The following is a 57671-nucleotide window of genomic DNA, read 5'->3' on the forward strand; positions in this document are numbered from 1 at the left end:
TCTTGAGCGTAGGCCAGCACCCCGGTGCGGGAGCCGTCGCGGTACTTGCCGATCCGGATGGCGTACACCGGGTGCGGGTCGCGGGAGACCCCGGCCGGCGCCTTGAGGTTGTCCGACAGCGGCGTCGGCGCGACCGGCGCGACCACCCCGGCACCCGCGTCCCCCCGATAGGTGTACGCGGTGACCAGCGCGCCCGCCTCGGCGGTCAGCGCCGCGGCGACCTGGGCGGCGGTGCTGGTCACCGCCCCGGCGGCGTCGGTGGCCAGGCTGACCCGGATCGCCTTGCCGGTCACCGTGACCGTGAGCGGCCGGTCGGCCGCGCCCGGGTCGGCCAGCTCGACGGTGATGTCGTTGCCGCCCTCGTGTCCCCAGGCGAGCGAGTCGACGGCGACCCGGGTGGCGGTGGTCCCACCGAGCACCACCTGCGCCTTACGCCGGTACCCGTTGGTCTGGTACGGCAGCTTCACCACCTCGGCGAGCTGCGGGTAGGCGTCGGCCAGCTGCTTGATCCGGTCGTACAGCTCGGTCGGGGTGAGGTAGCTGGTGACGAAGTCCTTCTGGTAGCCGGGGCCCTCCGGGCTGTCGGCCGGGATCGGCAGCCACTCGGCGACCTCGGCGACCGCCACGTCGCCGGTGGGGCTGGTGATCTGGATGCGCTGCGGCCGGGCGGTGACGGCGGCGGCGCCCCGGTGGTAGAGGTAGACCCCGGCGTCGACGAACCGGGAGATGGTCTGGGTCCCGCCGGAGCCGATCTCGGTGCCGGGGCCGCTGTCCCGGGCCACGGTCAACGTGCTGGTGGAGGTCTGCCCCTGGGCCCACTTCGCCTCCACCGAGAGCACCTGGTTGGTGCCGGAGGTGTAGTAGTCGGCCCGGATGATCTTCACGTCGGAGGCGGCGGCGCTGCGCTGCAGGGTCGCCGTGTACGCCCGGTTGTCGGCCCGGTGCGCGGCGATCGTCGCCTCGCGCTCGCTGATCCGCTGCGCGGAGTCGGCGGCGGCGTGCAGCACGGCACCGACCCGGTAGCCCATCCGCTTCAGCGCGGCGACCTCGGTCGGGGTGACCACGGCGTGCACCACGATGCCCGCCTCGGTCGGGGTGACGTGGTGGTCGAGGTCGACACCGGTGGCGACCAGCGCGTCGAGCTGGGCGGTGCCGGCGACGGTCACCTCCACCACGTCGGCCTGCTCGTCGGCGGAGCGTTCGAGCACGACCGGGGCGTCGGCCTCCCGGTCGGGCGGGGCGGCGGTGCCGGCCGTGGCCGGGCCGGCGAGCAGCAGCAACGCCACGCCGGCGGCCGTCGCGGCGGGTAACCGCCGCCAACGGTGGGGGAGCGCGGAACGGGACATCTCGGGCCACCTTTCCTGGGGGTACGAGCCGGGCCGACGGCGCGCGGCAGCGCCCGCCGTCGGGCGGGGTCGGGAACGGGGGAGGTCGGACGCCGACAGTCGGGCGACGGCGGGCGGCCGAGTCGCGACGTCGACCCGGCGACGTCGGGGGACACGTGGTGTCTCCCGGACGCGCGGGGCGACGGACCGGCGCCGATCCGGTCTGCGTGACGGGCGTGGGGCGTACCTGGTTACGGTCGGTCGTGGGGGCGTTGCCGATCGGTGCGCCCATCCTGGCCGTACCCGCTCGGATCTGTCAATGATCTGTCCCGACGGACACGGACTGTCACAACGGGTGTCCTCTCCCGACGGTCGACGCGGTGCCCCCGCACCGCCTCAGGACGCCGACCGGTAGTGGCCGGTGAGCCGGCCCAGCTTCATCGCTAGGTGCAGGCACAGCCGCTCGTTGCCGTCCTTGAGGTCGGTGCCGGCGAGCTGCTCGACCCGTTGCAGCCGGTAGTAGAGGGTGGTCCGGTGCAGCCGCAGCTTCTCGGCGGTGGCGTGGGCGTTGCCGGCCAGGTCGAGGTACGCCTCCAGGGTCTCCAACAGCACCTGGTGGGCGTCGTCGCGCAGCAGCCGCTCCAGCCCGGGATGCACCCCGGCGACGTCGAGGTGCCGGGCGTCGAGCTGGGACAACACCCGGTAGATGCCCAGGCCGGCCCAGGAGATCACCGGACCCAGCGCCGGCAGCTGCACCCCCACCCGGGCCGCCTGCACTGCCTCCCGGTAGGACTGCACCGCGTCGACCAGCCCTGGGCGGGCCTGACCGATCCCGGTCACCGTGCGCTCCACCGAGGACAACCCCCGGGTCGCCTGCCGTAGCGCCTCGTCGAGGTGCCCGGCGACGGCCTCCGGGCTGGGCCGGCCGGCGATCCGGCCGCCGCAGATCAGCAGCACCCCGTGGTCGGGCCAGACCATGTGCAGCGACTCCCGGACGCCGAGCCAGCGGCGGGTCGCCACCAGCGCCTGCTCCAGCGCGATCCGGGCCACCTCGTCGGGGTGCCGCCCGTCGGCGGGGGCGAGCTGGGCCACCACCGCCGTGGTGGGGCCGTCACCGGCGACGGTGCCCTCCTCCAGCAGCGCCCGGACGGCGTGCGCGCGGGCCTGCGGGCTCTGGACCAGCAGCGTCCGGGTGGCCTCGGACTCCCGCTGCGAGGCCAGCTCGCCGAGCAGGTTCTCCCGGTAGAGGGCCAGCGACAGGTCGGTGAAGGCACCGGTCGCGGTGGCGATGTCGGCGTCGGTCATCGACCCGTCGTCGTCGATGAACCAGACGAAGCCGAGCAGCAGGTCGTCGTGCCAGATCGGCACACAGACCCGGGGGAGCAGGTCGAGGTCGACGTCGGCCGGGGTACGCACCGGCTCACGGGCGGTGAGCACGCCCATCCGACGGAACCAGGCGATCACCTCAGGGGTGGTCTGCCGGCGCAGGATCGACATCCGGCGTACCTCGTCCATCGGACCGTCGTGTTCGCTGTAGACGACCACCCGCTGCCGCCGGTCCTCGATGAGGGCGGGACGACCCACCCGCGCGGCGACGGCGTCGACTATGCGTTGAAGCTCACCGTGCATGGATCTCCCCTGGTTGGCTGCGCGGCAGGGGTGCGACAGCCGGTGCCCTACCCTGTGCGGCCGGTGGGCCTGTGCGCAAGGTCCACCGGGGATCTACCGACAAAAGGACGGCCCCCACGGCGACTGTTCCGGCAATTGTCCGAAGCACCGTGATGATCGACGATCGTAAGGTTCCGGTGCGGTGGGCAGCGGGCCGCCGGCGCGCAGGAGGGAACGCCCGAGTGACAGCTGGTAGGCCCTGGCGGGGGGTGCTGGTCGCCATCACGACGCCGTTCCGCGACGACCTCGGCGTCGACTTCGACCGCCTCCAGGAACACGTGCGCTGGTTGGCCGGGACGGGCTGCCACGGGGTGACCCCGTGCGCGTCGGTGGGGGAGTACCGGGCCCTGTCCGACGACGAGCGGGCCGACGTGGTGCGGGCGACGGTGCAGGCCGCGCCGCCCGGCTGCGCGGTGCTGCCCGGGGTCGGCGGGTACGGCAGCCGGCAGTCCCGCCGCTGGGCGGAGCAGGCCGCCGCCGCCGGGGCGCACGGGGTGCTCGCCCCACCCCCGGACGGCTATCCCGCGGGCGACGCCGACGTGGTCGCCCACTACCGGGAGGTCACCGCCGTCGGTCTGCCGGTGGTGGCGCACAACGACCCGTACGACACCCGGGTGGACCTGACGCCGGAGCTGCTGGCCCGGGTGGCCGAGACCGACGGGATCGTCGCGGTCGAGGAGTTCTCCGGCGACGTGCGCCGGGTGCACCGGATCAGGGACCTCTGCCCGCACGTGGACGTGTTGGCCGGCGCGGACGACGTGCTGCTGGAACTGGTGCTGTGCGGGGCCCGGGGCTGGGTGTCCGGCCTGTCCAACGCGCTTCCCGGGCCGGCCCTGCGGCTGTACGACCTGTGCGCCGCCGGTGACCTGGCCCGCGCGTTGCCGCTCTACGCCGAGCTGCACCCGGCCTTCGGCTGGGGCTCCCGGCCGGAGGCGGTGCAGGCGATCAAACTGGCGATGGACTGCGCCGGGCGGTTCGGTGGCGGGTGCCGGCCGCCGCGCGGCCCACTGCCGCCGCCGGCCGCCGCCCGGCTGCGCCGGGACCTGGTCCGGGCCCTGTCGGTCGCCGTCGATCCGGTCACCGACGGTCGGCACCGCTGAACCCGGCGGCCGGACGTGACCCGTCGCGGGTCCTTCAGGTGTCGGAAGCCGCCGGGCCACCTGCCGACATCTGCACGGTGACCGGCCCCGGCCCGTCCTCCTAGATTCGCTGCGCGGCCCAGTGACAGGTGTCCCGGCAGCCACCCCCCGCCGACACCGGACCGGACGCCGTGTCCCTCCCGACGAGAGGTGAACCTGTGCACCGTGCTACCCGCAACAAACCCCGACTGAGGCGTTCCGTGTTGGCCGCGGTCCTGACCGGCACGCTCGTGGTGACCGGCGCGGCGCAGGCCGCCGCGGCCCCGGCCAACCCGGCCGGCGGCACCGCCCCGTTCCAGGTCCTCGACCCGCAGGCCTGGCAGAACCCCGACACCATGACCTGGGACGACTATCAGGCCGTGCCCGGCAAGAACTGGGCCGACCCGAGCGTGCGGGGCTCCATCCGCAACTTCAAGATCGCCCTGGTCGCGCTCGACTATCCGGACCAGACGTTCGCGGTCTCCCAGCGGGCCCGCTCGACGGTCTTCGGCAACCCCCAGTCGGTCGCGGCCAACATCCCCCGCGCCGACGTGCCGAAGTTCTACCAGGACTTCCTCAACACCCCGAACACCCTGAACAAGGGGCACACCCTGCACGAGTACTGGATGCAGGACTCCAACGGGCGCTACGGCGTGGACCTGGCCGGCTTCGGGCCGTACCAGATGCCGGCGAAGTCCTACCAGTACGGGTTGGACAACAGCTTCAACCCCGGCGCCTGTCCGAGCGGGGACGCCTGCAACAAGAACATCCGCACCGACGGCCTGGGCGCCTGGCGGGCGGCGGTCGGTGACGAGGTCGCCAACCAGTACGAGCTGGTCTTCATCCTCAGCGCCGGGCAGGACGAGTCGTCCACCTGGCAGGAGTTCGGGCAGATGATCTTCCAGAACAAGGAGGACGTGCCGGACTCCTGGGGCCCGCCGGACCCCAACCTGCCGAACTGGGCCAAGACCCGCTACGTCGAGTGGACCTCGTGGAAGGCGGCGGCGACCCTGTGGCCCAACGCCGGTTCCGGCTCCTCCACCCAGGGGGAGAGCTCCGGCATGGGGGTCTACGCCCACGAGCTGACCCACCTGCTCGGCATCGGCGACAACTACAACAACCCGTACGGCGAGCCGTTACGCCGGGCGTACACCGGCATCTGGAGCATGATGTCGCGCGGGTCGTTCAACGGACCCGGTGGCCCGCACACCCGCTGGCAGATCCCGCCGACCAACGGCGGCTCGATGGGCTCGCTGCACACGGTGCGGGACAAGCTCAAGATCGGCCTGCTCGGTGAGGAGCACGTGCTGCGGCTGTCCCGGGAGGCGCTGGCCTCGTCCGGAATGGTCACCGCCCAGGTGACCGCCCGCGCGGTCGACGCCGGCCCGAAGGGGCTGACCGGCGTGAACATCGCCCTGAACAAGGACCTCTCGCCGGCCTGCACGGTGGCCACGAACCCGCTGTGCGACGGCGGGAGCTTCAACAACTACACCGTCGAGGTCGTCGACCGGATGGGGGCGGACTCGTTCACCCCGGACCGGGGCGTGCTGCTGAGCAAGACCAAGAACGCCGACAGCGCGCCGTTCCAGTGGGTGGTGGACGCCAACCCGCAGGACATCGACATGATCGACTTCTACCGGCCGGACGGCACCCCGCAGAAGATCACCATGGGTGACTACCGGCAGCTCTCCGACGCGCTGTTCCACGCCGGGGCGGACACCGGCAGCCAGTACGAGTACGTCGACGAGGCCAACCGGCTGCACTTCTACGTCATCGACCTCAAGCGGGACGCGGCCGGCTCGCTGTCGTACACGGTGGCGGTGCGGTCGCTGGACGGCACCGGTGGCCCGAGCACCCACGGCGTGTCCCTGGGCAAGGGTGAGGTGACCAGCACCGGTAAGCCCACCAACCGGGGCGTGACCTGCTCGTTCGAGCTGACCAACAGCGGCACCTACTCCGCTGGCGGCCAGCAGCACCCGGAGGACGCCACCGCGTACCTGAAGTCGGACGTCTACCGGCTCTCGGCGGAGGTGGCCGGCAAGGGCTGGCGGACCTGGCTGCCCAACGCCCTGGCCACCGCCCAGTTCGGCAAGTCCACCACCGTCCGGGTGTCGGTGGGGGCCACCGCCGCCGCGGCGGACACCGGCTTCGTCAAGCTCACCGCGACCTCGGAGAGCGACCCGTCGAAGACGGTGACCAAGCAGTGCCGGGTGGAGAAGTCCTGACCGGAATCGACCGACGCCGTGGGTCCGTGGTGGCGCAGGCCGCCACGGACCCACGGCACGGGTGGGGAGGAGACCACGTGCGGCTGACCACGAGCGCCCGCCACGGCGTCGGCGCGCTGGCGATCCTGCTGCTGGCCGGGGCCGCCGGCTGCGGTGGTCCCGACACCGGCCCGGAGGCGGTCACCCCGACCACCGTCCGGGTGCTGGTGCGCGACATCAACATCCGGGCCGAGGGCGTGGACTGCGCCGGCACCGGACCGTACCTCTACTTCCACCACCGGGCGCCGTTCCGGGTGCTCGACCCCGACGGGGCGCCCCTGGTGACCGGGACGCTGCCGGCGGGCACGGCGGTCGCCGCGTTCGACGAGGACCTCGAGGTGGAACGGGTGCCGACGTACTGCGAGTTCGCGGTGCCGGTGCGGGTGCCGCAGCGGGCCGGCTACCGGCTGGAGGTGGCCGGCCGGCCCGCGCTCGACCTGACCCCGGACACCAGTGAGGGTCCGGCGCTGGTCGCGGTGGTGCCGGCATGAGGCGGCTGCTCGCGTCGCTGCTGGCGGTGCTGGCGCTGGCCGGCTGCACCACCCGCCCGGTTGACGGGCCCGCCCCGGCGGCGCTCGCCGGGGGCGCCGCGACGCTGCCCGGACCGGTCCCCGCGGACCTGGCGCTGCGCCCGCCGCCCGGCGACGCGCCGGCCGCCCCGGCGTTCACCGGTGGGCTGACCGACGGCACCCCGCTCACCGCCGCCCGGCTCTGGGCCGACCGCCCGGTGGTGTTCACCTTCTTCAGCTCCTGGTGCACCACCTGCGCCGACCGGCAGGACGCGCTGAGCGAGCTGGCCCGGCGGTACCGGGACCGGGTGGTCTTCGTCGGCGTGGCCGGCGTCGACCAGGCCGACGAGTTGCAGGACTACCTGCGGACGCACCGGGTGGAATATCCCGTCGTGGTGGACGAACAGCAGACCATCTGGCGGTCGTACGCGGTACGGGAGCCACCGGCCGTCGTGCTGGTCGCCAAGGGTGGCGCGGTGCTGCGCGGCTGGCCGGGCGGGCTGGACGCGGCGGCGCTGGAGCAGCGGCTCGGGGAACTGGTGCTGGCCGGTTCCGGGTAGCGCGGCGACGGACGGGTGTGCCGACCGGTGCCGTGCCCGGTACGGGACGGCCGGTGGGCGCGTGTCGGGCGTGCTGTCGATTCGATCGCGGGTCGACGGCGCGCCCCGCGTCGTGTCCGCCTGCCGGCGTCCGGGGCGTCGTCGGTGTTCGTGCTGGTGAGGGCTGGGGGGATCGACCGGAGAGCCGGGTCCGGGCGACCGTTCGGGCATCGGCTCCGACCGACAGGAACTTTTGTTCGCACGAACAAAAGTTTCTCCGTTGGAGGTCTATCTTTAGCCGTCAGCCACCGTTAGTGTCCGGTTCACAGACGTAACACGGTTGACATCCCCCCTTGACCGAGCAGTCATCCACCGGGCCACGCGTATTCGGCGGCGCAGGTCCTTCGACCCTCCCAGCAGGACTCGCACGTCTCAGTGGCCGTCAGGGCCACCCTCGAAAGGTGGAATTTGTGAACGAGGATCAGCGCCGTATGGCCAACGACCCCCAGTACCGCACCCAGGTCACCCGTCGTCGGCTGCTGGCCGCGTCGGCCGGTGCCGCCGCCGTGCTCGGCGCGGCCGGCCTGCCGGTGCTCCAGACCAAGGGCCCGGCCCGCGCGGACGGCAAGTGGCAGGTCGACCCGCTCATCCCGGCGCAGAACCGGGGCATCATCCTCTACAGCGTCCGGGACCGGATCTCCGCCGCCCCCGACGACAGCGGCGTGCCCTACGGCTTCGAGCGGGTGCTGGCCAGCCTGGCCGAGATGGGCTACAAGGAGATCGAGTTCGCCGGCTACAACCAGCACACCTCGATCCTGGGCCGGCAGATCACCCCGACCGAGATCCGCAAGATCCTGGACGACAACGGCCTGGTCGCCAACGGCACCCACACGTCGATCAACGCGGCCACGTTCCAGCAGCAGCTGGACATCGCCGAGGAACTCGGCATGAAGAACATCGGCACCGGCAGCGACCCGACCAACAGCGCCTACCAGTCCGACTGGGACGCCGCGGCCGACCTGTGGAACGAGCTCGGCCGGCAGGCCAAGGAGCGCAAGATGCGCCTCTACACCCACAACCACGACGTGGCCTACTCGTTCCTGCTCGACAGCGGCCCGCTGGACGCCAACGGCAAGCCGACCCGCTCCTCCGGCGTGCGTCGCCTGGAGTACTTCTTCGCCAAGACCGACCCGAAGTACGTCTACTTCGAGTGCGACATCTACTGGGCGTACGTGGCCCGGTTCAAGCACACCAAGTACACCAACTCGGCCGGCCAGCAGAAGACCTCGCTGTTCGACCCGATCCTGAACGTGGCCCGGCGCACCAAGCGGTTCCCGCTCTTCCACGCCAAGGACGGCAACCGCAACTCCGCGCTGGCCAACGGCTACGAGATGATCCCGCTCGGTGAGGGCGACATCAACTTCCAGCAGTTCTTCGAGACCATCGGCGAGTCCGACTTCCACCACGCCAACTGGGAGATGGACACCGCCCCCGGCGGCGCCGCCAACCCGGGCCAGTCGCTGGACTTCGCCCGGCTCAGCTACGCCAACATGGCCGACCTGACCATCTACCACCAGAGCTGACCCGACCCGGCGGCCGGTAGCCGGCCGCACCCGGGCACCGACCGGCGGTCGCACCACCGCCGGCGGCACCGGTGGTGGCGGTCGCGTCCCCCGACGCGGCCGCCGCCACCCGGGCCCGCCCCGAGGAGTCCGGGCCGCCAGGCGGCCCCGGACACCACCGGGCGTACCGCCCCGGCGGGCCCCCCACCACGTGATCTCTTCCGACCCGTGACCCCGGGCCGCGCTGCCGCGCGCCCCCGGCACGGGCCCTGGCCGTACGCAGCTCTCCGATCGGCGAACCGCACGGGGTCGGGACGGCGTCGTCCCGTCCCCACCGGAGAGCGAGACGCAGCACCGCACCACCCGGGTGGTCCCGGCACCCGCCCGGAGCAGGCAGCACATCGTCCCCCACCGGAGGAACCAGATGGCAAGATCGGTACACCGATGGCTCGCCGCGATCGCAGGGGTCGGGATCGTCGTCCCGCTCGCCGCGACCGCCCCGGCGTTGGCCCAGCCGGCCCAGGACACGCCAAGCGTCCTGGTGTTCACCAAGACCGACGGTGAGCGTCACCCGTCGATCGACAAGGGCGTCAACGCGATCCGCACCCTGGGCAACGGCAACGGCTTCACCGTCGACGTCACCCAGAACTCGACCGCCTTCTCCGACGACAACCTGGCCAGCTACGGCGCGGTCGTCTTCCTCAACACCACAGGTGACGTGCTCAACGGCGGCCAGGAGGCGGCCTTCGAGCGCTACATCCGCAACGGCGGCGGCTACCTCGGCGTGCACGCCGCGGTCGAGGCCGAGCCGTCGTGGACGTTCTACCGCGACATCGTCGGCACCACCGCTGCCGGCACGGCGTCGAGCGGGCCGGGCAGCATCGACGTGGCCGACCGGGCGCACCCGGCGAGCAAGCCGCTCGCTCGGCAGCTCACCCTCAACGACCAGTGGTACAACTTCACCACCAACGTCCGGGGCACCGCGCACGTGCTGGCCACCGTGGACGAGAAGAGCTTCACCGGCGGCACCATGGGCTACGACCACCCGATCTCCTGGTGCAAGGACTTCCAGGGCGGCCGGTCGTTCTACACCGGACTCGGCGACTCCGCCGACACGTACGCCAACGGCGCGTTCCGCAAGCACCTGCTCGGCGCGATCCAGTGGTCGGCCGGCATGGTCGAGGGCGACTGCGGTGCCACCGTCAAGGCCAACTACGAGAAGGTCATCCTCAACGACGAGCCGGGCGAGCCGATGACCCTGTCGGTGCTGCCCGACGGTCGGGTGCTGCACAACACCCGGGCCGGCGAGATCCGGCTCTACGACCCGAAGACCGGTGCCAGCCCGGTCATCACCACCATCCCGGTGTACCAGCACGACGAGGACGGCCTCCAGTCGGTCACCGTCGGCCCGGACTTCGCCACCGACAAGTGGGTGTACGTCTACTACGCGCCCAAGCTCGACACCCCGATCACCGACGCGCCGGTGACCAGCACCGACCCGAGCGCCTGGGACGCCTACAAGGGGCACAACCAGCTCTCCCGGTTCAAGTGGGTCGAGGAACCGACGCCGCACCTGGACCTGGCGAGCGAGCAGAAGATCATGAAGGTCGACACCGACCGGGGCGTCTGCTGCCACGTCGCCGGTGAGATCAAGTTCGACGGCAAGGGCCTGCTCTACCTGGTCACCGGGGACGACACCAACGCCGGTGGCTCGGACGGCTTCACCCCGATCAACGAGTCGCCGACCCAGGGGCCGGGCTACGACGCCCAGCGTTCCGCCGGCAACACCAACGACCTGCGGGGCAAGGTGCTGCGGATCAAGGTGAAGGCCGACGGGTCGTACAGCATCCCGGCCGGCAACCTGTTCCCCGAGGCCGAGGACCGGGATAACAAGACCCGCCCGGAGATCTTCCTGATGGGTCTGCGCAACCCGTTCCGCTTCGACGTGGACTCCCGGGGCTTCGTCTACATCGGTGACTACTCGCCGGACTCGCAGGTGCCGAACGCGGCCCGGGGGCCGGAGGGCACCGGCCGGTGGATCTCCACCAACAAGGCCGGCAACTACGGCTGGCCGTACTGCTACTCGCCGACGCTGCCGTACATCGACTACGACTTCGTCACCAAGCAGTCCAAGGGCGCGTTCAACTGTGCCGCACCGGTGAACGACTCGCCGCGCAACACCGGCCGGCAGGTTCTCCCGCCGGTGCAGGACCCGCAGCTCAACTACACCTTCCGGGCCACCACCACCTGCGCCGAGGCGTACCTGAGCACCCCGCCCGGCACCTGTGAGTTCCAGTGGCCGGTGCTCGGCACCGGTGGCGTCGGCCCGATGGGCGGCCCGGTCTACAAGTACGACGCCGCGCTGGACTCGGACACCAAGTTCCCGGAGTACTACAACGACGCGGTCGTCTTCGGGGAGTTCACCCGGGACAAGATCTTCATGATGCGCACCAACGGCAGCGGCAAGCTGGTCGGGGTGGAGCAGTTCCTGCCGGGCTTCGTCTTCGACAACCCGATGGACATGGAGTTCGGCCCGGACGGCAACCTCTACCTGCTGGAGTACGGCGACGGCTTCTTCCGGGCCAACCCGGACGCCGCGCTGTCGGTGATCCGCTACGCCAAGGGCACCCGGGCACCGGTGGCCGAGCTGAAGGCCAGCCCGACCTCCGGCCAGGCGCCGCTGACCGTGCAGTTCTCCGCTGAGGGCTCCTACGACGCGGACCCGGGCGAGACCATCACCTACGCCTGGGACTTCGACGGCAACGGCACCACCGACTCGACCGACCGGGACGCGTCGCACACCTACACCACCAACGGGGTGTTCACCGCCAAGCTGACGGTCACCGACACCAGCGGCAAGACCGCGGTGCTCACCCGCGAGATCACCGTGGGCAACACCGCGCCCACGGTGAAGGTCACCTCGCCGCTGTCCGGCACCTTCTTCAACTGGGGTGACACCGTGCCGTGGACGGTCACCGTGACCGACCCCGAGGACGGCCCGATCGACTGCAGCCGGGTCACGGTCTCGTTCGTGCTCGGCCACGACACCCACGGCCACGGCATGAGCGACGCCAACGGCTGCTCGGGCTCGTTCGAGACCCCGGCCGACGGGGCCGACCACGCCGGTGGCTACCTGTACGGCGCGATCAGCGCCACCTACACCGACAAGGGTGCCAACGGCCAGCCGGCGCTGTCCGCGCTGGACCAGATCGTCCTGCAGACCTTCCGGCAGCAGGCCGAGTTCGCCCAGGTCCAGCAGGGCGTCACCCTGGCCAACACGACCGACGCCGGTGGCGGCCAGCACGTGGCCGGCATCGACAACGGTGACCACATCGCGCTCGACCCGATCAACCTGGGCGGGATCGACAAGATCACCTTCCGGTACGCCGGTGGCTCCACGGCCACCGTCGGAACCCCGCGCGGCATCGTCGAGCTGCGGCTCGACTCGCCGACCGGTGAGCTGGTGACCAGCGCGACGCTCAACGCGACCGCCGGCACCAGCGCCTGGGCCAGCCAGACCTTCCCGGTCAGCCAGGCGGCCGGCACGCACGCGCTCTACCTGGTCTTCAAGCCCGTCTCCGGCGGACCCACGACCAGTTTGTTCAACCTCAACTGGGTGGAGTTCGGCGGCCCGACCTCCTGACGTCACCCTCCGGTCGCCGGGAGGACGGAGACTCCGTCCTCCCGGCGTCGTATCGGCACCGGGTGGCCACCGTCGGTCGACCGGTCGACACCGTCGGTGTCCGGCCCGGCCGACGCCGTCGATGTCCGGCCAGGTCTGACTGACCGGCCAGTGGCCGGCCGATCAACGATGATCTAGCGTCCCGTGCGCCGGGGGTCGCGCCACCGCCCCGGTGGTCAGCGAAAACGAGGGGGGACAGTGCCGTTCCGTAACGACGCCGCCGACCGGGGAGAGCAACTGCGCCCCGACCGCTCGGGGCCGAGCCTGACCCGCCCGCCGGCCTGGCGTCCCCTGCGCGTGGCGATGATCGGCCAGAAGGGCGTGCCGGCCACCTACGGGGGGATCGAACGGCACGTCGAGGAGGTGGCCAGCCGGCTGGCCGGACTCGGCCACGAGGTGACCGTCTACTGCCGGGACAGCTACGGCGCGGTGGAGGCGACCCGGCACCGGGGCATCCGGCTGCGGCGGGCCCGCACCGTGCCCAGCAAGCACCTCGACGCCATCGTGCACTCGGCCACCTCCACCCTGGCGGCGCTGACCGAACGCCCCGACATCGTGCACTACCACGGTCTCGGCCCGGTGCTGACCGCGCCGCTGGCCCGCTACGCCTCCCGCGCCCGGGTGGTGCTCACCGTGCACGGGCTGGACAACCAGCGCGACAAGTGGGGCCGGGCGGCGCGGGCCGTGCTCGGCACCGCGTACCGGCTCAGCGGGCACCTGCCCGACGCCCGGGTGACCGTGTCCCGGGGCCTCGCGGAGCACTACACCACCCGGTTCGGCCGGCCCGCCCGCTACATCCCCAACGGCGTGGCCGCCCCCACCCACCGGCCGCCGGGCGAACTGTCCCGCTTCGGCCTGCGCCCCGGCGGCTACCTGCTGCTGGTCGGCCGGCTCGTCCCCGAGAAGGCCGCCGACCTGCTGGTGCGGGCCTTCCGACGACTCCCCACCGACCTGCGGCTGGCCATCGTCGGCGGCTCCGCGTTCACCGACGGCTACGTCGCCCGGCTCCGCGCGGCCGCCGGTGACGACCCGCGCATCGTGTTCACCGACTTCGTCTACGGCGACGTGCTCGCCGAGCTGTACTCGCACGCGGCGGCGTTCGTGCAGCCGTCCCGCCTGGAGGGGCTGCCGCTGACCCTGCTGGAGGCCGCCTCGTACGGGCTGCCGGTGGTGGCCAGCGACATCGAACCCCACTGTGAGGTGCTCGACCGCGACGGGCCGGGGCAGCGGCTGTTCCGCGACGGTGACGTCGACGACCTGCTACGGGCGCTGGGCACGGTGACCGCCGACCTACCTGCCGAACGGGCCGGCGCGGCCCTGCTGCGCGACCGGGTGCTCGCCGAGTACAGCTGGGACGCCGCCGCCCGGGAGCTGGAAAAACTCTACTTCTCGCTGGCCCTGCGCGCCCCCCGCCCCGGGGAACCGGACGTTGGGTCGCCCACGGTCGGCGTAACGGCCCATGTCCCCCGACCTCGGCGACCGTTAGATTAGGCCGTTCTCCCGGCCGTCGGCGGCGACCGGCAACAGTTCCCTGGAAACGAGTGGTCGGCGAGCGGTGGACGGACAGCGACACGGCACGGAGGGTGACCTCGCCCTGCCCGGGGGCGGGCGACGACGGTGGGCCGCCGGTGATCCGACCGCCCGCCTGTTGACCGTCGGCGCGGCCCTGCTGTGCGCCGTGGTGGCGCTCGGCGTCGGCCTGACCGCCTCCGGTGGTGGCCGGGTCGGCGCGGTGCTGCCCCTGGTGGTCCTCGCCGGACTGGCCGTCGGGGTGCTCGCGCTCACCCGGTTCGCGGCGTACGTGCTGCTGATGCTGGCGGTCCGCTCCTGCGTCGACCTGTTCAAGCTCAGCGGCCCGACCGCCGGCCGGGCCGACGGTGCCGGGGCGACCCGGGCGATGGACCCGTCGACGATCCTCGCGGTGCTGTTCCTGCTCGCCGCCGGTCTCTGGCTCGCCGCCCAGCTCCGCCAGCGGGGCCGGCTGCGCGGCTCGCCGCTCGGCGTGGCGATGCTGCTGGTCGGGGCCACCTGCCTGGTCAGTGCGGCCGGGGCCGCCCAGCCGGTGCCCAGCGCCCTGGAGGCGCTGCGGATCGGCACCGTGGTGGTGATGTTCGTGGTCCTGGAGCAGTTGATGCCGGACCTGCCGGCCGTGCGCCGGGTGCTGCTCGCCGCGTACGTCTCGCTGGCGCTGGCGGTCGGCTACACCGCCGTGCTGTCCCTGCTCGGCCACCCCCCGGCCGAGATCAAGGGGGACTTCACCCGGATCAGCGGCCCGTTCAGCCAGTCCACCACGTTCGGCCGCTACCTGATGTTCATGGTGATCTTCGGGTTCGGCATCCACCGCTACCTGAGCCGCCGGTTGCGCCTCGGCCTCGGCGTGCTGCTCGCCGCGTCGCTGCTGTTCCTGCTGCTCACCAACACCCGCAGCGCGATCCTCGGGGCGGGGCTGGGCCTGCTGGTGGTGGCGGTGCTGCACCGCAGCCGGCGGATGCTGGTGGCGCTCTGCCTGGTCGCGGTGGCCGGGGTGGCGCTGCTGCCGAGCGTGGCGCACCGCTTCGGTCAGCTCGCCGACGACACCGCCGTCGGCGGCGGCCCGACCGGCAACACCCTCGCCTGGCGGGTCGGCTACTGGTCGGAGATCGTGTCGCTGGCCAACCGCAACCCGGTCACCGGGATCGGCCCCAACATGACCAAGTTCGAGGCCGACGAGGCGAAGAAGCCGCACAACGACTTCCTGCGCGCCTATGTCGAGACCGGGCTGGCCGGGCTGCTGGCGTACCTGGCGATGATGGCGCTGTGCCTGCACACCGGGCTCAACGCGCTGCGCCGCGCCCCACCGGGGAGCCTCGGCCGGGGGATCGCGGTCGGGTTCCTGGGCTGCGCGGTCGCCTTCGTCGCGGTCAGCGCGGCGTCCAACGTGATCTCGAACGTCGTCACCCTGTGGTATTTCGCGGCGTTCGCCGCGGCAGCCGGCGCGGTCGCCCGGGGGCTACCGGCCGAGCCGTCCCGGGCGGCGACGCCCCGACCGGTGACGACCGGGTGACACAACAGATGAAGGATCAAGCAGTGGGGAGCAGCAGGGTGGAGATCGTCGACTATCTGCGGGTCGCGCGGCGTCGACTCTGGCTGCTGGTGGGCATTCCGCTGGTGGCCGGGGCGGCAGCCGCGCTGGTCGTCCTGCTCGGCCCGCAGCAGTACGCGGCCACCTCGTACGTCGCCGCGCCCGCCCTGGTCGGCGGCAGCGCGGCCCAGCAGTACACCGGCACGCAGGCGGCCAACCAGTTCGCGGCTGCCTTCGCCGCGGCGGTGACCTCCCCACAGGTGGTCGACCAGGTGGCCGCCGACACGGGGGTCTCCGCCGACGCGCTACGCGACGGCCTGGCGGTCAAGCAGGTCGGGGCGAGCAGTCAGCTCACCGTCACCTACACCGCCACCGACCGGTCCACCGTCGCCTCGGTGCTCGCCGCGACCGGCAAGCGGGCCCTGGCCTTCCTGTTCGCCAGCCAGGTCGGCATCGCCACCGACGAGGTGAAGACGGCCACCGACGAGCTGACCACCGCCACCCGGGCGATCAACGACTGGGAGAAGGCCAACAAGGTCAGCCAGCCCGACAAGCTCTACCAGTCGACCCTGCAGGAGATCGCCAGCCTGCGGCAGCAGCAGTTGCAGATGAAGGCGGTCGGCAACAGCCGGGGCGCCGACGCCGCCGCGGACTCGATCAGCGCCGGGCAGAAGCGGCTCGACGAACTCGGCCCGAAGCTGCCCGACTACCAGGCGTTGCTCGCCCAACGCGACAGCGCCACCAGCGCGTTGGCCTCGGCCCGGCAGGGGCTGCAACAGGCCCGCGCCCAGTCCCAGGCCGCCGACCCGGAGAAGGTGACGAGCGTCGGCGAGGTGCAGCCGGTCTCCCGGGTCAAGGCGCTCGTCGCCCTGGTGCTCCCGGTGTCCGGTGCCGGCCTGCTGCTGGCCGTGCTGCTGGTGGCGGTGCTGGAGTGGCTGCCGCGCAGCCGCCGGGCCGGTCAGCAGCCGGCGGTCGGCCGGGCCGCCCCGGCGCTGACCGGCGGGCGGCGCGGCGGCGACGACACGGTGGTGCTGCCGGTCGTCACCTCGACCGTGCCCGAGCAGCACCGACGCCGGTAGGTGGCGGTGGCGCACGCGTCCGCGCAGGGCGACAGGCACGTCCGGGGAATGGCCCGCGGCGGCGGGCTCAACCTGCTCGGCGCCCTGCTCAGCCAGGCGGCGGTCTTCCTGATCATGCTGCTGCTGGCCCGGCTGCTGGGCCTCCGGGAGGTCGGCCGGTACGCCCAGTGCTACGCGGTGCTGTCGCTGGCCGGGCTGCTGTCGCTGTCCGGGTTCCGGGCCGGCCTCACCCGGTTCGTGGCGGTGCACCTGGCCGACGACGACGCCCCGGCGCTGCGCGGCACCGTCCGGTTGGGACTGGCCGTCTCGGCCGGCTCGTCGGTCGTCCTGGCCGGGGCGCTGGCGGCCGGCGCACCCTGGCTGGCCGACCGGCTGCACGACCCGGGGCTGGTCACCGGGCTACGGCTGGTCGCGCTGACCCTGCCCGCCTCGACGGTCTGCGAGGCGGCCCTGGCGGCGACCCGGGGCTGGCGGACGCAGCGGCCGTACACCTTCATCGGCCAGCTCTACGAGCCGGGCACCCGGCTGCTGCTCACCGCGCTCGCCCTGGTCACCGGGGCCGGGCTGACCGGGGCGTTCTGGGCGCTGGTGGTGGCCGGCTGGTCGGCCGCCCTGCTCGCCCTGCTGGCCCTGGCCCGGCTGGTCCGCCGGGTGCCGTCGGCCCGCCCGGTGCACCGGCCGGGGGAGCTGTTCCGCTTCTCCACGGTCAGCTGGGTGTCGTCGCTGTCGTCGACCGGGCTGATCTGGGTCGACACCCTGCTGCTGGGTTTCTTCGCCAACCCGGACATCGGCGTCTACAACGTCGCCACCCGGCTGGTCACCGTGGCCATCTTCGTGCTCGCCCCGGTCAACGCGGCGTTCGGCCCGTACCTGGCGCACCTGCACCACCGGGGTGACCTCGACGACGTCCGCCGGGTCTACGCGGTGGCCACCGGCTGGGTGGTGCGGCTGTCGCTGCCGGCGTTCGTGGCGCTGCTGGTCCTCCCCGGCGACCTGCTGCGGGTCTTCGGCGGCGAGGTCGCCACCGGCGCGGCGGTCACCGTGATCCTCGCCCTCGGCCAGCTCGTCAACGCGGCCACCGGCCCGTGCGGCACGGTGCTGAACATGTCCGGCCGGGTGGCCCTCAACATGGCCGACAACCTGGTCGCCCTGGTGCTCAACGTGCTGCTCAACCTGTGGCTCATCCCCGCGTACGGGATCGTCGGCGCGGCGGCGGCGTGGAGCGCCTCGCTGATCGTGGTCAACATCGCCCGGGTGGTGCAGGTCCGCCACCTGACCGGCGCGCTGCCGTTCACCGTCGGGATGGCCAAGGGGCTGGCCGCCGGGGTGGCCGCGCTGGCCGCCGGGCTGCTGGTGCGCTGGCTGGTGCCGGGCTGGCCGTGGCGGCCGGCCGCCGGACTGACCGCGATCGTCGCCGTCTACCTGGGAACCGTGCTGGCGCTGGGGCTCAGTCGGGAGGATCTGATGGTGCTGCGTACCCTGGCCCGCCGCCGTGGCGGACCGGCCGCCGCCGGGGACGCCCCGCCGGCCGGCCCGTCCGACGACGGTCCGCTCCCCTCCGGGGCGGGCGGGGGCGGTCGGGACACCGCCGGCCGGGTGGTGGCGCGGTGAGCGCGGGGCCGCGCCGGGCCACCGTGGACCGGCTGCGTCGGGTGGTACGCGGCACCCGCGCCTGGTCCCGGGCGGCGCTGCCCGGTCGGGTCGGCGCGCTGCCCGACTTCCTGATCATCGGTGGGCAGCGGTGCGGCACCACCTCGCTGCACCACTACCTCGCCGCACATCCCGACGTGCGGGCCGCCACCGGCAAGGAACTCCAGTTCTTCAGCCTGCACTTCGGGCGGGGAACCCGCTGGTACCGGGCGCACTTCCCGCCGGCCGCCCCGGGCCGGCGCAGCTTCGAGGCCAGCCCCTACTACCTGTTCCACCCCAGCGTCCCGGCCCGGGTGGCGGCGACTCTGCCCGACGCCCGGTTCGTGGCGCTGCTGCGCGACCCGGTCGAGCGGGCCTACTCGCACTACCTGCACACCCGCTCGTACGGGCTGGAGCCGTTGGGCTTCGCCGAGGCGCTCGCCGCCGAACCGGGGCGGCTGGCCGGGGCGCTGGCCGACGGGCCGGACACCCCGGCGGCGCACCACGCGCTGCGCAACTTCTCCTACGCCGCCCGGGGCCGCTACGCCGAGCAGCTCGACCGCTGGTACGCCCACCTGCCCGCCGAGCGGCTGCACGTGATCCGCAGCGAGGACCTGTACGCCGACCCGGCGGCCAGCTATGCGGGCGTGCTGCGGTTCCTCGGGCTGGCCCCGTTCACCCCGGCGGAGTTCGCCCGGCACACCCGCCGGGCGGACACCGGCCCGGCGCAGCTCACCCCGGCGCTACGGGCCGAACTGGCCGCCGGGTTCGCCCCGCACAACGCCCGCCTGGCGGACCTGCTGGGCTGGCCGCGCACCTGGTGAGCGAGCGGCACACCTCCCCGCCGCACCCACCCGTGACCCGACCGCATTGCCCCGGGGCCCACCGCACCTCTCACCGCAGCGGGTGCGGCGGGGAGCCGGTCAGCGGATCGGGGCGAGGACCGCGTCCGGGGTGCCGGTGGCGCGCAGCAGCACGGGGCTCGGCCCGATCGGCAGCGCACCGGTGCGGGCGGCCGGGTCGGCACCGACCGGACCGCCGGTCAGACCCGCGGTGGCCGGCAGCGACACGGTGCCGGCGGAGGTCGACCAGACCACCAGGGTGCTCTCCGCACCCCGCCGGAACGCCACCCCGGTCAGCCCCTTGGCGTTCACCGGCTCGACCGTCGCGTCCCGGGCCGCCGCCGCCAGGGCGGCCATCATCGCGCCGGCCTGCCGCTGGGTGCCGTCCGGGTCGAGCAGCCCGTAGCGGACCTCCGCGCCGGCCCGGTTGTTCGGGTTGTACGCCAGCGGCAGCCAGAGCACCTCGCGGACGCCCCCGGCGACCAGCATGCTGACCACCTTGACCATCTCGTCGCCCCGGCCCGCCGCGTCGTCGCCGCCATCCTTCCAGAACTGGCCGACCTCCCACGCCTGCACCGGCACCCCGGACGGGGTCTCCGCCCGCAGGTAGTCCAGCAGCGCCGGCACCCCGGAGAAGTGCTCGTAGAAGTGCAGCTGCCGGACGTCGACCACCCGGTCGTCGAGCAGCTTCTCGGTGACCGCGAGGTAGGCCAGGTTGCGGGAGTTCTGCGCGTTGTCCAACGCGGCACGCAGCGCCGTCGGGTCGTTCACCGCCGGGATCAGCCGCCCCCGGGTGCCGATCCGCCGCTGGAAGTACGCCTGGTAGGCGGCGACGGCCTGGTCGGGCTGACCGGCGCGCAGCAGCCGGTCGGCGACCCCCATCCCGTACGCCACACTGCTCATGCCGGAGTCGACCACCTTGGCCTTCGGGTCGGCCGACCGGATCGCCTCGGCGGCGGCGGTGACCAGCCGGCGGTAGTCCTCGGGGCTGCCCGCCCAGTACTGCTGGGCGTTGACCTCGTTCTCGATGGCGTACTCACCGACGCCGTACGGGGCGTACCGCTGCACCAGCGTACGGACGAAGTTCTGGTAGGCGGCCAGGTCCTGCGGCATCGCCGACTCGGTCTTGTTGGCCTGGCCCCTGGTGAACTTCGCCGTCCCGCCGGTCGCCCAGCACACCCCGGTACGGATCTTCAGGTGCAGGGTGATGCCGAGGGCGCGGCTGCGTTCGGCGATCTGGTCCACCGCCGCGAAGTCCGGGCTGCCCTGGGTCTTCTCGATGTCGCACCAGCTCAGCTCGTGGTACGTCGTCGAGCCGGTGAGCTTCTCCAGGTAGGGCACGAACTGGTCGTGCCGGGAGAAGTCCCAGTGCGCGCCGAACGGGTTGCGGACCGCCTCGCCCGCCGGCGGCGTACCGCTGGCACCGGCGGACGGGGCGGCCGACGGCGCGGTCGCCGACGGGGCCGGCCCGGGGGCGGGATCGTCCGAACAGGCCGCCGAAGCGACCAGGGCGAACAGCACCGCCCCGGCGACCAGCACCCGTCGCCCGGCCCGGCGGTCCACCGGCGACCCGGCCCGGCGGTTCACCGGTAGCCCAGTTCGCGCAGGGTGGCACCGGAGAAGACCCGGACCAGCACCCGCAGGAAGGGGTCCAGCTCCCGGCGGTAGGTGCCGACCCGGGAGCCGTAGATCGGCGCGTCGGTGCCGGCGGCGGCCCGCCGTCGGTCCGCCTCGGCGGTGTACTTGCCCGCCACGTCGTGCTGCTTGCCGTCGTAGTCGAGCACGCCAGCCTCCCAGGGTTCGCCGAGGAACTCGAACAGGCCCCGCATGGCCTTCTCCGGGTCGGTGACCGTCTCCTCGTAGCGCAGTTCGTGGTAGCGGTCGGCCGGCAGCCGGGCCCCGGCGGCGCGGGCGATCCTGATGTAGCGCGGCCACTTCACCACGCACTTGACCGCCGACCAGTAGCCGAACCGTTTGCGGTGCGACACCACCACGTCCCGGCCGTCCCGCACGACGTGCACGAACTGCGCGTCGGGGAAGACCTCGGCCAGGAAGTCGATGGAGAGCGCGTACAGCGGCGTCTTGTCGGCCCAGCGGGTCTTGCCCCGGGATCGGGCGTAGTCGGCCTGGATGCCGCCGAAGAAGTCGGCGATGCGGCCCAGCCAGTATTCCCGGGGGAACCCGAAGCGGGACAGCCGCTCCCAGTCCCGCCCGACGATGCGTTGCATGTCGGCCAGGAACCGGGTCTCCGGGCCGCAGCTGACCCGGGAGTGCGAGTCGAGCACCAGCCGCAGCATGGTGGTACCGGAACGCTGGCAGCCGACCAGGAAGATCGGCCCCTGCGGGCGGCCCGGCCCGGGGGCGGGCGGCGTGGTCTGCGGGTCAGCCATGCTCCACCACCCCCTGCCGGCCGGCCAGCGCGTCCAACCGGCCGGTCAGCTCGGTGCACAACGCCCGCACCCGGGGGTCGATCTCCAGCCGGGGCCGCGCCGGGCTGCGCGCGCCGACGTGCGCGTGCAGCACCGGGTCGTACGGCAGGTCGAGGAAGGCGCACAGCCGCCGGGTGTACCCCGCCGGGTCGGCGACCAGCGCGTCGTACGAGCAGAGCAGGGTGTCCGGGCGGTCGGCCAGCCCGAGGGAGAAGAACAACGAGTTGCGCACGTACCAGAACAGGGCGGCGGCGGTGTGCGGGGTCATCCGGTCGTAGTCGAAGCCGGCGACCAGGTCCCGCGTCGGCGCGTCCAGACGCTGCCCCTGCCAGCGGTCGGAGATGGTGCCGTCGGCGACCGCCCGCAACGCCCGCAGGTTGGCGTCGCCGAACTTCGCCACCTCGGAGCGGGCCCGGTCGTCGACGTCGCGGTACGCCCACACCGCCCGCCCCGGCGTGACCCCGGGCAGGTCGAGCAGTTCGTCCACGCGGTGCGTGTCGCACAGCGGCTTGACCAGCACGTACCGGTGCCGGCTGCGGCGGATGACGGCGGTCAGCACCGGGTCGGGGCGTAACCGGAAGCGGTGGAACACGGCCCGGTCGTTCTCGTTGCGGACCTCCACCGACGGGTCGGCGTCCAGCCCCCGGGTGAGCATGTTGGTGCCGGAGCGTTGCAGGCCCACCAGGTAGACCGGGACGGCCCGGCCGGGCGGCCCGGGATGCGTCCGCCGCCACCGCCACTTGGCCAGCGCGGTGCGGGTCCGTTCGACCGGGTCGAGCCGGTCCTCCTCGATCAGCCGCCGGATGCCCTCGGTGCGCGCCCAGCGCAGGTGCCGGCGGACCCGACGGGCGGTGTACGCCAGCGCCGAGGGCTCGTCGGGGTGGGGCACCGGGTCCTCCTCGGGCACGTCGGGCGGGGTGGGGCACACGGTACCGGCAGATCATCACGGCTGGCCACGTGGCCGTGTGGTCAGCCGGCGATGGGCCGTGTGGCTACTTGGGGATCATGAACTGGACTCACGACACCGGTGGCGCATACGGTGGGGCCCCTGGTCACCGCTGCTGTCCGGGGCGACCACCCCACCCCGCGACCCCCGACGGACCCCAGCAGCCACCTCCGGAGCAGGCCGATGCGTGTCCTCCACGTCAACAAGTTCCTCTACCGGCGCGGCGGCGCCGAGGGCTACCTGCTCGACGTCGCCGAGCTGCAACGGGGCGACGGCGACGAGGTGGCGTTCTTCGGCATGACCCACCCGGACAACGACGCCCCCACCCCGTACGCCAGGCACTTCCCGTCGCACGTGGAGCTGGACCCGACGCCGCGCGGCGCGGGGGCCCGGGCGGCGGTGGCGGCCCGGATGATCTGGTCGCCGGCCAGCCGGCGGGGCCTGGCCCGGGTGCTCGACGAGTTCCGGCCCGACGTGGTCCACCTGCACAACATCTACCACCAGCTCTCCCCGTCGGTGCTGGCCGCGGTGCGGGCCGCCCGGGTGCCGGCGGTGATGACCCTGCACGACTACAAGCTGGCCTGCCCCAGCTACCAGATGCTCGACCGGGGCGCGGTCTGCGACGCCTGCGTGACCGGCGGCCCGCTGCGCGCGGCCCGCCGCCGCTGCAAGGACGGGTCGCTGGGGGCCAGCTCGCTGCTCGCTGTCGAGTCCTGGCTGCACCGCACCACCCGGGCGTACGGGCCGGTGCAGGCGTTCGTCAGCCCCAGCCGGTTCCTGGCCGACGTGATGCGCCGGGCCGGGGTCTTCCCCGACCGGATGCACGTGGTGTCGCACTTCGTCGACGTCGCCGCGACGGCGGTGAAGACGGCCCCCGGCGGGCCGGTGGTCTTCGCCGGTCGGCTGGCCGCCGAGAAGGGCGTCGACGTGCTGATCGAGGCGCTCACCCGGCTGCCCGACGACGTCGTGCTGGAGGTGGCCGGGGACGGTCCGGCCCGCGCCGGGCTGACCGAGCTGGCCCGGCGACGGGCCCCCGGCCGGGTCCGCTTCCACGGCCGGCTGGACAAGGCCCGGCTGCACGAGCTGGTCCGCTCGGCCACGGTGGTGGCGGTGCCGTCACGCTGGAACGAGAACCAGCCGATGGCGGTGCTGGAGGCGTACGGCTGCGGGGTGCCGGTGGTCGCCTCCGACCTGGGTGGCCTGCCGGAGCTGGTCACCGCCGGGGTGGACGGCGAGGTGGTGCCCGCCGACGATCCGGTGGCGCTGGCCGACGGGCTGCACCGGGTGCTGGCCGACCCGGCTCGGGCGTACCGGATGGGGCGGGCCGGGCGGGCGCGGGTGGAGCGGGACTTCTCCCCGCAGGCGCACCTGACCCGGTTGCGGCAGGTCTACGCGAGCGCCGCGCGGGCCGTGCGGGAGCCGGTGTGAACCCCCCGGTGCGGGTGCTCTACCTGGCCGGCAGCGGACGCAGCGGCAGCACCCTGGTCACCACGGTCCTCGGCCAGTACGCCGGGGTCTTCGCCGCCGGGGAGCTGCGCTACCTGTGGCAGCGCGGCGAGGTGGAGAACCGGCCCTGCGGCTGCGGCCGGCCGCTGCGGGACTGCCCGCTGTGGGGCGAGGTGCGCCGGGAGTTGCCGACCGACCGGGCCGCCGCGATCGCCGCCGGGCTGCGCGGCCGGCTGCGGATGCGCGGCCTGCCGGCGCTGCTGCGCCGGCACCGGCGCGGCGTCCGGCCGGTGCCCGCACACCCCGACGACGCGGCGCTGGCCGACCTGTACGCCGCCGTGGCCCGGCACACCGGGGCCCGGGTGGTGGTCGACTCGTCGAAGCTGCCCCCGTACGGCGCGTTGCTCGGCGCGCTGCCCGGCGTCGAGCTGCGGGTGCTGCACCTGGTCCGTGACCCCCGGGCCACCGCCTTCTCCTGGCGTCGCCGCCGGGGCCTGGACGGCGACACCGACCCCGAACTGATGAGCCGACCGCCGGTGTGGAAGGCCGCCCTGCTCTGGCTGGTCTGGAACACGGTGACCGTCCGGCTGTGGGCCGACCGCGCCCCGGCGGGCTACCTGCGGGTGCGCTACGAGGACCTGACCGCCGACCCGGAGCCGACGCTGCGCCGGATCCTCGGGTTCGCCGGGGTCGACGCCGACGGCGGCCCGTTCACCGGCCCGGCGACGGTCCGGCTGACGCCGACGCACTCGGTGGCCGGCAACCCGTCGCGGCACCGGACCGGCCCGGTGCCGGTCACCGCCGACGTGCAGTGGCGGCGCGACCTGTCCCGCTGGTCGTACGCGCTGGTCACCGTACTGACCGCGCCGGGGCTGCGCCGGTTCGGCTACCCGTGGCGGCGGGACGTCCCGGCGTCGACGGCGCCCGCCCGGATGACGGCGGCCGGAGCGCGGGCGGGGGCCGAGGGTTCTGTGGGCGTCGGGCGGGCGGGATCGACCGGGCACGAGGAGGGCTGAGCGATGTTGGCGGTGGTGGTGGGCACCGGGCGGTGCGGGTCGACGCTGGTGCAGGAGCTGCTGTCCCGGCACCCCGGGGTCGGGTTCGTCTCCGGGGTCGACGACAAGCTGTCCCGGCTCAACCTGGCCGGCCGGTTCAACGGCCCGCTGTACCGGCGTTCCGCGCCCCGCCCGGCGGGCATGACGTCGCTGCGGCACAGCCGCCGGCTGCTGGAGAAGGGCCGGCTGCGGGTCGCCCCGTCGGAGGCGTACCACCTGCTGGACCGGCACGTGGTGGCCGGTTTCTCCCGGCCGTGCCGGGACCTGACCGCCGACGACCTCACCCCCTACCTGCGGGGGCGGCTGCGGGCCTTCTTCGACGCCCGGATCGCCAGGCAGGGCTGCCGGCTGCTGCTGCACCACGTGACCGGCTGGCCGCGCACGGGTTTCCTCCGGGCCGGCTACCCGCAGCTGCGGGTGGTCAACGTGGTCCGCGACGGTCGGGCGGTGACCAACTCCTGGCTCCAGATGGGCTGGTGGGACGGCTGGCGTGGGCCGGAGAACTGGTTCCTCGGGCCACTGCCGACCGACCTTCGCCGGGAGTGGGAGGAGTACGACAGATCGTTCCCGGTGCTCGCCGCGCTGGGCTGGAAGCTGCTGATGGACTCCTTCGCCGAGGCCCGCGCCGCGCACCCCGAGGGCCAGTGGCTCGACGTGCGCTACGAGGACCTGCTCGCCGACCCGCGTGCCGAGGTGGCCCGGATGCTCGACTTCCTCGGCCTGGACTGGTCACCGGCGTTCGAGAAGGGTTTCGGGCGCTACCGGTTCCACGCCGGGCGGCAGGCCGCCTACCACGAGGAGTTGGGCGACGCGCAGCTCGCCGCCGTGGAGCGGGTGCTGGACAAGCCGCTGCGGCAGTGGGGTTACCGGGACTGACCGGCCCGTCGGCGGCCCCGCCCGCCCGGCCGGTGTCGTCGGGGCGGCCGGGGCAAAGTTCCTACAGGTGCAGGTGGTGGTGCCGGTCGGTCGGCCCATAACGTGCGCGGTCTCGGGAGATTCAAGGAGACCGCATGGCTGGATTGGGAACACCCCTTCGCGTCGGGGTGGCCGCACTGTCCGCGATGGTGCTCGCCGCCCTGGGCGCGGCACCACAGGCGCAGGCGGCGCAGGACGTACCGACGATCGTGGTCCAGGACGGGGTCACCCAGCCGGTGTTCGGCTACGGCGACGCCATCCGGGAGCGCCTGTTCATCGACTCCACCTTCGACAGCGACAACGACGGCCTGCGCGACATCATCGCGTTCGACCTGATGCGACCGGCGGCCACCGCGAACGGGCTCAAGGTGCCGGTGATCATGGACGCCAGCCCGTACTACTCGACGGTCTGCCGGGGCAACGAGTCCGAGTGCAAGGCCGACCTGGACGGTGACGGCCTGCTCGACAAGTGGCCGCTGTTCTACGACAACTACTTCGTGCCGCGCGGCTACGCGGTGATCCTGCTGGACATGGTGGGCACCAACAACTCTACCGGCTGCCCCACCACCAACGCCAACCAGGACAATCTCAGCGCCAAGCAGGCGATCAACTGGCTCAACGGCCGGGCCACCGCGCGCAACGCCGCCGGCCAGGTCGTCACCGCCGACTGGCACAACGGCAAGTCGGGCATGATCGGCAAGTCGTACGACGGCTCGCTGGCCATGGCGACGGCGGTGACCGGCGTCAAAGGCCTGACCACGGTGGTGCCGATCAGCGGCCCCACCGAGTACTACGACTACGTGCGCAGCAACGGGGTGGTCACCCGGGGCAACAGCTACGTGGCGTCGCTGGCCAACACGGTCACCAACCCGGAGCGGCGGGACTACTGCAAGCCGGTGCGCGATGCGATGGCCGCCGCCGACGGCGACGAGACCGGTGACTACACCGCCTTCTGGAACGAGCGCAGCTACGTCAAGAAGGTCCCCAACATGACCGCCAGCGTACTGCTCTACCACGGTCTCAACGACGACAACGTCCGCGCGGACCACTTCAGCAAGTTCTGGTACGCCCTGGCGGAGAACAACATCCAGCGCAAGCTGTGGCTCTCCCAGGAGGGGCACGTCGACCCGTTCGACTCGCGGCGGGCGGTCTGGGTGTCCACCCTGCACCGGTGGTTCGACTTCTGGCTGCACGGGATCGCCAACGGCATCATGGACGAGCCCCGGGTGGACCTGGAGCGGGCCGCCGACGTGTGGGAGACCCACGCCGACTGGCCGATCCCCGGCAAGGCCGACACCGAGGTGTTCCTGCAGCCCGGCACCACCGGGGCGGGTGGCCTGAAGCTGGTGCCGACGGCCAAGCCGGCGACCGGCGCGTTCCAGGACAGCCGTACCCAGAGCCAGAACACCATGATCCTCAACCCGGACACGGTGCAGCCGAACCGGCTGGCGTTCCTGTCCGCGCCGCTGACCGCGCCCCTGCACATCTCGGGCACGCCGACGGTGCAGCTGCGGGCCTCGGCCGACCAGACCGACACCAACTTCGGGGCGATCCTGGTCGACTACGGCACCGACGAGCGGGTGGCCCACCGGGCCTCCGGTGAGGGCATCATCACCCTGACCACCGAGGACTGCTGGGGGCTGAACAGCCCGACCGACGACGGCTGCTACAAGCAGACCGCCAAGCGGGTCGCCACCGCCGACTACGAGCTGGTCACCAAGGGCATCATGGACGCCCAGAACCGGCAGTCGATCCGGACCGCCGTGCCGCTGGTGGTGGGGGAGTCGTACAACTTCACCTTCCCGCTGCTGCCGGAGGACTACGTGTTCAAGCCGGGTCACCGGATCGGCGTGATCATCGTGGCCAGCTACCCGCAGTACTCCAGCCAGGCGGACACCACCGCCGCGAACATCCAGGTCGCCCTGAAGAGCAGCAAGATCGTTCTTCCGGTGGTCGGCGGCACCGCCGCCGCGCACGCGGCCGGTTTCTGACCGACCCCCGGGTGGCCGCCGACGCAGCACCGCTGCGCCGACGGCCACCCGGTCCGGTCACCCCACGGTGCAGGGGGTGCCGTTGAGGACGAAGCCGGTGGGCGGGACGTTCGGGCCGCTGTAGGCCCCGACGAAACCGGCGGTGGTGCTGCCCCCGGCGGCGATCCGCCGGTTGTCGTCGGTGCTGGCGACCGTCACCGTACGCCCGGCCTGCGTCCAGGTGGCGTTCCAGCCGCTGCTCACCTGCTGCCAACTCGTCGGCCAGCTCCAGGTCAACGTCCAGCCGTCGACGGGGTTCGCCCCGTTGTTGACGATCTCGACGTTGCCGACCCAGCCGTTGCCCCAGTCGCTGGCGGTGGTGAGCCGGATGGTGCAGCTGCTCTCGGCCGGGCCGGCGGTGGTGAAGGTGACCGGCGACGACGACCAGGACACCTTCCCGGCGGTGTCCCGGGTCAGCACGTTGAGCGTGTACCGGGTGCCGGGCACGAGGTTGTCGACGGTGAACGAGGTGCCGGCCGTCTCGCCGAGCTGCTCGCTGACCGTGCCGTTCTGCCGGTACACCTCGTACTTGGCGATCGGGGCGCCCTTCGGCGGGGCCGGCGACCAGGAGATCGTCGCCGACCGGTCGGTCACCCCGCTCGCCGTGGGCTGCCCCGGCGGTGCCGGGTGCGCGGTGACCGGGGACGAGGGCCGCAGCACCAGCGTGGTCAGCGAGTACGCCGGCAGCGTCGCGCTGCCCGCGCTGCCGGACTGCCCGGTGACCACGCCGGATGCCCCGTTGGTCAGCGAGTACGTGGTCGGCGCGGCAGCCGACGGGGTGAAGCCGGCGTAGTCGATGGTGACCGGACGGGCGTTGGCCGGGTCCTTGTTGACCAGCAGCACCGCGAGATCCCCGTCGGCCCGCCGCACGGCGTGCGCGGTGACCAGCGGCTCGTCGGTGGCGGCCCGGACGAACTGGTCACCCGGCCGGGCGAACAGGTTCATCATCGACAGCCCGTGGTACGGCGCGAACGGGGTGTTCAGCGGCGGCTCGCACACCGAGTTGTCGGCGGTGCACCCGCCGCTGGACAGCAGCCCGAAGTCGCCGTAGTCGGTCTGCCCGGCCACCTCGGTGACGGTGCCGATGCCGTTGTGCACGTTCCACCACTGGACCGTGAAGACACCGTTCTCCAGCAGGTCGCTGTAGGCGTCGGCGAGGAACAGCGCACCCGGCTGGGTGTTCTGGCCGGTGCCGACGTTGAGCTCGGTGAAGCTGATGCCGATCCGGGCGGCGTTCGGGCCGGCGTACCGGGCGAGCTGGTCGCGCAGCAGGTGGGCCGCCTCGTCGATGTGGGCCGTCCGGGAAAGCGACTCGGCGGCGGTGCCACCGGGGTACCAGTGCACGTCCACGAAGTCGATCTTCGGGCCGGCGATGGAGAGCACGGTCCGGTTCCACGGGCCCGGGTCACTGCCGGCGGTGATCCCGTCCGGCCAGTTCCCCGGCATGGTCAGCACCGCGCCGACCTTGACCGTCGGGTCGACCGCCTTCATCGCGTCGGCGTAGTCGACCACCAGCCGGGCGTACTGGCTGGCGCTCTTGTCGGGGTGGTCGTCGGCCTCCCAGGCGGAGCCGTAGTGGCCGTTGCCGTAGTTCTCGTTGCCGACCGTCCACCACTTCGCGCCGTACCCCTTGGTGACGTTGGCGTAGCGCACCCAGTCGGCGGCCTCGGCGGGGGAGCCGGTGCCGTAGTTCGCGATGATCATCGGCTGTGCGCCGACCCGGCGGGCGGCGGCCATGAAGGTGTCGAAGTCGGTGTTCGGCGCGACGTACCCGCCGGGCGCGGTGTGGTCACGCCAGTGGTAGATGTCGGCGTACGAGCCGCCCGGGTAGCGCATCATCCGCACCCCGGCGGCCTTGAGCAGGTCCGACGTCTCGTTCGTGCCGAGCTGGGAGTCCCAGATGGCGTGGTTGACGCCCAACGCGGTGTCCGGCACGGTGGCCAGCCCGGCGTTGGCGTTGACGGTCACCGCCACCGGGTCCGCCGCCGCGTCGGCGGGCGACGGGCCGGTCACGGCGAGCCCACCGGTGGCGAGCAGCAGGCTCGCGGCGAGCGCCGTCCAGCGCCCCGGGCCGCGACGCGACGGGCGCGACGGTGGGGCGGAAGCTGTGTTCATACGGGATTCCTTCGTGGGTCACCACAGCACACCGCCCGGCCGGTCGGGGTTGCGTCGCCCACGAGGGCGTCGAGACGGCGGGCGGGACTGGTGGACGGGAGTGCTGGCGTCGTTCCGTCGTGCTCGTCGCCGTCCCCCGGAAACCCAGCGGCTCCCGGTTGCCCTGGACGACTGTCAGCCCCACGCGCGGCACGTCATCGACGCATCAGAATCCCACGACGATCGTGGCGAATTCAAGCGCTCCCCGCCCCGCCGGGTGCCGGTACGGCTCACCGCCGGGCGGCCACCCTCGCCGCGACCCCGGCAGCCCGCACCACCGCGGCCATCCGGCGGGGCCGGGAGACGACCGCCGGCCGGGTACGCAGGCAGTCGTGCACCACGTCGGCGGCCCGCTCCACGCTCAGCAGCATCGGCTTGACCGGCGACTTCGCCATCTTGGTGTCGACGAACCCGAACCGCACGACGGTCACCCGCACCCCGTGCGGGCGCAGCGCGCCCCGCAACCCCACCAGGTACGACGTCAACCCCGCCTTGGCGGCGGCATACCCGGGGGCCTGAGCCGACGGGGCGACGTCGGCGAGGCTGGACAGGCCGACGAGGTGACCGCCGCCCCCGGCCACCATCGCCGGCACGACCACCTCCACGGTGCGCGCCGCACCGATCAGGTTGACCTCCAGCGCCCTGGTCTGCGCCGCCAGGTCACCGAGGTCGAAGAACTCACCGACCCCCGCCGCGTAGACGCACACGTCCACCCCGCCGAGCCGGTCGACCACCCCGGCCAGCACCGTGCGGTAGGTGTCGCCGGTGACGTCGGCGACGTGGTGGGTGTAGCCGGTGTCGGTCAGGTCGCTGTCGCTGCGGGACAGCCCGGCGACGGTCCAGCCGGCCGCCACCAGTTGCCGGGTGAGGGCCAGCCCGACTCCGTCGCTGTTACCCACCACGATCGCCCGTCGCCCCTGCGTGTCCATGCCCCGGACCCTAGCCGCCACCGTCCGGCCCGGGGCTCCGCACCTCACCGTCCGCCCGGACCCGCACCTCACCGTTCCGGCCCGGGACGCGACGCCGCCCCGCCCACCGGGTCGGTGGACGGGGCGGCGTCGCAGCGGCAGCCGTCAGGGCTGGCCCTGGTAGACCTCTTCGTCGGCGCCCCGGACGAACAGCCGGACCAGACCGCCGTAGACGCTTCCCGCCGGGGCGGAGATCGTCGCGCCGGGGCCGTCGATCGTGCTCCAGGCCGTCCACGCGCCGGAGTCCTGGAGGTACCAGGCGGTACGCAGGTCGTCGCCGCCGGTACGGACGAAGACGTGCAGCCCGCCACCGTAGACCAGGGCGGCCGGCGCGGACGCCGCACGTGCGGTGCCGGGCACGTCGCTCCACCCCGACCAGGCCCCGGTGGTCAGCGAGTACCGGTTGGTGCGCACGTTGCCGTTCGTGCCCCGGACGAAGACGTGCAGGTCACCGCCGTAGATGGCGGCGGACGGGGCCGAGTTGGCGCCGGTCGGGCCGGCGAGGGTGGCCCAGCCGGACCAGGTGGCGGTGCCCAACGTGTACCGGTTGGTACGGACCTTGCCGTTCGCGCCCCGGACGAACAGGTGCAGGTCACCGCCGTAGACGGCGGCGGACGGGGCGGACGACGCGGACGTGGTGCCACCGACCGTGCTCCAGCCGGACCAGGCGCCGGTGTCCAGGGCGTACCGGTTGGTGCGGACCTTCTGGTCGGACTGCACGAACACGTGCAGCTCCCCGCCGTAGACGGCGGTCGCCGGTGCCGAGGTCGCCATGGCGTCACCGGGGACGGTGGACCAGCCGGACCAGGCGTCGGTGTTGGTGTCGTACCTGTCGACCCGCACCTGCCCGTCCGGGCCCTGCACGAAGACGTGCAGGTCACCGCCGTAGGTGGCGGTGGCGGGCGCGGATTGGGCCTGCGCCGTGCCCGGCACCGGCGTCCAGCCCGCAGCGCGGGCGGCCGAGGGACGGGCGGCCGCTGCGGCGGGGGCCGCCGGGTGGCTGGCCGCCGGCACGGCGACGGCCGGGGTGGCGACGAGCGTGACCGCGCCCAGGCCGAGAGCGAACGCGGGCAACCGGCGGCGTACCAGTTTCATCGATGGAGTCAGACGCATAAACGCTCCCTTGTGGACGACCGGTGGTGACGACGGCGCGGTCGGCTTGCGGCTGGTCCACCGGGCTGCACACCCCGCCCGTTGCGGCGCGGCCGGCGACCCCGGCCCGCGACCCCAGCTGACCCCCCGTCGCGGTCACCCTATCGATCCGCCCGTACCCCCACATCCACCGAACCACCCCACCCCCACCCGTCCGCGCGGCAACCGGACCGGCCGGTCGGACAGGGCGGGGGAGCGGCGGTGATCAAGAGGTTGGCGTCACGAGAACCGATCAGGGTGACGCAAAGCTCTTGATCACCGCCAGTGGATGTCCGTCAGACGACCGCGCAGGGGGAGCCGTTGAGGGTGAAGAAGGCCGGCTTCGCGGTGTCGCCGGTGTGGTTGGCCTGGAAACCGATGGTGACCGAGCCGCCCGGCGGGATCGAGCCGTTGTAGGAGACGTTGGTGGCGGTGACCGCCCCACTGGTCGGCGAGTAGGTCGCGTTCCAGCCGCCGGTGATGGTCTGCCCGGCGGGCAGGGTGAATGCCAGGTTCCAGCCGGTGACCCCGGTGTCCCTGAGGGTGGTGATCGTGATCGAGGTGGTCAGGCCGGTGTTCCAGGCGTTCACGGTGTAGGCGATCCGGCACTCGGCCCCCGGGCCCGGCGTGGTGGGCGTGGGCGGGAACGGCGTCGGCGGCGTGGTCGTCGGCACCGGCGGCGTCGTCGTGGGCGGCGGAGTGGTCGGCGGCGGGGTGGTGGGCGGCGGGGTCGTGGTGGGGGGCGGGGTCGTGGTGGGCGGCGGGGTGGTGGTCGGCGGGGCGTCCAGGCCGAAGAAGCGGATCGCCTGGGCGGCGTCGACCGGCAGGTTGTGGGTGACGCCCTGCATGCTGATCGCCTCGACCGGCGCGGTGCCGCCGCTACCGCCGTACCGGGTGCGGGTGTAGCCGGCCTGCGGGGAGTCGGTGTACGTCGGCGTCTGGCCCAGCCCCTGGACGTTCGTCCACTGCTTGACCTCCTCGCCGAAGTTCGGGTAGCGCAGCGTCTCGTCGTTGGTGCCGTGCCACAACTGCATCCGGGGCCGCTTGCCGGTGTACCCCGGGTAGGCGTTGCGGACCAGGTCGCCCCACTGCTGTGCGGTCTTGGTGACCTGCCCGTTGGCGCACTGGCTGTTCCACTCCGAGCCGTCGGTGGTGGCGAAGCAGCCGAACGGCACCCCGGCGAAGGCCGCGCCCGCCGCGAACACGTCCGGGTAGTCACCGAGCAGCACGTTGGTCATCATCGCCCCGGACGAGGTGCCGGTGGCGAAGATCCGGTTCGGGTCGACGGGGTACCGGGCCCGGACGTAGTCGACCATCGACTTGATGCCCACCGGGTCGCTGCCCCCGTCGCGGCGCAGCGCCTGCGGGGAGGAGACGTCGAAGCACTTGCTGCTGCGGGTCACCGAGGGGTAGATGACGATGTAGCCGTACCGGTCGGCCAGCGCCGCGTACTGGGTGCCGGAGTAGAACGCCGGGCCGCTGCCGGTGCAGTAGTGCACCGCCACCAGCAGGCCCGGCCGGGCCGCCACGGTGTTCGGCACGTACAGGTACATCTGGAGGTTGCTCGGGTTGGCCCCGAAGTTGGTCACCTGGGTCAGCGTCGCCGCCGACGCGGGGGTGGGGGCGGCGATCGCGGCCAGCGCGGTGAGCGCGGCGGCGACCAGGGCGGTGCCGAACAGTTTGATCCTGGGTCTCACGGGTTCCTCCGGAAGATCGCGGACACGCAGCTCTGCCGATCGAGGCTGCCCGGCGCTCGATCATGTCCGGCTCAGGAACATCCATGAGTATCGTTAGCCCGCCGCCGGCTTGGCAAGGCGGCCCGTCCCACCGGAACTTCCGGTCCCCGGGCGGCGTGGACACCGGCGTCCGGCGGGGCCGGCCCGGTGGATAATGGCCCCCATGCGTGGTCCTGCGATGACGGACGTGGCCCGCCTCGCGGGAGTCTCCCACCAGACGGTCTCCCGGGTGCTCAACGACCACCCGAACGTGCGGGAACAGACCCGGGTCCGGGTCCGCGCGGCGATCGCCGAGCTGGGCTACCGACCGAACCGGGCGGCGCGGGCGCTGGTCACCGGCCGCTCCCAGCTGATCGGGGTGGTCGCCCAGAACAGCACCCTCTACGGGCCGGCGTCGCTGCTGGCCGCCCTGGAGCAGGCCGCCGCGTCGGCCGGCTTCGCGGTCAGCGTGGGCAGTGTCAGCACCCTCGACCGGCGGTCCATCTCCGCCGCCGTGGAGCGGCACCTCGACCACCGGGTCGCCGGCATCGTGGTGATCGCCCCGGTGGCGTCCGCCGACGAGGCGCTCGACCACCTGCCGCACGGCGTGCCGCTGGTCACCGTCGACGGCGATCCGGCCCGGGAGGCGGCGCTGGTCACCGTCGACCAGGCGGCCGGGGCCGGGCTGGCCACCCGGCACCTGCTGGACGCCGGGCACCGCACGGTGTGGCACGTCTCCGGCCCGGCGGACTGGTTCGACAGCGCCGGGCGGGTCGAGGGCTGGCGGGCGGCGCTGCGGGCGGCCGGCGCGGAGGTGCCGCCGGTGCTGTCGGCCGACTGGAGCGCGGCGTCCGGCTACCGCTGCGGGCAGATGCTGGCCCGGATGCCGGAGGTGACGGCGATCTTCGCGGCCAACGACCACCTTGCGCTCGGGGTACTGCGGGCGTTGAGTGAGCGCGGGCGTCGGGTGCCGGACGAGATCAGCGTGGTCGGCTTCGACGACGTGCCGGAGGCGGCGTACTTCATCCCGCCGTTGACCACCGTGCGGCCGGACTTCGACGCGGTGGCCCGCGCCGGCCTGGCGATGCTGCTACGCCAGATCGAGGCCGGCCCGGGTGTGGTGGAGCGCCACACCATCGCCCCCACCCTGGTCCACCGAGCCAGCGTCGCCCCCCCACCCCCCACCTAACCCCCCGCCCACCCCCACCCCACCCCTCGCTTGCGTGGGTTGATCAAGAGGTTTGCGTCAGCCGGAAGATCATCGGTGACGCAAACCTCTTGATCGACAGGGTCGGCGCGGCGGACGCCGGGCGGGCACGGGGCAGGGGTGGGGTGGGGTGGGTCAGTTGTAGGGCATGGTGGGGAACCAGCCGACGCCGAAGATCGACGGCACCCGCAGGTCCCAGTAGACGACCGTGAACACGCCGAGGGCGACCAGCAGGGTCCCGGTCACCAGCGCCGAGCGGGCCGGGTCGGTCATCCAGCGCAGGAAACCACCCCGGGTGACCAGCACGATGACGACGAAGAGCAGCGTGACCACGACGATGTTGCCCAGCGACTGGAGGGTGAACGCCGCCGCACCGTACACCGGGTTGCCGGTCTCCACCGCCCAGTGGAACAGCTTGTTGAACAGCGGGTACGGCCGCCCGATCAGGAAACCGCCGATCAGCGCCCCGATCAGCACCACCCGGGCCACCGGCCGGCGGGCGAACACGTCGGGCACCAACCCGAGGGCGCTGAGCCCGAGCAGGGCCAGCACCAGGCCGATCACCCCGAACACCACCGACGACTGGATCAGCCGTACCGGCATGCCGCCGACCGTGTCGGTGGACAGTTGCGGCAGACCGTCGCCGATCAGCACCCCCACCGCGCCGTACGTGGCGGAGACCGCGACCATCCCCAGCGCCAACCAGCCCACCGGCCGCAGCAGCGACCGCAGGTGGTGACGCAGCTGGTTCGAGGTCCCCGCCTGGCTCAACGGCCCGACCGAGGCGACCATCGCGATGTTGCAGGCGGTGAAGGTGCCGGCGAACCCGGAGACGAAGGCGAACAGCAGGCCCGCTCCGGTGCCGCCGATCGCCGTCGCCTTCGCGTCGTGGCCGAGCAGGTTGTTGGCCACCGTGTCACCGATGACCGAGTCGACGAACTCGAACGACCAGAGCACCGCCAGCAGCACGCCGGCGACGGCACTGACCAGCGCGGCGGTGCCGTGCCGGGTGGGTGCCGGTGATGCCAGTCGCACCGGCGTCGGCGACCCCGGCAGGCTGGGGGACTCGGGACTTTCTCGTAGGGCCATCGTGCCTCGTCTCTGCCGATCCGGGCGGGTCCACGGTCGACCGCAGGCCACCCGACCGGGCCGATGACCCGACCGGGCCGATGACCCGACCCGGCAGGGCACCCGACCCGTGGGGTCCGCGGGCTCTGACGGGTGACGCCGTACCCGCCGGGCAGCGACCGCCGCCCGCTCACAGCATGCCGAGGTGTACCCCTGCGGTCTTATCCGTGCGTGCTGATTTCGGCGGGCCGGGGCAGCGCCCGGGAGCCGGTCAACACCCGCGCCACCACCGACGGGACGAGCAGCCGGTGCGGCGGGTCGACCAGGTTGAGCACCCGCAGGAACGCCGCGCCCAGCACCGGGTCGGCGGTGGCGGCGGCGTGCAGCCGGTGCACGTAGGCGTTGGTCAGCCGGACCTGCGGCGACCGTGGGCCGGGGACCCCGGGGAACCGCAGGTCGGTGCCGACCGCGATGGACCACGGCATGTCGATCACCCGGGCGGCGCGCCGGAAGAACCGCCGGGCCGGGGCGGACGGCCCGGCGGGCAGCAGCCGGGCCAGCTCGACCGCCTGCAACGCGGCGACCGTGATGCCCTGCCCGTAGATCGGGTTGAAGCTGCACAACGCGTCGCCGAAGACCAGGTATCCGGCGGGGAAGTCGCGCAGCCGCTCGTAGCGGCGGCGGACGCTGGCCGGGAAGCGCATCCGGGCCGGCATGCCGAGCGGGCGGGCCTGCCGCAGCAGCGCGCCGATCTCCGGTGCCGGCAGGCTGTCGGCGTAGGCGAGCAGACCGGCGTCGTCGAGCGGCGGTTCCTCGCCGAACATCCCGCTGAGCGCCACCGCGAACCGGTCCTGTTCCTGCACCGCCACGATCCCGCCCCGGGAGCGGCCGGGCACCGCGTTGGTGAGGACGCCGAGCAGCCCGTCGAGCTGCTGCGGTTGACGTTGGTAGAGCCTGGTGACGTAGGTCAGCCCGACCGGCACCTGTTCCTCCGGTGCGGGGCGGTAACCGAGTTCCGCCAGCCACACCGGGCTCCGGGTGCCCCGCCCCCCGGCGTCGACCACCAGTTCGGCGGAGAGCTCCCGGGTGGTGGAGGGGCCGTCGGCCCGGCGGTGCACGCGTACGCCGGTGACGCGTCGCCGGTCCGGCGTGGTGGTCAGACCGGTGACCTCGTGGCCGGGCAGGACGGTCACCCCGGGCAACGCGGTCACCCGGTTGCGGATGACCTGCTCCAGCAGGGGGCGGCCCACCCCGACGGCCAGCAGCCCGGACGTTGCCTGCCGCATCCGGTAGCCGTCGTTGTACCAGCGCACCTGGCCGTGCAGGTCGACCAGAGGAGCGCCGAGCGCGGTCAGCTCCCCGGTGACCCCGGGCAGCAGCTCCTCCAGCACCTGTCGGCCCCGGTCCAGCAGCACGTGCAGCTGCCGGCCCTGCGGCACCCCGCGGCGGCTGGCGGCCTGCTCGGGCAGGGGGTCCCGGTCGACCAGGGTGACCCGGCCGTAGGTCGCGCTGAGCACGCGGGCGGCCAGCAACCCGCCGATGCTCGCGCCGACCACCACCGCACCGTCGGTCGCCATGTTCTGACTCTAGGTGTACGGGTGCCGCCCTGTCGTCTCGTAACGTGCGCAACATCGACCATTGACGTGGTCTGGCTGCCGGGACCGCCCGGTCTACTACCGGGCCTACCGTGACCCGGCCGACCGGACGGCCGGCTACGAGTACTACCGCGCCTTCGACACCGACATCGCCGACAACCGGGCCCAGGCCCCGGCCAAACCGGTGACCCTGCCGGTGCTGGCGAGGGGCGCGGCGTTCTCCTTCGGCCCCGGGGTGGCCGCCTCCTACCGACAGGTCGGCACGACGTGCGGCAGGTCGTCGTACCGGACTCGGGCCACTGGGTTCCGGAGGAGAATCCGCAGTTCCTCGTCGACTGCACCAGGCTGTTCCTCGGCCTGCCGGGTGCGCCCGCCCCGACTCCGGCGCTCGCCGGCTGCGCCGCCTGAGCCACTGCCGCCTGAGCCACTGCCGGCCGCGCCTGGTCCGTCGTCGGATGCCCCGTACCCCCCCCGCGGGGCACCCGGCGACGGGCCGCCCGGGTCAGGCCAGCGCGTCGAGCGCGGCCAGGTCCGCAGGGGTCAGCCGTAGCCGGGCGGCCGCCATGTTCTCCTCCAGGTGCCGTACCGAGCTGGTGCCGGGAATGACCAGCATCGTCGGCGAGTGGGCCAGCAGCCAGGCGATGGCGATCTGCGCGCGGGTGACGCCGTGCCGGTCGGCGACCCCGTCGACGGTACGCCGTTGCGCGGCGCTGAAGTCGGGCCCGAGCGGCAGCGGCGGCCGCCCGTGCCGGGCACCGAGCATCCCCGCCCCCAGCGGGAAGTACGGCACGAAGGCGATGTCCTCCTCGACGCACCGCCGCAGCACGTCGTGGCACTCCCGGTCGAGCAGGTGGAACCGGTTCTGCACGGCCGCGATCGGGATCGTCGCCCGCGCCTGGTCGAGCTGCCTGACGGTGACGCCGCTGAGCCCGACGGCGCCGATCAGGCCCTCGTCGCGCAGCCGCACCATCATCGCGAACGACTCGGAGAACCGGACGTCGCCCGGGCGCAGCAGCCCGTCCCCGCCGACGCGCAGGTAGACCAGTTCCAACCGGTCCCGGCCCAACCGGCGCAGGTTCTCCTGCACCTGCCGGCGCAGTTGGTCGGGCGCCCCGGCGGGCACGAAGTCGCCCCACCTGTCGCGCACCACCCCGATCTTGGTGCCGATCACCAGGTCGTCGGGGTACGGGTGCAGGGCCTCGCGGATCAGGTCGTTGGCCACGTGCGGGCCGTAGAAGTCGCTGGTGTCGAGGTAGTTGACCCCCAGCTCGACCGCCCGGCGCAGCATGGCCAGCGCGCCCGCGTGGTCGTCCGAGGGGCCGAAGGAGCCGGGGCCGGGCAGTTGCATGGTGCCGAAGCCCAACCGGTTGACGCTCAGCTCGTCGCCGAGCCGGAGCCGGCCGGCCTCCGGCGCGAGCCTGTCCGACAGTGTCACCCTTGCTCCCCTCGGGGGGACGCCGCACCCCGCGACGCCCGTGTGTGCGGGCTGCCCGCCCGGCGGGGGACACCCGCCGTCCGTCGGCCATCCTCGCGGACAACGAGGACGGCATCGCGCAGGTCGACGCAGCGTGTCGCCGCTCGGGTCACCCTGGGTGAGTGCGGGTGCGGTACGGGTGGCTCAGGTCAGCGCAGCGGGCGCGGTCCGAAGTCGAGTGCCCGGTCCACGCCGATGTGGAAGAACCAGCAGGCGGCCACGAGCGCCAGCGGCGTCCACCCGGCCGCGTCGAGGGCGTGCGCGAGGCCGTACCCGGCGAGCAGGACGAACGGGGCGACGTAGGTGTGCCCCAGGTTGTAGACGACCGCGCCGACGTGGTGGTCGACGGCATAGCCGAGCATCGACAGGTCGAAGACGAGGAACAGGGCGAACAGCCACCACCAGGCGAAGCCGGTCAGCACGACGAGGACGACGGCCGCCACGGCGACGGCCGCACCCTCGACGCGGTAGAGGACGGGCACCGGGGTGGCCGGTGGTGGGGTGCGGGCGGGCCCGGCCCTCATCGGCCCTTCCAGTTCTCCAGGGCGGACACGACGCTGTCGACGGCCCGTTCGTAGCTGCGTTCCAGGTCGGCGGAGAGCGCGAACGCACCGGCGGTCTCCAGGCTGACGAAGCCGTGGATGACCGTGCGCAGCAGCCTGGTGGCGTCGACCGCGTCGTCGCCGAGCAGCCGGTAGCCGGCGAGCACTCGGTAGACCACCTGGACGGCGGCGTCGCTGACCTGCTGGTCCTCGGCGTCGGCGGGGTCCGGGGCCCGTACGGTCATCGGGTACTGCACCGGGTTCTGCCGCGCCCAGCTGCGGTAGGCGGTGGCGAGGCTGCGGACCGCGTCGTCGCGGGCCCGGCCGACGCACGCCTCGGCGAGCGTCGCGGACAGGTCCGCCTTGGCGCGGAGCATGATGCCCCGGCGGAGTCCCGGGAGGCCGTCGATGTGCTTGTAGAGCGACGGGACGCGGACGCCGAGGCTCTCGGCGAGCGCGGCGAGGGTCAGCTCGTCGTGCGGGCGCGCTTCGAGCAGGTACGCGCCGCGTGCGACGACCGCGTCGGTGGTGAGGCCGGCCCTAGGCACGGGTGCTGATCCGGGTGAGGAAGTCGAGCACCGCGCCGGTGGTCCGTTCGGGCTGCTGAGACTGCGGGTAGTGGCCGGCGTCGGGCACCATGACCACCTCGCCGTGCAGGGTCTCGCCGATCCATGCCGCCTCGGCCGCCGGGTCGGTGAAGTCGGGGTCGCGTTCACCCATGACGACCAGCACCGGGGTGTCCACCTCGGTGAGTCGTGCCTCGGCGGGCCGGTGGTCGGTCTGCCGCGCGGTGCGGGAGAACGCCGCGCCGTGGCCGGGCTGGCGGAGCTTGGCGACGACGGCCGCCCGGTACTCGGCGAAGTCGGCCGGTTTGGCACCGGCGTAGAGGGTGGGCAGGTAGGCCTTCCAGACGGCTGCCACCCAGAGCGGGGACGTCAACAGGTGGAACAGGGCCCGCATGCCGGGGGCCTGTCGGGGGTTTCGGACGAACGGCCCGATGAGCACGAGCCCGCGAACCTGCCCGGGGTGCTCGGCGGCGACGATGACCCCGGCGCCGGCGGCCAGCGAGTTGCCCACGATGACGGCCGGCCGGCCGAGCTCGTCGATCAGGGCGCTGACGTCGGAGGCGGTCTCGGGGTCGCCGTAGGAGGCGAAGGTGGTGTCGCTGTCGCCGTGGCCGCGCAGGTCGGTGGTGGCCACCGTGTAGCCGGCGGCGGCCAGGGCCGGGGCGAGGAACCGGTACGACGAGCGCAGCTCCGCCATGCCGGGGACGAGCACCACGAGGGGGCCGTCGCCCTGGAGGTCGTAGGCGATTCGGCCCTCGGGGCGGTGCAGGTAGCGGGTGGGTGGGCGGGCGCTGCTGCGGGCGTCGGTCATGACGCTAGCCTAGCTAGCTCAAAAGCTAATCGCAATAGCTTTCCCGGGTGGGGTGACCTCCGACGCCCGCTCCCACCAGGGGATCACGTCGCACCGGGCCGGCGTGCGGGAATCGGCGACCCCCGCCCGCCCGCAGGCTCTCGAACCGGACCGACGGCGCGACGACCACCGGACCCCCCGGACGGTCGGCGACGGGTCACAACCGGACCAGACCACCATCGGCCATGATCGTCTGCCCGGTGACGAAGGCGGCGTCGTCGCTGGCCAGGAAGGCCACCGTGCCGACCACGTCCTGCGCCTCACCGGGCCGCTTGATCGCCTGCATCGCCGCCACGTGCTCCTGCGCCGCGCCGGCCATCGGACTCTCCGCCAGCCCGGGGGTACGCGACAGCGTCGGCCCGACCGCGTTGACCGTGATGCCGTACGAGGCGACGTCGCTGGCGAGCGCCCGGGTGAACCCGATCACCCCCATCTTGCTGGCCATGTAGTGGGTGAACCCGGGTAGAGCCAGGCCGACCGAGTTGGAGGTGAGGTTGACGATCCGCCCCCACCGCACCCGGCACATGTGGTCCAGCACCGCCTTGGTCATCAGGAACTGTGAGTCGAGGTTGACCGCCAGCACCCGCCGCCACGCCTCGTACTCCAGCTTGAAGATGTTCTTGGCCGGATAGATGCCGGCGTTGTTGACCAGGACGTGGCAGCCGCCCATCCCGGCGGTGATCTCCGCGCCGATCCGGGCCACGTCGTCGGGGTCCGAGACGTCCCCGGTGATGCCGAGGGCCTTGCGCCCCTCACCCTCCACCAGCGCCACCGTCTCGACCGGGTCGGCCAGATCCACCGCCACCACGTCCATGCCCCGGCGGGCCAGGCCCTGACAGATCGCCTGCCCGATGCCCCGCCCCCCGCCGGTCACCACGGCGATCCGGGTATCCGTGTCGGCCATCAGCCCCACCCCTTCGCCGTGGCGTCCTGCTCGTCGACGACCGCCCGGGACCGCCCGGTGGCCAGCCGCAGCGCACCCGACGGGCAGAGGTCGACCGCGACCCGCGCCTGCCCGGCGTCGTCCGGTTGCCGGCGCAGCAGCACCCGGCCGTCCTCGCTCTGGTCGAACAGTTCCGGGGTGGACAGCACGCACTGCCCGGCGCCGATGCACAGGCCCCGGCTCACCACCAGCGTCGTCGGTTCCTCGGTGCCCACCTGGTCGCCCCCACTCACCGCAGCCTCCCTCACCAGGTCACCGGCAGCCGGTCCAGGCCGTAGATGTTCGACTCCTTGCGGAACGGCAGGCCGTCGAGCTCCTCGGCCAGCCGCAGCCCGGGGATCCGGGCGAACAGGGTACGGAACACGATCTCCAGCTCGGCGCGGGCCAGGTTCTGCCCGATGCACTGGTGGATGCCGTAGCCGAAGGCCATGTGGTGCCGGGCCCCCCGGCGGACGTCCAGCACCTCGGCGTCGGGGAACACGTCGCTGTCCCAGTTCGCCGAGGCGAACGACAACAGCAACCCGTCACCGGCCCGGACGGTCACCCCGCCGACCTCGATGTCGGCGGTCGCCACCCGGGGCAGCGCGTCCACGACCGTGAAGTAGCGCAGCAACTCCTCCACCGCCAGGCCCATCGCCGCCGGGTCACCGGTGACCTCGGCGAGCTGGTCGGGGTTCTCCAACAGTCCGGCCACCCCGAGGGAGATCATGCTGGCGGTGGTCTCGAAACCGGCCACCAGCAGCAGCATCGCCAACCCGACGAGCATGTCGTGGTCGAACAGCGGGGTCTGCCGGTTCTGCACCACCAACCGACCCAGCAGGTCGTCGGTCGGCTCGGCCTCCTTCGCGCTGACCAGCCGGTCCACGTAGGCCCGCAACTCGCTGCTGGTCTGCTGCCGCTGCTCGGCGGAGACCGTCCGGCGCAACTGGGCGTCGGCGCTGCGGACGATCAGGTCGCGGTCCTCGTACGGCATGCCGAGCAGCTTGGTGATCATCGAGGCGGGGACCGGCAGCGCCAACGCGGCGACCAGGTCCACCGGTTTCGGCCCGGCCAGGATCGCGTCGATGCACTCGTCGACGGTGCGCTGGATGTGCGGACGCATCTCCTGCGCCCGGCGCAGCGTGAAGTCACCGATCAGCATCCGCCGCTGCGGGCCGTGCTCCGGCTGGTCGAGCCCGATCAGTGAGCGGCCGACCGCGGCGATGTTGCGTCGGGTCTGCGGGGTCACCGGCTCGGTCAACGGCAGGTTCGGGTGGAACCGGTTGGCGCTCACCCGCGGATCGGTCAACAACCGACGGACGTCGGCGTAGCGGGTGACCAGCCAGGCGAGCTGCCCGTCCGGCACCCGGACCCGGCTGACCGGCGCCTCGGCGCGCAATCCGACGTACTCGGGGGCGGGGGCGAACGGGCAGGTCCGGGGCATCGGGAAGTCGGGTGTCTCCCCGGTGGACGCCGCATCGGCGGCGTATGTGCTGTTGACGGTCATCACGGTCCTCTCGGTGTGTGGGTCGGTGGCCCCGGACGGCGGCCCGGCCCCCGGAACCGACCCGGAACCCGGCGTCGACCGGGGACGCGTCGGGGTGGCACGGGCCGGCTCATCCCGGGTGCCGGGCGAGGTGGGCGAGCAGCGCCGCGGAGAGCCGGTCCGGCACCTCCTCGGGCACCCAGTGCGACACCCCGTCGAAGGTGAGGAACTCGTACGGGCCCTTCACCCAGGCGCCGGTGCCGTGCGCGGCGACCGGGCCGACGCCGATGTCGTCGCTGCCCCAGACGTACAGCGTCGGCACCTCGACCGGCCCGGCCTCGACGTCCTCCGGCCGGGTCGCCCGGTACCAGTTCAGCGCGGCGGTCAACGCGCCGGGCGCGGTCAACCGGTCCAGGTACGTGGCCAGCTTCACCGGCCCCGCCGCGCCCAACATCCGGCGCAGGAACGCGGCGTCTTCGGCCAGCAGCATCCCCTCGGCCTGCCCCGGCTGCCGGAACATCGCCAGGTACGCCGAGCGGCGCTGCTGGTCGACGTCGGTGGCCAGCGCGTCGGCGAACGGCCGGGGATGCGGCACCGACACGGCGGTGAAGGTGCGCAGCAGCTCCGGGTGCCGGTCGGCCACCGCCCAGCCGATCGCCGCCCCCCAGTCGTGCCCGACCAGGTCGAACCGGTCCCAGCCGAGCTGCCCGGCGAGCGCGACGACGTCGGCGACCAGGGTGTCCATCCGGTACGCGTCGACCTCGTCGGGGCGCACCCCGGGGGAGTAGCCGCGCTGGTCGGGCGCGACGGCGTGGTAACCGGCCGCACCCAGCGCCGCGAGCTGGTGCTCCCACTCGACGGCACCCTGCGGGAAACCGTGCAGCAGCAGCACCCCCCGGCCGTCGGCGGGACCGGCGCTCAACGCGTCGAAGGTGCCGGCGTCGGTGGTCAACCGCAGCGACCCGGTCATACCGGCCGCCCGGCCCGCGCGGCGGCCACGTCCCGGTACTGGTCGACCAACCGGTGCAGCGCCGGGACCAGGTCGTTCGGGGTGGGCAGGCCGGCCACCTGGGTCCGCAGCCGTTCGGCGTTCGCCTTGAACGACGGGTCCTTGAGTACCCGGGCCAGATCCTCGGCGAGGGCCTCGGAGGTGAGGTGGTCGGCGTCGGCGACGAACCGGCCGGCGCCCTGCTGTTGCAGGCCGTTGGCGTGGGCCAGCGGCCCCCACCACTGGAACCCCCAGTGCGTCCCCGGAATGATCAACTGCGGAACGGCCTGCTCGATGGCGGTGGCGAAGGTGCCCGCCCCGCCGTGGTGCACGATCGCCGCGCAGCTCGGCAGCAGCATCGCCAGCGGCACGAAGTCGACCACCCGGACGTTGTCCGGCAGCTTCGGGATCGTGGCGAGCTGCTTGGCGTTGAACGTGGCGATCACCTCGGCGTCCAGCCCGCTCACCGCGTCCAGCAGGTCGGCGGCCGGAGCCTCCGTGCCGCGCCCGTTGCGGTGCGACTCGCCGAGGGTGAGGCAGATCCGGGGCCGCTGCTGCGGCTCGCGCAACCAGTCGGGGATCCGGGCCGGCGGGTTCACCGCGATGTGCCGCACCGGCACCAGGTGCAACCCGTCGGGCTGGTACTGCCACGGCGGCATCGGGTCGATGGTGAAGTGCCCGACGGCGACGTCCTCGTCGAACCGGGTGCCGTAGCCGCCCAGCACCCGGTCCAGCCAGTCGCGCAACGGGTCACCCTGGTCCCGGGCGGCGCGGCGCAACTGGGTGATCCCGTCCGGGCCCATCATCATCCGGGCGTGCGGCACCCCGCAGACGGTGGCGGCGGCCGGCGCGGCGTACACCATGGAGTCCCAGACCACCAGGTCGGGCCGCCACGAGGCGATCAGCGCGACCAGGTCGGCGATCATCTCGTCGGTGGAGAACAACGCGAAACCCCAGGACGCCCGGGACAGCTTCTCCAGCGGATTGTCCCGGGGGAAGTCCTGCTGCAACGGCATCTCCTGGCGTTCACCGGGCGCCATCACCACCGGGGGCGCCTCGCCGGGGCGTACCCCGGGGTAGAAGGCCGGCATCTCCGTGCGCGTCCGACCCACCTCGACCGGAACGAACCCGGCCGCGATGATGGCGTCGGCGATCTCGGGCTGGCTGGCGACGCGGACGTCGTGTCCGGCCGTGCGCAGCGCCCACGCCAACGGCGTCATGATGTGCAGGTGCGCCTTGTTGGCGTGCGGCACGAAGAGCACTCTCATCCGGTCTCCTCAGCTCGGTGTGGCTCGGCAGGGCGGAGGGTGACCGGCACCCGGGCACGGTGCTGCGCCCCCCGTCGACCTCCTCCCCACCATGATCTCGGCCCCGGCGGGCCCGGACATCTCCATACATGCCCTTTCGTCGGCGGCGACCGGGCATCGTCGAAGTAGGCAACCCCCACTGAGCTGTCCATACTCGACGCACAGGCGGCCCCGTCCGACGCACCGGCCGCCCGCCGGTCGGATGCCCGACCCGCCGGTGTCGCCACCGTCGCGGTCACGCCGCACCCCGCCGCCCGGCCACCGCCCCGCCCGGCCCCTCCCTGCCCGTACGACGAAAGGGACACCCATGTTCGCCGACGCCGACCCCGCCCTGATGGAACCCCGCGACTTCGCCCGCCTGGTCACCGCCACCCCGGTCGACGAACTGCGCCGGGTGATGGGCGGCCCGCACCGCCGCACCATCCTCGACGGCATCTTCGTCCGGATGCCGACCCTGTTCCGCGCCGACCGGGCCGGCAGCACCGAGGCCGTCCTGCACTGGAGCGTCGGCGACCGGCGCGAGGGCACGGTGGACACCTACGAGATGGTCATCGCCGGAGGTGAGTGCGTGCTGTCGGAGCGGCCGGACCGCGAACCCCGGCTCACCCTGACCCTCAGCGACATCGACTTCCTGAAACTGGTCAGCAGCAACGCCAACCCGGTCACCATGTTCGTGCTGGGCCGGATGAAGGCCAAGGGCGACCGGGGGCTGGCCATGCGCATCCCCACCCTGTTCGACATTCCGAAGCCCTGACCGGACACGGGGGCGGGGGCGCACCCGGTGCGCCCCCGCCCCCGTGTCACCCCCCACCCGCCCCCGTCGACGGGCGGCGGGTGGCCGGGCCGCCCCACCGGCCCGGCCGGTGGGTCAGCCGGCGAGCCGGCGGCCGACGTCCTCGCGGAGCTGCTTCTTGTTCACCTTGCCGACCGCCGTGAACGGCAGCTCGTCGACGGTCACCAGCAGCTCCGGCAGCTTGAACGCGGCCACCCCGGCCCGCTGCATCACCGCCCGTACGTCCTGCAGGGCCACCGTCCGGCCGGGCTGCGGCACCACGTAGAGGCAGACCCGCTCACCCAGCTCGGCGTCCGGCATGGCGACCGCGGCGGCCAGGCTCACCGTGTCGAGCTGGTAGGCGAAGTTCTCCACCTCCTCGGCGGAGATCTTCTCGCCACCCCGGTTGATCAGGTCCTTGTCCCGACCCTCGATGACCAGGTTCCCGTCGGGCCGCAGCCGGACGATGTCCCCGGTGTTGTACCAGCCGTCGACGAACGCGCGCGCGGTCAGCTCCGGCGACCGGTAGTAGCCGCGCGGCGTGTACGGCCCCCGGGTCAGCAGCACCCCCGGCTCGCCGGCCGGCACCGGCCGGCCCTCCTCGTCGACCAGCCGCAGCTCGTCGTCGGGGCAGATCGGCCGGCCCTGGCTGTGGCACACCACGTCCTGCGGGTCGTCCGGGCGGGTCAGGCAGAGCAGCCCCTCCGCCATGCCGTAGACCTGCTGGAGATCGCAGCCGAGCACCGGCGTCACCCGCTGGGCCACCTGGTCGGCCAACCGGGAGCCGGCGACCTGGACCCGGCGCAGCGAGCTGAGGTCCCGGTCCGGGTCCTTCTCCCGGTACTCCAGCCAGCGCTGCACCGCGGCGGGCACCAGCGAGGTGAAGGTGGCCCGTTCCCGCTGCACCGCCTCGAACGCCCGCTCCGGCGCGGGCGACGGCAGGATCACCACCCGGCCGCCGGCCAGCAGCGTGCCCAGGATGCCCGGCCCGGCCATCGGATAACCGTGCGCCAGCGGCAGCACCGCCAGGTAGACAGTCGTCGCGTCCACCTCGGACAGTTCGGCGGCACGACGCATCATGTAGCCGTAGTCGTCGTGGGTCCGGGCGATCAGCTTCGGCACCCCGGTGGTGCCGCCGGAGAGCAGGAACAGGGCGACCGCCGAACCGGCGGGCGCGGCGGCGTCAAGCGCCGACCGGGCCGCCGCCGGATCGTCCGCCGGCCGGCACAGCCGCCGCAGGTCGACACTGTCCGCGCGGACGTCCGCCCCGGCGACCAGCACGTGCCGCAGGGTCGGCGCGTCGGCGGCCACCTCGTGGGCCAGCGCCTGGTGGTCGAACTCCTTCAACACATCCGGTACGACCAGCGCCCGCGCCCCGGTCAACGCCACGATCGCGGCGATCTCCTGCCGCCGGTGCGCCGGCAGCGCCATCACCGGGACCGCGCCCAGCCGGAAACAGGCCACCGTCAGCACGACGAACTCCCAGCAGTTGGGCAGCTGCACCACCACCCGGTCGTCGGGACGTATCCCCAGGTCCCGCAGGCGCTCGGCGGCACCGTCGGCGCGGGCGGTCAGCTCGGCGAAGGTGAGGCGTACCGGGCCGTCGACCAGGCACGTGGCGGTGGGGTCGGCGTCGGCGGCGGCGTACAGGTACGCCCCGAGCGGCCGGCCCGCCCAGTAGCCCTGGTCGGTGTACCGCGCCACCAGCTCCGGCGGCCACGGCACGGTCCCGTCGAGGGTAGGTCGGGTCGCTTCTGCGGACATGTCGGGCCCTCCCGATCCGATCGGTCGACACGGCGCACCGGCGTCGGAGCCCGGGCGGCGCGACGCGAAATCGTGTGTCGAACTCGCGGGGAAACCGTACGGAGGCGTGCCGCCGAGTTCCTTCTCCCGCATTGCGCTATTGCCCGCCCCGGCATTAGCGGAGGTCACCGCCGGTCCTGCGGGCCGTCCGCCGGCCGGGACGATCGCACTCAGGAAGGTGCCCCCCCGATCGGCCAAGGAACAGGATGTTTCGCAGTTGAGGTCAGCGTCCGGACCTGACCGTCACCGCGACATTTCCGAAGGACAGCGACCACCGCATCCGGCTGTGTTCCGGATGCGGTCGGCGATGTGGAGAGGAGCCTGGACGTGAGCCAGGATGGGGAATTTTCTGACGCCGTGGCCATTGTCGGAATGAGCTGCCGGTTCGCCCCTGACCTTGACTCGTTGGAGAAGTTCTGGGCATTTCTCATCGGTGGTCGACATGCCGTGAGCGCCATGCCCGACAAGCGGTGGGAACCGTACGCCTCGACCAGCCCCCAGGCCACCGCGATCCTGCGGAAGACGACCCGGCTGGGCTCATTCCTCGACGACATCGAGGGATTCGACGCGGACTTCTTCGGCATCTCTCCCCGGGAGGCGGACTTCCTCGACCCGCAGCAGCGGATCGTGTTGGAGTTGGCCTGGGAGGCGCTGGGCAACGCGGGTGTGCCGCCGTTGTCGCTGCGCGGTTCGGACGCCGGTGTCTTCGTGGCGGCCAATTCCAACGACTACGGCCGTCGGCTGCTGGAGGACATCCCGCGCACCGGCGCCTGGGCGGTCAACGGCACCACCTACTACGGCATCGCCAACCGCATCTCGTACTTCCTGGACCTGCGCGGGCCCAGCATGGCGGTGGACACCGCCTGCGCCGGTTCGCTCACCGCGCTGCACCTGGCCTGCCAGAGCCTGCGCGAGGGCGAGATCCCGCTGGCCGTCGTCGGTGGGGTCAACATCATGGCCAGCCCGACCCTGTTCGTCGCCCTGGACGCGGCCGGGGCGACCGCCCCGGACGGGCGCAGCAAGGCGTTCGCCGCCGACGCCGACGGCTACGGCCGGGGTGAGGGTGCCGGCGTGGTGGTGCTCAAGCGGCTGGCCGACGCCCGCCGCGACGGCGACGAGGTGCTCGCGCTGATCCCCGGCAGCGGGGTGTTCCAGGACGGCCGTTCCGACGGCATGATGGCGCCCAACGGCTCGGCCCAGGAGCACATGCTCCGGGTGGCCTACGAGCGGGCCGGCATCGACCCGGGGTCGGTGCACTACGTCGAGGCGCACGGCACCGGCACCCCGGTCGGCGACCGGGAGGAGGCCAAGGCGCTGGCCGCCGTCTTCGGTGCCGGGCGGCCCGCCGACGAGCCGTGCCTGGTCGGCTCGGTGAAACCCAACATCGGTCACGTCGAGGCGGGCTCGGGCATCGCCGGTGTGATCAAGGCGGTGCTGGCGCTGCGGCACGCGGAGATCCCGCCGAGCCTGCACCGCGAGCCGAACCCGGACTTCGACTGGGCCGGTTCCGGGCTGCGCCTGATCGGTGAGCGGTCGCCCTGGCCGGCCGGTGACGGTCCGCGTCGGGCCGGCGTGTCCAGCTACGGCGTCGGCGGCTCCATCTCGCACGTCATCCTCCAGGAGGCGCCGCCCGCCCCGACCGCCGCCGCCGGGGCCACGGCCACCGACGCGGCGGCCGGCACGGTGTCGGTCGAGACCACCGCCGGCACCCGGGCGTCGGTGTACCCGCTCTCGGCGATGTCCGAGGCCGGGGTGGCGGCGCTGGCGGCGCGGACCGCCGACTGGCTGACGGAGCACCCGGGGGCGTCCCTGCCGTCGGTGGGGCACACCCTGGCGCACCGCCGCTCGCACCTGCCGCAGCGGACCGCCGTGCTGGCCGCCTCGCCCGGGGAACTCGTCGAGCGGCTGCGGGAGGTGGCCGACGGCCGTACCACCCCGCAGGTCGCCCGGGGCCGGACGGTGGCCGACCCGGCCCCGGTGGTCTGGGTCTTCTCCGGGCACGGCGCGCAGTGGACGGGCATGGGCCGGCAGTTGCTGCGCGACGAGCCGGTCTTCGCCGCCGCCGTGGACGCGCTGGCCGAGGTGTTCCGCGAGGAACTCGGCTGGACCCCGCGCGAGGCGCTCACCGCCGGTGGGCCGTGGACCGGCGTCGAGGTGCAGGCATTGACCTTCGCCACCCAGGTCGCCCTGGCGCAGACCTGGCGGTCCCGGGGGCTCACCCCGGCCGCCGTGATCGGGCACTCGGTGGGGGAGATCGCCGCCGCGGCCGTCGCCGGCAGCCTGGACGTGCTGGCCGCCGCCCGGTTCGCCTGCCGGCGGGCGCGCGCCCTGGAGCGCCTCCAGGGCCAGGGCGGGATGGCCATGGTCGGGCTCGGCTTCGACGAGGCCCGGCAGCGGCTCGCCGGTCAGGTCGGCGTGGTCGCCGCCATCTCGGCCAGCCCCACCTCCACCGTGCTCTCCGGGGACCGGGAGGCCGTCGAGCAGATCGTGACGCACTGGCGCGAGGAGGGGGTGGCGGTGTGGCGGGTCGACACCGACATCGCATTCCACAGCCCGCACGTGGACGCGGCGGTGGCCGAGGTCGCCGCGGCGGCCGGCGCGCTGCACCCCGAGACGCCCCGCACCCCCCTCTACAGCACCGCGCTGACCGACCCCCGGTCGACCGCGGCGCGCGACGGCGCGTACTGGGTGGCGAACCTGCGTGAGCCGGTGCGCTTCACCGCCGCGGTGACGGCGGCGGTCACCGACGGGTACCGGGTCTTCCTGGAGGTCTCCACCCACCCGGTGGTCACCCACTCCATCGGGGAGACCCTCGCCCACCTCGGTGTCGAGGACGCCACCGTCGTGCACAGCCTGCGCCGTGACACCGACGAGGACAACGCCCTGCTGGCCGGCCTGGCCCGGCTGTACTGCGCGGGCGCGGCGGTGGACTGGGCGCGGCTGCACCCGACCGGCTCGCTGCTGCCGATGCCCTCGGTGGCCTGGCAGCACCGGCCGTACTGGATCTTCCCGGAGGCCCGGGTCGAGTCCGGTCCCGGCGGTGGGCACGACCCGGAACGGCACAGCCTGCTCGGCGGCCGGATGACGGTCTCCGGCGCACCGCCCCGGCAGGTCTGGCAGACCTACCTGGACATGTCCTCGCGGCCCTACCCGCTCGACCACGAGGTGGTCGACGTCGAGATCACCCCGGCCGCCGTGCTGATCAACAGCTTCGCCCTGGCCGCCGGGGAGGACGGCCGACTGCCCGCGCTGGCCGACATCGTGCTGCGGACGCCGCTGGCCGTCGCGCCGCCCCGGGTGGTGCAGATCGTGCTGTCGGAGAACACCGCCCGGCTGGCCACCCGGGTCGCCCCGCAGGACGGCGCCCCCGTCGTCGACGACGAGGAGTACGAGTGGATCACCCACTCGACGGCGACCATCGACTGGAGCACCGAACTGGTCGACGGCCGGGTGGACGCCGACGAGGTGCGGGCCCGGTGCCCGCAGGAGTGGTCCTGGCAGCGGGTCGACGAGATGTTCCGCCGGATGGGCGTCGGTGGCTACGCGTTCCCCTGGGACGTGGTGGAGTTGCGCCGCAACGACGAGGAGCAACTCGCCGACATCGTCATCGTGCCGCCGCCGGCGCAGACCGCCACCAGTTGGGCGCACGTCATCGACGGCGCGCTGACCATCAGCGCGGTGCTGGTCACCCCGGAGTACGCCAGGCACCAGTGGATGTCCTCGCACATCGAGTCGGTGGTCTTCAAGGGGGAACCACCGGCCCACATCACCGTCCACTCGGTGCGCTCCCCGCGCTCGCCGCAGGACACCGTCGACGTGCAGGTGGCCAACGAGCACGGCGAGGTCGTCTGCCAGGTGCGCGGCCTGCGGTTCTCCGCCATCTCGGACACCGACAGCGCGGTGGCCGCCCCCCGCGAGCTGGTGCACGAGGCGGTCTGGCGGCCGCTGGACCTCGACGTCGACGGCACCGCCACCGACCTGTCCCGGGTGGTCGTCGTCGGTGACGACGCCGCCGGAGACCTGGCCGGGGCGCTGGCCGACGCCGGGCTGCCGACGGTGCGGGTGGACGGTCCGGACGAGCTGGCCACGGTCGGTCTCACCCCGCGCGACGCGGTCCTGGTCGCGCCGGGCGTCGGTACCGCCGACGAGTCGGCCGAGCAGGCCGCCGAGCGGTGCGGCTGGACGTTGATCCGCAGCGCCCAGGTGTTGATCGAGGTGCAGGCGGCCGGGGGTGACCCGGCGGCGCCGCAGCCCCGGCTGTGGTGCCTGACCCGGGGTGTCCGGCAGGCGGTGGGGGAGCGGTCGCTGGCCCACGCCCCGCTGTGGGGCATCGCCCGGATCTTCGCCGGGGAGCACCCGGACCTGTGGGGCGGGGTCGTCGACCTCGCCGACGACGCCGACGTCCCCGCCGCCGTGGTCGCGACGGTGCTGCGCCGGCTCACCGGCGACGAGGACATCGTCTCCGTCGACGGTGGCGGGGCGGTGGCGGTGCAGCGGCTCGCCCAGGTCGAGCGGCCCGCCGACGGCACCGCGTTGCAGTGCCGGCCGACCGACACCTACCTGATCACCGGTGGGCTCGGCGCGCTCGGGCTGATGGTGGCCCGGTGGCTGGCCGACCGGGGGGCGAGGCGCATCCTGCTCGCCGGCCGCCGGGGTCTGCCGCCGCGCGCCGACTGGGACGGCGACCACGACGTGCGGACCCGCCGGCAGATCGACGGGGTGCTGGAACTGGAGGCGCTCGGGGTGACCGTGCGGACCCTGGCGTTGGACATCACCGACCCGGTGGAGGTCGCGGCGGCGCTCGACCCGGCCTCGCACGGCATGCCGGCGGTACGCGGCATCGTGCACGCCGCCGGCGTGGTGCGCGACGCGATGGTGGACAAGGTGGACCGCGAGGGGCTGCACGACGTCCTCGGGCCCAAGGTGAACGGGGCGATGGTGCTGCACCGCCTCTTCCCCCCGGGCACGCTGGACTTCTTCGTGATGTTCTCGTCCTGCGGGCAGTTCACCAGGCTGACCGGGCAGACCACCTACGCGGCGGCCAACTCGTTCCTGGACGCCCTCGCGGCGCACCGGCACGCCGACGGCCACACCGAGACGACCAGCCTCGGCTGGACGTCCTGGCGCGGGGTGGGCATGTCCGAGTCGATCTCGTCGACCATGCTGGAGGCCAACTCGCGCGGCCTGGACGCGATCTCGGTGACCGAGGCGTTCCGGGCCTGGGCCTTCGCCGACCGGTTCCACAGCCCGTACCACGCGGTCCTGCGGGTGCTGGCGCCGACGACCAACGCCCCCCGGCTGCCGATGCTGCGGGAGCTGACCGCGACCCGTTCGACCACCGAGGCCGGCACCGGCCAGACGTTCAGCGTCGACTGGGCCGACACCCCGGAGCAGGAGCTGCGCGAACTGGTCACCGCCGACGTGCGGGAGCAGGCCGCCGCCGAGCTGAGCCTGGCCGCCGAGGACCTGGAGCTGCGTCGGCCGCTGGTCGAGCTGGGGGTGGACTCGGTGATGACGGTGGCGCTGCGGGTGCGTCTGCAGGGCCGCTACGGCCTGGAACTGCCGCCGAACATCCTGTGGAACAAGCCGACCATCGCCGCCCTGGCCGACCACATCGTCGACAGTCTGCGCCCCGCGGAGCCGGCCGACGACGACCCGGCCGACGACCCGGCCGCGCTGCGGGTGGGCTGACCCCCACCTGCGGCGATCCCGCCGTACCCCGGCCGGTGCACCCACCGGCCGGGGTACGGCATTCCCCTGTCCGGCCGACGGAAACGGATTCTCGGAAACGGTCTTCGACATCGCAATCGGGGAGATGTCAGCGCTGTCGCACCGCCGGAGGATAGGGGACGGACGGACCGTTCGGGGGTGAATGTGTCCACTGTCCGCAGTAGTCACAGGAGAGGAAGCGACCACGATGTCCACTGGTACCCAGGTGGCTCCGGCCATTGACGGAGAAAAGGCGCTCGACGCGTATTACGGGTCGTTCACCAGCGCTCAGGAAAAGGAGGTCCTCACCGTTCCGTTGCGGCTGGTGGAGGCCTGGTCCCGCAACGACGCCGCCGGGGTGGCGAATGCGTTCACCGAGGACGGCGTGATGATCCTGCCCGGGGACGTGTTCAAGAAGGGCCGCGACGAGATCCGTGCGTTCATGGCCGCCGCGTACGCCGGGCCGTTCAAGGGCACCGGCGTCACCGGCCGGCCGGTCGACGTGCGGATCATCGCCGACGACGCCGCCCTGATCCGTACCCACGGTGGCATCCTCGCCGCCGGCCAGACGGAGATCGCGGAGGAGCTGGCCGTGCGCTCCACCTGGGTCGTCGTCAAGCGGGACGGCCAGTGGCAGCTCGCCGGCTACCAGAACAGCCCGCGCGGCGCCGGCGCGACGCTGCGCTGGTGACCGGGCATCCACTCGGACAGGAGGAGACAGCATGAGCACCGAGGGCGCGTCGCTCGTGGCCGGCGCCAAGCAGTGGGCCTCGTACTACGGTGACTTCCCCAACGGGGTGGAAGGGGCGGTGCTGACCGCGCCGCTGCGCTGCCGGGCGGCGTGGGACGCCAACGACGCCGAGGGGTTCGCCTCCCTCTTCATCGACAACGGCAGCATGCTCGTCGGCGACAACCAGCTGATGAGCCGCGACGAGATCCGGACGTACCTCGGCGAGCTGTTCGCCGGACCGTACAAGGGCTCCCGGCTGACCCTGGAGTTCAGCGAGATCCAGGTCGTCTCGGAGTCGATGGCGCTGGCCGTCAGCGTCGGCGGGGTCGTCTACGCCGACGCCGACGCCCTCGCTCCGGCCGACAACCTCCGGATCATGTGGGTCGTCGTCAAGCGGGACGGCGACTGGCGGATCGCCTCCTACCAGAGCAGCCCGATCACCGGCTGAACCCGGCTCCGGCCAGAGCCGGAGCGGGCAGCGGGCCGGCCAGGGCCGGAACGACGAAGGGGTCGTTCCGGCCCTGGACGACGAGAGGAGAAGAGGGACCGATGACCACGACCATGGCACCCTGGGGGGACGCCTCGGCGCTGCTGGCCGCCGCCGGCGTCCCCGAGGACCCGTCCTACTACCGGGGGTACACCGACGCCGACGAGCGGGCGGTGTTGACGGTGGCCATGCGCATCCAGGCGGCCTGGGCGGCCAACGACGCCGACATGTTCGCCGACGTGTTCACCGACAACGGCAGCCTGTTGATGCGCGACGAGCAGCTCACCAGCCGGGAGGAGATCCGGGCGTACATGTCCCGGGGCTTCGCCGGGCCGCTGCGGGGCGCCCGGGTGAAGGGTTGGCCGGTCGAGGTCACCTTCCTCACCGACGACGTCGCCCTGGTGGTGACCGAGGGCGGCATCATCATGGCCGGCCAGGACGACATCGCGCCGGAGAACTTCATCCGGGCCACCTGGGTGATGCTGCGCCAACCCGACGGCCAGCTCCGGCTGGTCTCGCACCAGAGCAGCCCGATCAGGGGCTGACGCCGGCGCGGTCGACGACGACCGCCCGACCGCCGGGGTCGTGGTGACGACGGGATGCCGATCACGGTCACCACGGCCTCGGGGCACGCCCGGTGGGGACCGCCCGGTCCCCGCCGGTGGCGCGGTGACCCGCGACGACAACCGAGAACCTGACCTTGGAGGGTGCAGTGGTGTACGACTACGTCATCGTCGGCGCGGGATCAGCGGGGTGTGTCCTGGCCGCCCGGCTCACCGAGGACCCCGACGTCACGGTGTGCCTGATCGAGGCGGGTCCCCGGGACACCGCCGACAACATCCACGTCCCGGTGGCCTTCGGCACCCTGTTCCGCACCGCCCTGGACTGGGACTACGACACCCACGAGGAGCCGGCGCTGGGCCGGCGGCGGGTCTACCTGCCCCGGGGCCGGGTGCTGGGCGGCACCAGTTCGATCAACACGATGGTCTACATCCGGGGCGCGCGTGGCGACTTCGACGGCTGGGCGCAGCCCGGCTGGGACTTCGACGACCTGCTGCCGTACTTCAAGCGGTCCGAGGACAACGAGCGTGGGGCGTCGGTCTACCACGGGGTCGACGGGCCGTTGGCGGTCTCCGAGGGGCGGGCCAACAACCCGATGTCGTCGGCGTTCGTCCAGGCGGCCACCGAGGCCGGCTACGCGGTCAACGACGACTTCAACGGCGCCACCCAGGAGGGCTTCGGCTTCTTCCAGCTCACCCAGCGCGACGGCCGTCGGGAGAGCACCGCGACCGCGTTCCTGCACCCCGTCCTGGACCGGCCCAACCTGACCGTGGAGACCAACGTCCACGTGCACCGGGTGCTGATCGAGAACGGCCGGGCGGTCGGGGTGACCGGCACCCGGCTGGACGACACGCTGACCGTCAGTGCGTCGCGGGAGGTCATCCTCGCTGCCGGGGCGTACAACTCGCCGCAGCTGCTGATGCTCTCCGGGGTCGGCCCGGCCCCGCTGCTCGGCGCGCTCGGCGTGCCGGTGCTGCTGGACCAACCGCAGGTGGGGCAGAACCTCCAGGACCACGCGCTGATCCCGCTGGTCTACACCCACTCGCAGCCGATCAGCCTGCTCGCCGCCAACCAGCCCGAGCACCTGCAGCGCTTCATGGCCGAGGGCCGTGGCCCGATGACGGCCAACGGGCCGGAGGCCGGCGGCTTCGTGCGGACCCGCGACGACCTGACCGCCCCGGACGCGGAGTTCCTGGCCGCGCCGGTGATGTTCGCCGACAGCGGGCTGGGCACCCCCACCCACCACTCGATCTCGTACGGCCCGTCGATGATCGCCCCGCGCAGCCGGGGGTACGTGCTGCTCGCCTCGGCCGACCCGACCGCCAAGCCGAAGATCGTGCACAACTACTTCCAGGACGAGCGCGACCTCGACGACGCGGTGGCGGCGACCCGGATCGGCATCCGGATCGCGCAGCAGAAGGCGCTGGCCCCGTACACCGAGGGGCAGTTCGCCCCGCCGGCCTCGGACTCCGACGAGGACCTGCGGCACTACGTCAGGCAGTACGCGCACTCGATCTTCCACCCGGCGGGCACCTGC

At 73.1% G+C, this 57671-nt stretch carries 44 protein-coding genes (2 of these 44 running past the window's edge); 23 read left to right on the forward strand and 21 right to left on the reverse strand.

Features of this window, described 5'->3' with window-relative positions; all coding sequences use genetic code 11:
• Both JQN84_RS22035 and JQN84_RS22040 read right to left on the reverse strand, forming a co-directional pair.
• A protein-coding gene (locus JQN84_RS22035; protein ID WP_204960429.1) for a M14 family metallopeptidase crosses the window boundary here: on the reverse strand, positions 1 to 1346 show its 5' portion. The gene continues 1090 nt to the left of window position 1, outside the view; only the first 1346 of its 2436 coding nucleotides appear in the window; its start codon is at positions 1344 to 1346; the stop codon falls past the left edge of the window.
• A gap of 375 nt (positions 1347 to 1721) precedes the next feature.
• Positions 1722 to 2954 carry a PucR family transcriptional regulator gene (locus tag JQN84_RS22040; RefSeq protein ID WP_204960430.1) on the reverse strand — a complete coding sequence of 411 codons (1233 nt, stop codon included), beginning with the start codon at positions 2952 to 2954 and terminating at the stop codon, positions 1722 to 1724.
• A gap of 221 nt (positions 2955 to 3175) precedes the next feature.
• Here JQN84_RS22040 and JQN84_RS22045 point away from each other — a divergent pair, with 221 nt between their 5' ends.
• The 11 genes from JQN84_RS22045 (at position 3176) to JQN84_RS22095 (ending at position 19260) form a co-directional block, all read left to right on the forward strand.
• Positions 3176 to 4093, forward strand: a complete 918-nt coding sequence (locus JQN84_RS22045) for a dihydrodipicolinate synthase family protein (protein WP_281896834.1) — start codon at positions 3176 to 3178, stop codon at positions 4091 to 4093.
• Positions 4094 to 4332: 239 nt separating this feature from the next.
• On the forward strand, positions 4333 to 6336 hold the full coding sequence (locus tag JQN84_RS22050) for a M6 family metalloprotease domain-containing protein (RefSeq protein WP_281896837.1): 2004 nt from the start codon (positions 4333 to 4335) through the stop codon (positions 6334 to 6336).
• 77 nt (positions 6337 to 6413) lie between these two features.
• Positions 6414 to 6866, forward strand: coding sequence for a hypothetical protein (locus JQN84_RS22055; protein WP_204960432.1), 453 nt, complete (start codon positions 6414 to 6416; stop codon positions 6864 to 6866).
• The gene (locus JQN84_RS22060) at positions 6863 to 7444 is read left to right on the forward strand and encodes a TlpA family protein disulfide reductase (protein WP_204960433.1); all 582 of its coding nucleotides are present in this window, start codon (positions 6863 to 6865) and stop codon (positions 7442 to 7444) included. The genes JQN84_RS22055 and JQN84_RS22060 overlap by 4 nt, the downstream gene beginning before the upstream one ends.
• 449 nt (positions 7445 to 7893) lie before the next feature.
• Positions 7894 to 9006, forward strand: coding sequence for a sugar phosphate isomerase/epimerase family protein (locus tag JQN84_RS22065; RefSeq protein WP_281896842.1), 1113 nt, complete (start codon positions 7894 to 7896; stop codon positions 9004 to 9006).
• A 403-nt stretch (positions 9007 to 9409) separates the two neighbouring features.
• Positions 9410 to 12628, forward strand: coding sequence for a ThuA domain-containing protein (locus JQN84_RS22070; RefSeq protein ID WP_204960434.1), 3219 nt, complete (start codon positions 9410 to 9412; stop codon positions 12626 to 12628).
• A 237-nt stretch (positions 12629 to 12865) separates the two neighbouring features.
• On the forward strand, positions 12866 to 14158 hold the full coding sequence (locus JQN84_RS22075) for a glycosyltransferase family 4 protein (RefSeq protein ID WP_204960435.1): 1293 nt from the start codon (positions 12866 to 12868) through the stop codon (positions 14156 to 14158).
• 64 nt (positions 14159 to 14222) lie between these two features.
• The gene (locus tag JQN84_RS32350; RefSeq protein WP_204960436.1) at positions 14223 to 15710 is read left to right on the forward strand and encodes an O-antigen ligase family protein; all 1488 of its coding nucleotides are present in this window, start codon (positions 14223 to 14225) and stop codon (positions 15708 to 15710) included.
• 23 nt (positions 15711 to 15733) lie between these two features.
• Positions 15734 to 16807 (forward strand): Wzz/FepE/Etk N-terminal domain-containing protein, encoded by a 1074-nt coding sequence (locus JQN84_RS22085; protein WP_204960437.1) that lies wholly within the window; start codon positions 15734 to 15736, stop codon positions 16805 to 16807.
• Positions 16808 to 16813: 6 nt separating this feature from the next.
• The gene (locus JQN84_RS22090) at positions 16814 to 18418 is read left to right on the forward strand and encodes an oligosaccharide flippase family protein (RefSeq protein WP_204960438.1); all 1605 of its coding nucleotides are present in this window, start codon (positions 16814 to 16816) and stop codon (positions 18416 to 18418) included.
• Positions 18415 to 19260 carry a sulfotransferase family protein gene (locus tag JQN84_RS22095; RefSeq protein ID WP_204960439.1) on the forward strand — a complete coding sequence of 282 codons (846 nt, stop codon included), beginning with the start codon at positions 18415 to 18417 and terminating at the stop codon, positions 19258 to 19260. Before JQN84_RS22090 ends, JQN84_RS22095 begins: the two co-directional genes overlap by 4 nt.
• Positions 19261 to 19359: 99 nt before the next feature.
• Here JQN84_RS22095 and JQN84_RS22100 read toward each other — a convergent pair whose 3' ends face one another.
• The 3 genes from JQN84_RS22100 to JQN84_RS22110 are packed head-to-tail and all read right to left on the reverse strand — an operon-like array spanning position 19360 to position 22596.
• The gene (locus JQN84_RS22100; protein ID WP_204960440.1) at positions 19360 to 20865 is read right to left on the reverse strand and encodes a hypothetical protein; all 1506 of its coding nucleotides are present in this window, start codon (positions 20863 to 20865) and stop codon (positions 19360 to 19362) included.
• Positions 20862 to 21668, reverse strand: coding sequence for a sulfotransferase family protein (locus JQN84_RS22105; protein ID WP_204960441.1), 807 nt, complete (start codon positions 21666 to 21668; stop codon positions 20862 to 20864). The genes JQN84_RS22100 and JQN84_RS22105 overlap by 4 nt, the downstream gene beginning before the upstream one ends.
• A complete protein-coding gene (locus tag JQN84_RS22110; RefSeq protein WP_204960442.1) occupies positions 21661 to 22596 on the reverse strand; it encodes a sulfotransferase family protein in 936 nt (311 codons plus the stop codon). Before JQN84_RS22110 ends, JQN84_RS22105 begins: the two co-directional genes overlap by 8 nt.
• Before the next feature lie 240 nt (positions 22597 to 22836).
• Between JQN84_RS22110 and JQN84_RS22115 the strand changes: the two genes are divergently transcribed.
• From JQN84_RS22115 to JQN84_RS22130, 4 genes are all read left to right on the forward strand, one after another.
• Positions 22837 to 24081, forward strand: coding sequence for a glycosyltransferase (locus tag JQN84_RS22115; protein ID WP_204960443.1), 1245 nt, complete (start codon positions 22837 to 22839; stop codon positions 24079 to 24081).
• Positions 24078 to 25115, forward strand: a complete 1038-nt coding sequence (locus tag JQN84_RS22120; RefSeq protein WP_204960444.1) for a sulfotransferase family protein — start codon at positions 24078 to 24080, stop codon at positions 25113 to 25115. The genes JQN84_RS22115 and JQN84_RS22120 overlap by 4 nt, the downstream gene beginning before the upstream one ends.
• A 3-nt stretch (positions 25116 to 25118) precedes the next feature.
• Entirely contained in the window at positions 25119 to 26030 is a 912-nt protein-coding gene (locus tag JQN84_RS22125; RefSeq protein ID WP_204960445.1) for a sulfotransferase family protein, read from the forward strand.
• Positions 26031 to 26164: 134 nt separating this feature from the next.
• Complete coding sequence (locus tag JQN84_RS22130; protein WP_239485950.1) at positions 26165 to 28060, forward strand: CocE/NonD family hydrolase; 1896 nt, start codon at positions 26165 to 26167, stop codon at positions 28058 to 28060.
• A gap of 57 nt (positions 28061 to 28117) precedes the next feature.
• On the opposite strand, the gene JQN84_RS22135 is transcribed toward JQN84_RS22130, so the two are convergent.
• The 4 genes from JQN84_RS22135 to JQN84_RS22150 form a co-directional block, all read right to left on the reverse strand.
• Complete coding sequence (locus tag JQN84_RS22135; RefSeq protein WP_204960446.1) at positions 28118 to 30214, reverse strand: cellulose binding domain-containing protein; 2097 nt, start codon at positions 30212 to 30214, stop codon at positions 28118 to 28120.
• Positions 30215 to 30483: 269 nt separating this feature from the next.
• Entirely contained in the window at positions 30484 to 31182 is a 699-nt protein-coding gene (locus JQN84_RS22140) for an SDR family NAD(P)-dependent oxidoreductase (protein ID WP_204960447.1), read from the reverse strand.
• 144 nt (positions 31183 to 31326) lie between these two features.
• Complete coding sequence (locus JQN84_RS22145) at positions 31327 to 32334, reverse strand: DUF8189 domain-containing protein (protein ID WP_204960448.1); 1008 nt, start codon at positions 32332 to 32334, stop codon at positions 31327 to 31329.
• Positions 32335 to 32648: 314 nt separating this feature from the next.
• Positions 32649 to 34049 (reverse strand): extracellular catalytic domain type 1 short-chain-length polyhydroxyalkanoate depolymerase, encoded by a 1401-nt coding sequence (locus JQN84_RS22150; RefSeq protein WP_204960449.1) that lies wholly within the window; start codon positions 34047 to 34049, stop codon positions 32649 to 32651.
• 202 nt (positions 34050 to 34251) lie between these two features.
• On the opposite strand from JQN84_RS22150, the gene JQN84_RS22155 reads away from it, so the two are divergent.
• A complete protein-coding gene (locus JQN84_RS22155; protein WP_239485951.1) occupies positions 34252 to 35256 on the forward strand; it encodes a LacI family DNA-binding transcriptional regulator in 1005 nt (334 codons plus the stop codon).
• A 153-nt stretch (positions 35257 to 35409) separates the two neighbouring features.
• Here JQN84_RS22155 and JQN84_RS22160 read toward each other — a convergent pair whose 3' ends face one another.
• Complete coding sequence (locus JQN84_RS22160; RefSeq protein WP_281896879.1) at positions 35410 to 36309, reverse strand: hypothetical protein; 900 nt, start codon at positions 36307 to 36309, stop codon at positions 35410 to 35412.
• A gap of 254 nt (positions 36310 to 36563) precedes the next feature.
• Positions 36564 to 37919, reverse strand: coding sequence for an FAD-dependent oxidoreductase (locus JQN84_RS22165; protein WP_204960451.1), 1356 nt, complete (start codon positions 37917 to 37919; stop codon positions 36564 to 36566).
• A 285-nt stretch (positions 37920 to 38204) separates the two neighbouring features.
• On the opposite strand from JQN84_RS22165, the gene JQN84_RS22170 reads away from it, so the two are divergent.
• Positions 38205 to 38345: a hypothetical protein gene (locus JQN84_RS22170; RefSeq protein ID WP_204960452.1), complete on the forward strand. Its 141-nt coding sequence runs from the start codon at positions 38205 to 38207 to the stop codon at positions 38343 to 38345.
• A gap of 94 nt (positions 38346 to 38439) precedes the next feature.
• Here JQN84_RS22170 and JQN84_RS22175 read toward each other — a convergent pair whose 3' ends face one another.
• From JQN84_RS22175 to JQN84_RS22215, 9 genes are all read right to left on the reverse strand, one after another.
• Positions 38440 to 39372 (reverse strand): aldo/keto reductase, encoded by a 933-nt coding sequence (locus JQN84_RS22175; RefSeq protein ID WP_307821392.1) that lies wholly within the window; start codon positions 39370 to 39372, stop codon positions 38440 to 38442.
• 188 nt (positions 39373 to 39560) lie between these two features.
• Positions 39561 to 39935: a DUF4260 family protein gene (locus JQN84_RS22180; RefSeq protein ID WP_204960453.1), complete on the reverse strand. Its 375-nt coding sequence runs from the start codon at positions 39933 to 39935 to the stop codon at positions 39561 to 39563.
• Positions 39932 to 40501 carry a TetR/AcrR family transcriptional regulator gene (locus JQN84_RS31560; protein ID WP_204960454.1) on the reverse strand — a complete coding sequence of 190 codons (570 nt, stop codon included), beginning with the start codon at positions 40499 to 40501 and terminating at the stop codon, positions 39932 to 39934. Before JQN84_RS31560 ends, JQN84_RS22180 begins: the two co-directional genes overlap by 4 nt.
• Positions 40494 to 41330: an alpha/beta fold hydrolase gene (locus JQN84_RS22190; protein WP_204960455.1), complete on the reverse strand. Its 837-nt coding sequence runs from the start codon at positions 41328 to 41330 to the stop codon at positions 40494 to 40496. Before JQN84_RS22190 ends, JQN84_RS31560 begins: the two co-directional genes overlap by 8 nt.
• Before the next feature lie 196 nt (positions 41331 to 41526).
• On the reverse strand, positions 41527 to 42273 hold the full coding sequence (locus JQN84_RS22195; RefSeq protein ID WP_204960456.1) for an SDR family NAD(P)-dependent oxidoreductase: 747 nt from the start codon (positions 42271 to 42273) through the stop codon (positions 41527 to 41529).
• Positions 42273 to 42527 carry a ferredoxin gene (locus JQN84_RS22200; RefSeq protein ID WP_372446011.1) on the reverse strand — a complete coding sequence of 85 codons (255 nt, stop codon included), beginning with the start codon at positions 42525 to 42527 and terminating at the stop codon, positions 42273 to 42275. Before JQN84_RS22200 ends, JQN84_RS22195 begins: the two co-directional genes overlap by 1 nt.
• 29 nt (positions 42528 to 42556) lie before the next feature.
• Entirely contained in the window at positions 42557 to 43798 is a 1242-nt protein-coding gene (locus JQN84_RS22205; RefSeq protein ID WP_204960457.1) for a cytochrome P450, read from the reverse strand.
• 109 nt (positions 43799 to 43907) lie between these two features.
• Entirely contained in the window at positions 43908 to 44735 is an 828-nt protein-coding gene (locus JQN84_RS22210) for an alpha/beta fold hydrolase (RefSeq protein ID WP_372446012.1), read from the reverse strand.
• Between the two features lie 8 nt (positions 44736 to 44743).
• Positions 44744 to 46033 carry a nucleotide disphospho-sugar-binding domain-containing protein gene (locus tag JQN84_RS22215; RefSeq protein WP_204960459.1) on the reverse strand — a complete coding sequence of 430 codons (1290 nt, stop codon included), beginning with the start codon at positions 46031 to 46033 and terminating at the stop codon, positions 44744 to 44746.
• Between the two features lie 346 nt (positions 46034 to 46379).
• Here JQN84_RS22215 and JQN84_RS22220 point away from each other — a divergent pair, with 346 nt between their 5' ends.
• Entirely contained in the window at positions 46380 to 46826 is a 447-nt protein-coding gene (locus JQN84_RS22220) for an SCP2 sterol-binding domain-containing protein (RefSeq protein ID WP_204960460.1), read from the forward strand.
• Between the two features lie 114 nt (positions 46827 to 46940).
• Here the strand turns inward: JQN84_RS22220 and JQN84_RS22225 are convergent, their stop codons facing one another.
• Positions 46941 to 48608: a (2,3-dihydroxybenzoyl)adenylate synthase gene (locus JQN84_RS22225; RefSeq protein WP_204960461.1), complete on the reverse strand. Its 1668-nt coding sequence runs from the start codon at positions 48606 to 48608 to the stop codon at positions 46941 to 46943.
• Positions 48609 to 49004: 396 nt separating this feature from the next.
• Here JQN84_RS22225 and JQN84_RS22230 point away from each other — a divergent pair, with 396 nt between their 5' ends.
• The 5 genes from JQN84_RS22230 to JQN84_RS22250 all read left to right on the forward strand — a co-directional run.
• Positions 49005 to 54338 (forward strand): type I polyketide synthase, encoded by a 5334-nt coding sequence (locus tag JQN84_RS22230; protein WP_443673893.1) that lies wholly within the window; start codon positions 49005 to 49007, stop codon positions 54336 to 54338.
• Positions 54339 to 54564: 226 nt separating this feature from the next.
• The gene (locus JQN84_RS22235; RefSeq protein WP_204960463.1) at positions 54565 to 55047 is read left to right on the forward strand and encodes an SgcJ/EcaC family oxidoreductase; all 483 of its coding nucleotides are present in this window, start codon (positions 54565 to 54567) and stop codon (positions 55045 to 55047) included.
• A 31-nt stretch (positions 55048 to 55078) separates the two neighbouring features.
• Positions 55079 to 55534, forward strand: coding sequence for an SgcJ/EcaC family oxidoreductase (locus JQN84_RS22240; RefSeq protein WP_204960464.1), 456 nt, complete (start codon positions 55079 to 55081; stop codon positions 55532 to 55534).
• Between the two features lie 101 nt (positions 55535 to 55635).
• A complete protein-coding gene (locus JQN84_RS22245; RefSeq protein WP_204960465.1) occupies positions 55636 to 56118 on the forward strand; it encodes an SgcJ/EcaC family oxidoreductase in 483 nt (160 codons plus the stop codon).
• 170 nt (positions 56119 to 56288) lie between these two features.
• Positions 56289 to 57671, forward strand: the 5' portion of a protein-coding gene (locus JQN84_RS22250) for a GMC family oxidoreductase (protein WP_204960466.1). 195 nt of this gene lie beyond the right edge of the window; the window shows 1383 of its 1578 coding nt (coding positions 1-1383); its start codon is at positions 56289 to 56291; its stop codon lies off the right edge, out of view.

The organism is Micromonospora humidisoli (assembly GCF_016900955.1).
In the GTDB taxonomy this organism is placed as follows: domain Bacteria; phylum Actinomycetota; class Actinomycetes; order Mycobacteriales; family Micromonosporaceae; genus Micromonospora; species Micromonospora wenchangensis.

Excerpts from the sequence above, each read along its gene's own strand:
- JQN84_RS22040 (WP_204960430.1), bottom strand. The coding sequence starts at position 2,954 with ATGCACGGTGAGCTTCAACGCATAGTCGACGCCGTCGCCGCGCGGGTG.
- JQN84_RS22060 (WP_204960433.1), top strand. The coding sequence starts at position 6,863 with ATGAGGCGGCTGCTCGCGTCGCTGCTGGCGGTGCTGGCGCTGGCCGGC.
- JQN84_RS22070 (WP_204960434.1), top strand. The coding sequence starts at position 9,410 with ATGGCAAGATCGGTACACCGATGGCTCGCCGCGATCGCAGGGGTCGGG.
- JQN84_RS22105 (WP_204960441.1), bottom strand. The coding sequence starts at position 21,668 with ATGGCTGACCCGCAGACCACGCCGCCCGCCCCCGGGCCGGGCCGCCCG.
- JQN84_RS22115 (WP_204960443.1), top strand. The coding sequence starts at position 22,837 with ATGCGTGTCCTCCACGTCAACAAGTTCCTCTACCGGCGCGGCGGCGCC.
- JQN84_RS22125 (WP_204960445.1), top strand. The coding sequence starts at position 25,119 with ATGTTGGCGGTGGTGGTGGGCACCGGGCGGTGCGGGTCGACGCTGGTG.
- JQN84_RS22130 (WP_239485950.1), top strand. The coding sequence starts at position 26,165 with ATGGCTGGATTGGGAACACCCCTTCGCGTCGGGGTGGCCGCACTGTCC.
- JQN84_RS22135 (WP_204960446.1), bottom strand. The coding sequence starts at position 30,214 with ATGAACACAGCTTCCGCCCCACCGTCGCGCCCGTCGCGTCGCGGCCCG.
- JQN84_RS22140 (WP_204960447.1), bottom strand. The coding sequence starts at position 31,182 with ATGGACACGCAGGGGCGACGGGCGATCGTGGTGGGTAACAGCGACGGA.
- JQN84_RS22145 (WP_204960448.1), bottom strand. The coding sequence starts at position 32,334 with ATGCGTCTGACTCCATCGATGAAACTGGTACGCCGCCGGTTGCCCGCG.
- JQN84_RS22155 (WP_239485951.1), top strand. The coding sequence starts at position 34,252 with ATGCGTGGTCCTGCGATGACGGACGTGGCCCGCCTCGCGGGAGTCTCC.
- JQN84_RS22165 (WP_204960451.1), bottom strand. The coding sequence starts at position 37,919 with ATGGCGACCGACGGTGCGGTGGTGGTCGGCGCGAGCATCGGCGGGTTG.
- JQN84_RS22180 (WP_204960453.1), bottom strand. The coding sequence starts at position 39,935 with ATGAGGGCCGGGCCCGCCCGCACCCCACCACCGGCCACCCCGGTGCCC.
- JQN84_RS22190 (WP_204960455.1), bottom strand. The coding sequence starts at position 41,330 with ATGACCGACGCCCGCAGCAGCGCCCGCCCACCCACCCGCTACCTGCAC.
- JQN84_RS22195 (WP_204960456.1), bottom strand. The coding sequence starts at position 42,273 with ATGGCCGACACGGATACCCGGATCGCCGTGGTGACCGGCGGGGGGCGG.
- JQN84_RS22205 (WP_204960457.1), bottom strand. The coding sequence starts at position 43,798 with ATGACCGTCAACAGCACATACGCCGCCGATGCGGCGTCCACCGGGGAG.
- JQN84_RS22215 (WP_204960459.1), bottom strand. The coding sequence starts at position 46,033 with ATGAGAGTGCTCTTCGTGCCGCACGCCAACAAGGCGCACCTGCACATC.
- JQN84_RS22220 (WP_204960460.1), top strand. The coding sequence starts at position 46,380 with ATGTTCGCCGACGCCGACCCCGCCCTGATGGAACCCCGCGACTTCGCC.
- JQN84_RS22225 (WP_204960461.1), bottom strand. The coding sequence starts at position 48,608 with ATGTCCGCAGAAGCGACCCGACCTACCCTCGACGGGACCGTGCCGTGG.
- JQN84_RS22235 (WP_204960463.1), top strand. The coding sequence starts at position 54,565 with ATGTCCACTGGTACCCAGGTGGCTCCGGCCATTGACGGAGAAAAGGCG.
- JQN84_RS22240 (WP_204960464.1), top strand. The coding sequence starts at position 55,079 with ATGAGCACCGAGGGCGCGTCGCTCGTGGCCGGCGCCAAGCAGTGGGCC.
- JQN84_RS22245 (WP_204960465.1), top strand. The coding sequence starts at position 55,636 with ATGACCACGACCATGGCACCCTGGGGGGACGCCTCGGCGCTGCTGGCC.